Here is a 57,671-nt window from a genome sequence, read left to right on the forward strand (position 1 = left end):
CCTGACCCCATGCCGAACTCAGTAGTGAAACGAAACAGCGCCGATGATAGTGTAGCATTTGCTATGTGAAAGTAGGACATTACCAGGCTCCAAATAAGAGAAACCCGTTACAGCGATGTGACGGGTTTTTTTACGTCTGCAGGAAAGTGAAAATGCAGGTTCGAGGTGAAAGGTATTAGGTAAAAGGACAAGAATCAGCGCCTAAAGCCTACTAACCGAACTTTTGTTATTAAGTGTTTTTTATAACAAATAATTAGCTTAGAACAGTCCATAGGCTTCAGTCTCTTGCTCTTGTGCGTTGCTAGAGGTTTGAAGCTCTTTGGGTTTAAATATAGCGCTTGGATCAATAAGTACGCTGTGTTTGTCGGCTAGCTTAATTAATCCATGCATCATATTTCTTGTTTGTGGATCAATATCAAAGCCTATTTCAGTCAACTTATCGAGAGGTTTTATATCTTCTTGTCTATATTCAATATTATCTTCTACTTTATCAACTAATAAGCCAACATGCGGGGTCATTCCATCTTTTGTTGTAAAAACAATAATCGGTTTATAGTCTAAGGTTATTTGCTCTTTGGCTGATTCAAATAAGCGCTCTAATTGGATCAGCTCATGGCGCTTTACAATTTCAAGCTGTATGAGGACTTGTTTACTATTTTTTTGTTTATGTACTTTAATAGCGTCTTCTACTTTTTGTAAAAGTGATTTAAACGGCTCATTAAAGCGTGACATCGTACTTTTTAATTCGTCGTTATCGGTTTTAAATTCCATATAAAATTGTTCAAAGTCAGCAAGCTCATATTGACTCGTATTTAACGAATTTTGCGAACTTAGTAACGCTTGTTCTAATTGATTAAACCACGTATTGAGTTGTTTTTGCCAAGATTTAAGTTGCTTTAACGCATCACGGTTACTGTGCTCGGTAGAAACGCCATTTAAAATTATTCCTAAGTCAAATACTGGGGTTGGGATCCCCATATAATCTTTAACGCCTAGGAAGCTCTTGTTATCGTTAGGCAGCACCGTGAGGTTATTATGAAATTGTTCCGTTAATAAGATATCAAGAATCTTAAGTGAAATGGTTTTATAACCCACTTTAAAATTAATTAAGTCCATGGCTTCCTCACATACTAAGTTTGTATACTAAGGATAGAACAATATTTGCAAGGTATTTATTTATTCACATAATAAGAGCGATAAACATTACGTTTATTGTTGTTTTCAGTATTTATGAATAACTTTTGGATAAGTGTATCGGTTACTAATAAAGAATTAAGCTCATTCATCAGGCAGGATTGCTGAAGGGGGAATTGACAGTTTTTCGCTGCTTTGCTAAATGCCATAGCGTTAATATAACCCTCAAAATGAAGACGACTCGGTTTTTTAATGTTGCTCGCTTGCATATCGGCTAAAAACTCAGTACAAAAATTATCGTTACAATTTAGTGGGTTTGGAACAATCTCAGTTACCATAATATTTGATGGTGAGTTTACTTCATCAAATAAGTCAAAGCTGGGTACAAACGAAACGCTAGTATATTCAGGATTGAACCCTTGCTTTTGGGCACTATTAATAAACTCAGAGAGTGGTTCATAAGTGCCGACTAAACAGATTGCCGTAACTCCGCTTAATTTTAAGGTATTAAGTGCTGACTCCACATCTTGGCTATTGCGTTTGTAGCGAGCAACTATTACCGGTGTTAGGTTATATTTAGCGAGCGCTTCTCTTAGTCCTGATTCTACATATAAGCCAAATTCGTCAGCCTGTATAAACAGCCCTATTTTACTATGTTTATGCTCTTCAACGAGGTATTTGATTTGTTCTTGTGCTTCGTCGTTATAGCTTGCTCTTAAGTTAAATGCTTTAACTGACGGTTTTTCACGTAGAAAGCTCGCCCCGCTAAAAGGCATTAAGAACGGAATTTTTGATTGTTCTAGTAAAGGTATAATTGCATGGCTGGTTGGGGTACCCATGGCACCAAACAGGGCATCAACTTTATTTGTGTAAATAAACTCATGAGTATTATTAACGGTTTGTTTGGGTTCATAGTGATCGTCAGCCACTAAAAGTAGCACCTTAGCGCCATTAATGCCGCCAGCGTTATTAACTTTGTCAAAATAAACGCTGCTACCTTTATGTAACTGTTGGCCAATATTTTTAGCAGGGCCAGTCAGTGCAGTAGACATGCCCAGCTTAATTACTTTGTTGTTGGTTTGCTCGGCATGCGCGAAAGTTTGCCCAAGCACTAATGCTATAAGGACAATGTTAAGGTTTGCTATTATGCGAAATGCGCTCATACCAATTATTTACAGCCTTTTTAAATAATGTATTAAATGACTTTGTGCCATTCAAACCTAACTGACTTTGGATATTTTTCGGTGTCCAATTTTGTAATACTAGCCTAATAAAAACATATTGGAAATTATCGTCATCGGTTGGCAAGCTATACGGCAATGCCCAAAAACGTCGCCAGAGCAATGGTTTTATATTAAAAAGCTGGTAGTCACTTGTTAACATAGACTTTAATCTTAATTGCTCAGTGATACTGCCAGTATGAGTATTAAAATGAGAGACAATTTTCGCGACCAGTTGATAATCAAGCTGACTATAGTGATCGAGTAGTTGCAAAGGGAAATCGGCTTCAAACTGTGCTACTAATTGCTCTACTAGTTGGTCACTTTTAGTTAAGCTTTTAACAACTAATGCACTGTGCTCGCCCGTTGCCTTATCTTTTTGAAAACCGAGTTTAACTAAATCAAAGCCATTACTTTGCCAAAAACTGAGTAATTGCGCATTGCCACCAAAGCTGGCACCAAACCAATGACACTCGCTCTGCAATTGCTGTTCACAGTATTTAAGTAACTGTGTGCCTATTTTTTTGTTGTGATGCTGTGGATCAATGGCAATACGCACCACGCGGGCGCAGTGTTGTTTTAAAACATCAGCATTAAATCTCAATTGTGCTAACGTTTGTGCCATTAAGTGACCTTGAGGCCTGCGCTTTCCTTGTGCTATTTCATTGCTCATGGCGGCATTAAACCCACCTTCAATCGCAATTAAACAGACACCGAGAATATTATCACCTTGTTGGCAAACAAATACATGTTGTTTAGTGGCGTCTAGTAAGTGGCGTAAATCATTCACACTGGTCTGATAATGTGCCAGCGTTAGCAACCCAATCACTTGATAAAGTAGTGACTCGTTACTAGCAAGTTGATGTGCCTGTAACTGCTTAAATTGCAAAGGGGTAGAGTGTAAGGTGAGGCTGTGATGTTCAGCATCTAAGGCTAATAACGTGCGAATGTGCTGCTCTAATGGGTCCTGCTTTGCAAAGCGAATAGGCTGCTCAAGAGTCATACTGCGCATATTTTTAAAATGCGTTTTAATGTAGCGAGTAAACTTTAGAATATAGCCGCGACCATTGCCTTCATAGCCAACCATGGTGCTTGAAAATACCACGCGAGGATAAAGGTGGAGTAGTTTTATGAGCATTGGAACAGGGATTGCTGCTGCTTCATCAATTAATAGCAAGTCACACTCAGGCTGTTTGTTAAGTAGTTGATCAGGTGCAATATATTGCATGTTTGCAATGCATTTATTGCCTGCTTGATACTCTAAATTGAGTGCGTTTGCTAAATGTTTAAAGCTGCTGTGTAATGCGCGAAATTGCATAGAGCTGATGAGGATTTTTTTATCGCTGAGCTCGCTTGCGGCAATCCCTAATGCCGCTGATTTCCCCCGTCCCCGATCAGCATTAATCAATAATGGTCTATTTGCGCGTCCGTGTGCGGTTTTTTTTATTAATTCAACACATTGTTGTTGCTCGGTAAAATCTATTGTACCTGCTGATGAATCAATGTCGGCAAGAGTAACCCAGCCATCTTGTTGATTAAAATGTAATAAGGAGGCGTTGCTCAGTAAGTGCTTTAAGCGTTGATTAAAAAGGCTGTATTGATGCGCTTGTCCAAATGATTGAAATAATGGCAGCGCAGGATCGCACCAATGTTCAAGTGATTCGAGTGGTGGAAGTAATACAATTAAAAAGCCACCCGCTTGAACTACGCCCGCTAAGGCTGCTAGTTTATCTGGCACCAGTCCACTGTAGCCATCATAAACAGCATGGGCGCACTCTTGCCCTAAAATTTGATGGGTATGCTCTGGCCAATGTGCATTAACTAAATTTGTGTTTTTAGAAAGAACAAAAGAGGGTTGCTGTAATTGAGCAAGCAGCTGAGTGCATTGCTCATAACACCAATTTTTATCGCCTGTAAGCAACAGTAACTGACGATGTTTAGCATTCGTTAGCTGCTGTTGCAGATGCTCTATAACGCGGTTAAACGGCTTGTAGTCTTGCATAAGCTGTTACTAACCACTTACTACCTAAGTCGTCAAAGTTAACTTGTACTCGCGATTGTGCGCCACTGCCTTCGTAATTAAGCACCGTACCAATGCCAAATTTTGCATGTAGCACCCGTTGACCTAAATTAAACCCGCTTTCTTCAAAGGCGGCATGGCTAACCGATGCACTAAAGCGACCAGCTGCTGGCGGGCGAGAAACCTGGGTTTTAATGCGAATTTCTTCTACGCAGTCTTCGGGTATTTCACGTAAAAAACGCGATGGGCTGTGGTATTTTTCTTGACCATATAAACGGCGGCTTTCTGCGTGGCTTATATACAGTTTATCCATAGCACGGGTCATACCTACATAACAAAGGCGGCGTTCTTCTTCTAAACGGCCCGTTTCTTCATTACTTTGTTGTGATGGGAACATGCCCTCTTCAACACCGACCATAAATACCAGCGGAAACTCTAAGCCTTTAGCTGAGTGAAGCGTCATCATTTGTACCGCATCTTCATGTTCATCAGCTTGCCCTTCACCTGATTCAAGCGAGGTGTAGGCTAAAAAGCCTTGTAGTGGTGAACTGAATTCTTCCTCTTCAGGGAGTTCATATTGATCGCAGGCGCTAATTAATTCTTCTAAGTTTTCAACCCGAGCACGGCCTTTTTCACCTTTTTCAGCCTGATACATTGCCATTAACCCTGAGGTTTGAATGGCATATTTAGCCTGCTCGTGCAGCGTTAAGTCTCTAATCTTATCTTCAATATGTTCAATTAACTCAACAAACTTGGCAACAGCTCCAGAAGCGCGACCCGATAAATGCTGTTGCTCTACAATGGCTTTAGCAGCATACCAAAGCGGCAAAGATTCAGCGCGAGCGCAGTCACGTATATGGCTTAATGTTTTATCGCCAATGCCGCGGGCGGGCGTATTAATAACACGCTCAAATGCCGCATCATCTTGGCGGTTACCCACTAAGCGTAAGTATGAAAGAGCATCTTTAATTTCTTGGCGTTCGAAGAATCGCATACCGCCATAAATTCGGTATTTTAAACCTTCTTGTAGCATTGCTTCTTCAAGTACCCGCGATTGCGCATTACTACGATATAAAATAGCCGCATCTTGAAGTGCATTACCCGCATTAAGCCAGCTACGTAATTTGCTACTCACAAAGCGCGCTTCATCTAGCTCATTAAAAGCAGCATAAATAGAAATAGGTTCACCGTCGTTACCATCGGTCCATAAACTTTTACCCATTCGCTCGGAGTTATTTTGAATTAACGCGTTTGAGGCTTTAAGAATAGTGGCAGTCGAGCGATAGTTTTGCTCAAGGCGAATCGTCTCTGCATCAAAATCGGTTAAAAAGCGTTTAATGTTTTCTATTTTTGCGCCGCGCCAACCATAAATACTTTGGTCATCATCACCTACAATCATGATACTGCTGGTATCGCCCGCAAGTAATTTTAACCATGCATACTGAATGGTGTTGGTATCTTGAAACTCGTCTACGAGCATGTGCGCAAAGCGCTGCTGATAATGACGCAGCAAGGTTGGGTTATTTTTAAGAACCTCATAGCTACGTAGTAAGATTTCAGCAAAATCAACTAGGCCCGCTCTATCACAAGCTTCTTGATAGGCCGCGTAAACGCGCAGCATCATTTGCTCGTTAATATCGTATGCCTGAATATCTTTAGGGCGTAGAGCTTCGTCTTTTTTAGCGCTTATGTACCAACCAAACTGCTTTGCCGGCCATTTTTTATCATCAATATTCATCGATTTTAATAAGCGCTTGATCATACGAAGCTGATCGTCAGAGTCTAAAATTTGAAAGGCTTCTGGTAAGTTTGCTTCACGGTGATGTGCACGCAAAATTCGGTGCGATAAACCATGGAAAGTACCAATCCACATGCCGCCTACAGGGGCTTTTAATGTTTCTTCAACCCGTGAGCGCATTTCTTTAGCGGCTTTATTAGTAAAGGTTACCGCAAAAATACTATAGGCAGAGGCTTGCTCTACTTGCATTAACCAGGCAATACGATGAACCAATACTCGAGTTTTACCTGAACCTGCTCCTGCTAATACCAGCATGTTTTGTAATGGCGCTGCAACGGCATCGCGTTGTTTATCATTTAAGCCATCGAGTAATTCTGAAACGTCCATCGTTACGCCTTTTTAATCAATAATGAGAGCAGTATAACAGGTGTTTTTGTTAGGCTAAATAAAATACTGTTTTTATAAACAGCTATTTATAAAATACGTATTTAAGTTGTTGAATAGTTAACAGTATAAACTGAGCAAGTAACTAAAATAGCTATTTAAAATTGCTAATTTGACTTATTTTTGGCAAAAAATACTAAACTGATAAATTCGTAATAATTTAACTGTATGATTTGTAAGCCTTAATAAATTGGCATAAAGTGTGTAAGTATAAATAATAAGTACAAATACAAAATTAATTAAACTACAGAGGTTAGTATGTCTCAACAAGGTTCTGGCGGTAACGTAATCGCAGCATTATGTAATATTTTTTTCCCCGGTTTAGGGCAGTTGGTGCAGGGCCGTATTTTAGCGGCACTTGTTTTTGCAATTCTGGTTTTTGGCGGCTATGCGTTATGGTTTTTAGTGGTTCCAGCCGTAATTGGAGCCGTATTCCATTTATGGGCAATTATTGATGCTGCACGCTATCGCTCAGGTGGTTAGCTAAATTGATGATACTAAATAGCGCCTTATGGCGCTATTTTTGTATCTGGCTTTCATTATTCATAGCTGATTAGGTTATAATCTGTTGTATTAGCAGTACTGGAATAAAGTTATGGAATACCAATTCATTCGCGATCCTATTAGTGGGTTAAGAATTAAAATAAGCAGCGAGCACGCGATTATAGGCCGCTGGTTAAATGAAGAAATAGGCAAAGATAAAGTGGCGATGGTGCAGGCACTTATTAGCTCGGTGAGTTCAAGCTTTGAGCCGGTAACACTTAAAGGCCAAGAAATTGATCTGATCCTTTCTAAAGATGAAGCATTATTCGAAGCACATGCGCTGCATCAAGATAACGAAGATATATTAGCCTACCAAGATGATGAACTCATGCTTGAAGAGAATGATTTAAGCAGTGGTTGTGGTTTTGAAGACTTTGTTGACCTGATCAACTCGTGGCATGAGTTTTCGGCTGGTCGTTAAGTTATATTATCTGTATTATTACCCTAATTATAAATCCAACAGTGGAACCAATATGTCTGCGAATTTAAACAAACTAGTTGTTATGCTAGAAATGCAAAATGCCATGAATACCAAAGTACATGAGCAATGGTTTAGTCAAGGCTTTGAATGGTATAGAGCTATTTGGGTTGAATGTGCAGAAATGCTGGATCATTACGGTTGGAAATGGTGGAAAAAACAAACGCCAGATACTGAACAAGTAATTTTAGAGCTGGTTGATATTTTTCATTTTGGTTTATCGCTACGTATCGACGGTGAGACCAGCTACGAGCAAATAGCAACACAGCTACAAACTCAAATGAGCGCCCCACAGCAAGGTGATGATTTTAAACAAACGCTTGAATTATTAGCAGCCAGTGCGGTTGCCAATAAAACCTTTAACGCGGCTGCTTTTGCCGGTTGTATGGCACAAATCGGTATGGATATTGATGATTTATATCGTGGCTATGTGGGTAAAAATACGCTGAACTTCTTCCGTCAGGATCATGGTTACAAAGAGGGTAGCTACATTAAAGTGTGGCATGGCAAAGAAGATAACGAACACTTAGTTGAAGTAGTTAAAAGCCTTAATACTGAGCATGCAGATTTTGCAAAAAAGGTATATCAAGGCTTAGTAGCGCGTTACCCTCAGGGCGAATAAGCTAAATAAGCTTACGGTAATCGGTGACGCTTAAGTAATCGGTTATTTCGTTATGTGGTTGCTGGCTATTCGGGTTAGCAACCGCAAGTAAATGCTCAATGCCGTATTCTCGTGCGGCATTTAATACCGGTAAGCTGTCATCTACAAATAATGTGCGGCGTTTATCAAACCCTAAATCCCCTTGAACCTTATGCCACAAACTTTGTTGCTCTTTACTTACCCCATATTCATGCGTTGACACCACTCCGTCTAAATAATTATCAATAGCGGTATGTTCAAATTTAAGCATGACGCATTCTGGATGAGCATTGGTAAGTAAAATGAGTTCTTTACCTGCACGTCGAAGTTCCGTTAAAAAATGCGGAACGTCTTCACGAATTTTGATTAAGTGAGCAGACTGGCGCTTTAGTTCGAGAATAGGTAAGTTTAGCTGTGCTTCCCAATAGTCAGAGCAGTACCACTGAATTTTGCCACTCACAGCCTGATAGCGTTTTAAGATATCTGTGCGGGCTTCCTCAAAACTGATATTTTGAGCCAGAGCATGTTGTTGTGGAACAACATTGAGCCAAAAGTCAGTGTCGTAATGTAAATCAAGTAAAGTCCCGTCCATGTCGAGTAATACAGTATCGATTTTTGACCAATTGAGCATGATATATCCTTGTGGAAATTGAGGCGTTAAATGACTACGTTGCGATGAAATGCTTGCAAGCGAAATATAATGGGCTCTGTTAATTGAACTATAAAAACATATACCCAATGATGAAATATTAAGGGCGAATTCAATAACGCCAGATAAATATTTAACCTTAACTACGGGTAAGATATTTTATGATTAATTCTGCATTTAAATTGCTTTTAATTCAAACTGAAACTCGCATCTTATACTCATTTGGGTATATGATTAGTATAACTGCAATGATAGCAAATTGATGCCCATGACACAGAAAAAGCACCCAACACCACCACAAATTCTCAGTAATAATGTTGTCGCTAAAAGTCGCTTATTTACTGTGGAGTCTTTAGAACTAAAATTTTCAAATGACGAAGAGCGTCAGTATGAACGAATTCGCGGCGGTGGCCGTGGAGCCGTTATGATTGTCCCCATCACAGCTGAAAACGAACTACTACTCGTTCGAGAGTATTGCGCCGGCACCAATGACTATCAGTTAGGTTTCCCTAAAGGATTAATTGACCCCGGTGAAACACCTGAGCAAGCGGCAAACCGAGAGCTCAAAGAAGAAATTGGCTTTGGTGCAGAATACTTTGAAGCACTTAAAACGGTCACTATGGCGCCTAGTTATTTCAATGCCACTATGCATATTCTCTTTGCTAAAGATTTATACCCTGAAACCCTATTAGGTGATGAGCCAGAGCCATTAGTGCTTGTTAAATGGCCACTTGCGCAGTGGCAGTCGCTATTAGAACAACCTGACTTTACTGAAGCACGTAGTGTTGCCGCTCTGCTATTATTAGATAAGTACTTAGCCTCAGGAGCGACTAATGGATAAATTACTTGAACCATGCATAACACTTGCCCAAAGTGCAGGTGATGCAATTATGGCTATTTATAAAAAAGATGATATTGGTCAACAAGAAAAATCAGACAATACGCCAGTTACTAAAGCAGATTTAGCCGCAAACGATGTACTTGTTGCTGGCTTAAAAGCGCTAGCTCCCGATATTCCTATTATGTCAGAAGAGACGCCGATCCCAGCATTGGAAGACAGGCAGCACTGGCAACGCTATTGGCTGCTGGACCCGATGGATGGCACCGGTGAATTTATATTAGAAAGCGGCGACTTTGCCGTTAATATTGCGCTGATAGAAAATAATCATCCTGTATTGGGAGTGATTCATTGGCCAGCAAAGGGCGTGACCTATTTTGCTACCGCTAATAATGGGGCGTTTAAGCGTAAAGGCGAGCATGATAAACAAATATTTGTAGCGCCTCCCGAAAGTTTAACTTTGGCTGTAAGTCGCCGCCAAAAAATAGAAGCCGTGAGTCAGTATTTAAATGCGCAATTTGCAACGGTGGCTTTAGGCTCATGTTCGCTTAAAGCTTGTATTGTTGCTGAAGGTAAAGCTGACTGCTTTTTAAGAATTGGTCCCACTGGTGAATGGGATACTGGCGCATCACAAGTAATAGTTGAAGAGGCGGGGGGGTGTATTACCGATGCTGAGTTTAACCCTCTGACCTATAACCAAAGGGAAAGCACAGAAAACCCAGACTTTATTGTTATGGGGCATCCCGATTGGGAATGGCAAAAAATGATAAACCCACATCAGCGATTAGTGTAATAATAGCCGTTTGATGGGTTTTTGTTCACTTAAACGTTTTTAATTAGTAAAACCTTGCATTATAGGTTTATTCCTATATTATAGCGCTCTCTTCGAAACAGGCTTGTGAATAACACGATACTGTTACAAAGAAATTACAGGCGCGGGATGGAGCAGCCTGGTAGCTCGTCGGGCTCATAACCCGAAGGTCGTCGGTTCAAATCCGGCTCCCGCAACCAATTTCCTTTAGAGGTTTTAGGTTACTGTAAACTCTAACTTAAGAGATTAAATTAAGTAGTCGATAGACTTAAAATATACAGGCGCGGGATGGAGCAGCCTGGTAGCTCGTCGGGCTCATAACCCGAAGGTCGTCGGTTCAAATCCGGCTCCCGCAACCAATTTCCTTTAGAGGTTTTAGGTTACTGTAAACTCTAACTTAAGAGATTAAATTAAGTAGTCGATAGACTTAAAATATACAGGCGCGGGATGGAGCAGCCTGGTAGCTCGTCGGGCTCATAACCCGAAGGTCGTCGGTTCAAATCCGGCTCCCGCAACCAATTTCCTTTAGAGGTTTTAGGTTACTGTAAACTCTAACTTAAGAGATTAAATTAAGTAGTCGATAGACTTAAAATATACAGGCGCGGGATGGAGCAGCCTGGTAGCTCGTCGGGCTCATAACCCGAAGGTCGTCGGTTCAAATCCGGCTCCCGCAACCAATTTTTCATTGGAAGCCAAGTTGTAATGTAAGCAACTATAAATAAATCTGCAATTTCAGGCGCGGGATGGAGCAGTCTGGTAGCTCGTCGGGCTCATAACCCGAAGGTCGTCGGTTCAAATCCGGCTCCCGCAACCACTGAAATAAACAGTTATAGTAAAGCAACACGCCTAAAGCGTGTTTTTTTATGCCTAAAATTCAGTGAAATGGGTAGCTCGTCGGTCTCAGCTCTCCATTAGCCAGCAAAGGTTGTCGGTTCAAATCCGGCTCCCGCAACCACTGAAATAAACAGTTATAGTAAAGCAACACGCCTAAAGCGTGTTTTTTTATGCTTAAAATTCAGTGAAATGGGTAGTTCGTCGGTCTCAGCTCTTCATTAGCCAGCAAAGGTCGTTGGTTCAAATCCGGCTCCCGCAACCACTGAAATAAACAGTTATAGTAAAGCAACACGCCTAAAGCGTGTTTTTTTATGCTTAAAATTCAGTGAAATGGGTAGTTCGTCGGTCTCAGCTCTTCATTAGCCAGCAAAGGTCGTTGGTTCAAATCCGGCTCCCGCAACCACTGAAATAAACAGTTATAGTAAAGCAACACGCCTAAAGCGTGTTTTTTTATGCTTAAAATTCAGTGAAATGGGTAGTTCGTCGGTCTCAGCTCTTCATTAGCCAGCAAAGGTCGTTGGTTCAAATCCGGCTCCCGCAACCACTGAAATAAACAGTTATAGTAAAGCAACACGCCTAAAGCGTGTTTTTTTATGCTTAAAATTCAGTGAAATGGGTAGTTCGTCGGTCTCAGCTCTTCATTAGCCAGCAAAGGTCGTTGGTTCAAATCCGGCTCCCGCAACCACTGAAATAACATGTTTTATTAAATCGACACGCCTAAAGCGTGTTTTTTTATGCCTAAAATTCAGTGCGTCTAAAAGCGCGTCGGACTCAGCTCTCCATTAGCCAGCAAAGGTCGTTGGTTCAAATCCAGCTCCCGCAACCACTGAAATAACATGTTTTATTAAATCGACACGCTAAAGCGTGTTTTTTTATGCCTAAAATTCATATTCCCTCACGCTATTTTTAACACGTATACCTGCTGTTCTTTTCTAATTCTACTTTTTGAAAGTGTTATTACTGAATATTTAGTATGCTATGCGTTAAACTCTTTAAAACTTTTTGTAATCAAAATTATGACTGAACTCTATCACTGGTTTGATTTAATTGGCGTAGCGGTATTTGCTATATCGGGCACCTTGGTTGCCTATGAAAAGAAAATGGATGGCTTTGGTGTGGTTGTGCTTGCAACCGTTACGGCTATTGGCGGCGGTACTGTTCGCGATGTGATACTCGATCAACCCGTGTTTTGGTTACACGATCAAAGCTACTTCTATGCTATTTTAGCCGCAGTGCTTGTTACAACACGACTGATCAATAAACAAAAATCGATTCCTTATTATGTTTTACAAACAGCCGATGCATTTGGTTTAGCCTTTTTTGCGGTAATGGGAGCACAAAAAGCGCAATTGGCCGGTATGCCTGATATGACGGTTATTATTATGGCGGTGATCACCCCCTGTTTTGGTGGATTGATTCGCGATGTGCTTGCTCGCGATATTCCTATGCTCCTCAAAGGTGAGCTCTATGCTATTACCTGTATTGCTGGTGGTATTGTGTATACCTTAGCTATAAACCTATCTTTAACGGTGGAAGTGGCGATGATCTTGAGTATGTTAATGACCTTATTGCTGCGCTTTTCGGCCATTAAATGGAAGATTATATTACATGTTTTTAAATATCCTGACTAAACTGGTTTAATACAGCAGTTAACTAGGATAAGGAATGTCGTTAGCCCGTATATTTTCTCGCGCACAAGTAGGAATTAATGCCCCCGAGGTTATGGTTGAAGTGCATTTAGGGAATGGTTTACCTGCATTTCATATTGTCGGCTTACCCGAAGCATCGGTTAAAGAGGCCAAGGATAGAGTACGCAGCGCCCTTGAAAACTCTCAATTTGGATTTCCCGATCAACGTATCACCGTTAATTTAGCACCTGCCGATTTACCAAAAGACGGCGGGCGGTTTGACCTTGCGATTGCGGTAGGCATTTTGGTCGCATCGGGGCAAATAGTCTGCCCTGATATTCATAAGTATGAGTTTTATGGTGAGCTTGCACTTAATGGTGAAATACGTGCAGTGAATGCTATTTTACCCTCAGTGCTCGGTGCTAAAGAGCAAAACCGTTGTTGCTTTCTTCCTCTTGAAAACGATAGTTTGGCCAGCCTTGTCAGCGGTGTAAAACGAAAAGCGGTAAGCTCTATACAAGAGGTGTGGGGAGACTTACTCAACCAACAACCTTTACCATTGAATATTGCCTACCCTGACTGTACCCAAGCGCCAGATTTTTTACTCGATTTAAGTGATGTAAAAGGCCAACCCGGTGCTAAACGAGTACTAGAAATTGCTGCCGCAGGTGGACATAACCTACTATTTTTAGGGCCACCAGGAACCGGCAAATCAATGCTTGCGCAACGAATGTCTACAATAATGCCAACCATGTCAGATGATGAAGCCATTGATACTGCCGCTTTGTATTCCATTATTGGCCACTCAATCGATTTAACCAACTGGCGTCAGCGACCATTTCGAAATCCTCATCACACTTGCTCTGCAGTTGCGCTGGTAGGCGGTTCGTCTAACCCTAAACCCGGTGAAATATCGTTAGCGCACAATGGCGTATTATTTTTAGATGAGCTGCCTGAATTTGAGCGCAAAGTACTGGACTCGTTACGAGAACCAATGGAAACCGGAACCGTGACGATTTCGCGCGCGGCAAGACAAATGGAATTTCCGGCACAGTTTCAGCTTATTGCAGCACTTAATCCCAGCCCGACTGGGTGCCATCATGATAAACGGGCGACCCCTGATCAAGTGATGCGTTATTTATCGCGGGTATCGGGACCGTTTATCGATAGAATTGATTTGCAAATTGAGCTCCCTAGACTAAGCAGCGTGGAGCTACAAAGTACGACCACAGAAGAAACCAGTGCTGAAGTGAGAGCGCGAGTAGAAGCGGCTTATGCAATACAATTAAAACGCCAAGGTAAAGTGAATGCGCGGCTAAATAACAAAGAAATGAGCTTATACTGCGAGTTACCCGCTGCGGAGCTACAGTTTTTAGCTAGAGCCAGTGAAAAGCTGGCGTTATCGCCGCGCTCTTATCATAGAGTGATAAAAGTAGCGCGTACCATTAGTGATTTAAAAGGCGCGCCACAAATTAGTTTAAATGAGCTTAAAGAAGCGCTTAATTATCGGGCATTTGAGCGTTTATTATCGCAGTTAACCCAATACTAAATAGATAGCATATAGCCTTTACCACGCACGGTGACGATGCGTTTTTGATCTTTCTCATCGTTAAGCTTTTTACGTAAACGACCCACTAACACGTCTACGGTACGATCGTTGGGGCTCCAATCAGGCTGGCCAATTTCTTCTGATATTTTTTCACGTGAAGTGGCTTTACCGGCATTGCCGATTAAACAAATAAGCACTTTATGCTCTGCTTCGGTGAGCCGTGATTCAATCCCACTGGCTGTAATGAGTGTGCGGTTATCTGGATGGAGTTTAAAATCAGCGTATTCGATAAACTCTTCACTGTCATCGTCGTGTTGATTGTTTGCAATACGTTTGTATAAAGCGCGCATTCTCAACTCAAGCTCGAGTAAATCGACAGGCTTGCAAATATAGTCATCGGCACCTTGAGCAAGACCAGCAATACGATCAGCTTGTGAGTCACGACTCGATAACAAAATAACACCAATATCGGTGAGCGTATTTAACTCTTTGGCAAGTTGTAAACCATTGCGCTTTGGCAGCACAATATCAATAATTGCCAAGGAAATAGCACTGCGCTGATTTACACGGCTTTTGACCATGCTTAAAGCATCGGCACCCGTTGCGTCAACGTCAATAGAGAACTCGGTATTTATAAAATGATTTTGGATGCGCTTTACTAGCAGCTCGTCATCTTCAACCAATAAAACATTAATTGCCATAGTCTGTTATTTTTTTAATAGTAGCCTTGCATGTTAGCATTATTCGTTACATGCATAACACAGAGTTTAATTTTTTTCGGTAACTTTATATTACAAAAAAGAATAATGAAATTACCTTTGTATTGCGCACTTTTTATAAATTATTTTAAGTGCGCATTTAAATGACTACTGGCCGTACATTGAATCCCACCATTGTGGTTCATTTTTTAACTTTTTATCAAAGTAAGCCAACATAGTGTTCCACCAATTAAAGCGCTTATCGCGAGCAAATATTTGATGATCGGCTCCTTTGTACTCAATCATTTCAACATCTTTATTTAGCAGTTTTAGCGCGGTGTACATAGTTAAGCTTTCACCTACTGGCACATTCGTATCGCTGTCACCATGAATAAGCAGTAATGGCGTGGTCACTTTATCGGCATGAAACACTGGGCTATGTTGGCTATAAAGTTCAGAGTTATTCCACGGGAAACTATTTTTAGAGGCTTCGCCTGAGTATAAATATCCCCACCATCCTTCACCCCAGTAAGAAGTTAAGTTTGAAATTCCCGCATGAGCAATAGACGCGCTGAACATATCGGTTTTAGTAGCAAGCAGCATCGTCATAAACCCACCGTAAGATGCCCCTAAATTACCGACTTTACTTCTGTCTACAAAATCATATTTAGCTAAAAATGCCTCTGTGCCTTGCATAATGTCATCGGCGGTATAATCGCCCCACGCATTGACATGTTGCGCTGAAAAAGTTTGTCCAAAGCCCGTTGCACCAGTTGGCTGTACCACATAAACCACATAGCCGTTTGCTGCCCATAAATTAAAAGGGTAACGCCCTGTAAATCCACGAGTCACAGGTGAGGTGCCACCATAGTAATAGACCAGAGCTGGATGCTTTTTAGTTTTATCAATATTACTTGGCAGATAAACACGACCAGATATTTCTACGCCACGCTTATTGGTAAAGTTAAATTCTTCAAGCTTAGGAATCGTGGTATTGGCATATGCAATCGGGTTTGAATCCCAGATTAACTCCACCTTATTTTTGCTTACGTCAAAGCGCTTGAGTTGTTGGGCGCTTGAAGCATTACTGCCAGAGAGCAGTAGCTGGGTATTGCGAGTATTTGAAAAACTAAACTGTTCTACAATATCAAACCCTGTATCTAACTTTTTAAAGCGTTGTTTACTCAGATCATATAAATACAGTGGTTGGGTGTCTTTTTCTGTCACTTTGATTAACGCATCGCCATTGCTTAGTACTTCCAATGTGCCAATCGCAGGGTCAAACTGTTTACTTAACGCCGTTACTTTTTTAGCGTTATCGGTTAGTAAATACAGCTGGCCATCATAATTATTCGCCAGCATGGTTTGCGGTAGTACTCTGCCTGCGCCATTTTTAAAATCAGGGCCTGCAACAACATAAATATTGTTTGCGGTATATTTCGCTTGATTAAAGGTTTTAAACTTACCTAACGATTTTATGCTGTTGGATTTTAATGTAAGTTCAACCAGCTCAGTCTCTGGATGGGTTGAGGCTTGCATGGCCATTACTGGACGACTTATTAATAGTTTTCCACGGTTGCTATTAGCATCTTCAAGTTGATGGCTTAATACGCCTTCGGTCAGGGCTTTGGTTAAACCACTGTGGGTATCGAGTAAATATAATTGGCTAACCGTACGGGCGTAAGACCAACGGTCTTGCAAGCCTTTATGATGTTTAGTGAGGCTATTGGTTTCTTCAGGTGATTTGGACCAGCTAAAAAGAATACTATTATCGTTGTAATAGCTAAAGTTGCTTGCCCCCTCAAGGCCTGAGGCTAAGGTTTTTATAGCGAAAGTTTTACGGTTTAACTGCTTTAATTCGCCGTTGAGTAAATAGACTAAAAATTGATTATCAGGACTCCAAGTGAATTGGCTAGGCTGCGCTTCTTCAAATCGGTATACCGTTTGGTTATTAGTATTTTTAAGCTCGGTTGTGGTAATGGCGTCGTTGCCTGTTTTATCGCTGTAACGCTTTGTTGTACTTAAGTAATGCTTAGCATCAGGTGACAAAGACAAGCCGCTAATAGTTGGGGCGTCAAACAATTGCTTAGCCGATAAGCGCTTGGTTTTATTTGTCGTTAGGGTCACGGCGTCAGTTTCTGCTTTTGGCACAAACTCTAAGGTGACATCATTCCAATTAGCAACCTGTTGAGCAATGACAATAACGGTGTGTGAGCCGTTATTTAAAGCAAGCTGATAGCGTTGGTTTTCACCACTTTGTTTCTCACCGTTAATAAAAACCTGGCCTTGCTCTATTCCTTTAATGTTTAAGGAGCCTTGAGTAAATCGGTTAGTTTCAATATTAAATTTAAGTGCTTGTAAACCGCCTAAAGTAAGCGCGTTAATTTTATCAAGTGGTTGCCACTTGTGCTTTTTACCAAACACAACAAAGCTTTCTTTGTTTGATTCAAGTTGTGCAAGCAGATTATTGATAATTACGTCGCCATGCGGTGTTTGAAATGGCTTTGCTTGCATGTCTTCTGCAAGAGGCCCGATAAACTGAATTTTTGATTGATCGAGTGGGGCAGCTAATGCCGTTAAACTCAAACTACTTAATGTGAGTAGGGCTGCCAAGTGAGTAAAACGTTTTGCGTAACGATGCCAAGGTGCGCTTAAATTCATTGCTATGCCTATTATTATTGGAGATTTGGCCAAATATAGCATGTATTGTTATGATGCTCATATATCCAATTTAGAGGAAAAAAAGTGACACTATTAATCGTTTACATGGTTACAGCGATTGTGATTTCGTTTCTATGTTCTGTCATGGAAGCGGTGCTATTGAGCATTTCACCTAGTTATGTTGCGCTGCTTCGTAAAGAGCGGCCAGTACTGGCTAAGCAACTAGAGAAGCTAAAAAGTAATATCGATCAGCCATTAGCGGCTATTTTAACACTTAATACTGTTGCACATACTGCTGGTGCTGCGGGCGTGGGCGCACAGGCTGCCGTGGTGTTTTCAGATGCGGCTGTGGGGATTGCGTCTGCGATTATGACTTTATTGGTACTGGTGTTATCTGAAATTATTCCTAAAACGCTGGGGGCTAATTATTGGCGTGCTTTAACGCCTAGTGTGACTTATGGTTTACGTATTTTGGTACTAGTCCTTAAGCCTTTTGTTTGGGCAGCACAAAAGCTAACTAATTTGATGGGTCAAAAGCATAATGAGGCCTATTATATTCGCCAAGAAATAGAAGCAATGGCCGACATTGGTAGTGAGTCTGGGGCGCTTCATGCTGATGAATCAGAAATCATTCGTAACTTGCTGCACTTTAGGCATGCAAAACTAACCGATTTAATGACACCGCGTACGGTCATTTTTAAAATCCATAAAGATCTTACCGTTAATCAATACTTGAGTGAACACGGTTCGTCGTCATTCTCTCGAGTGCTAATTTATGACAAAGACGCTGACGATATCATAGGCTTTGTACATAAAAACGATATTATGTTGGCATATCATCGGTTAGGCACAGATTACAAAATTAGTAAGTTAGTTAAACCTATCTATACGGTACCGAGCACCCAAAATGTATCGTCGCTATTACAAACATTGCTCACCCAACGTACCCACATTTGCTTAGTGATTGACGAATACGGTGATGTGCAAGGAATTGTAACGCTCGAGGATATGATAGAAGCGTTAATGGGCTTAGAAATTGTGGATGAGCGAGATCAATCAACCAATATGCGCGCCGTAGCAAAGCAGCGTTGGCACCAGCGTTTAGCTGATAGTGAGCATATCGTCAGCGCCGACGATAATGAATCTCGTTAGCTGTTTTTTGTTTTAGCAGCTGTTTTTATCCAGTGTTGGGCCCACGAGATAAATTCAGCTTTTGCTTTTGGGCAACTAAATAAAAAGCCCTGTATAGCTAAATTTGTTTGATAATGCTTGAGGTAGGCCAGCTCTTCGGGGCGCTCAACCCCTTCGGCCACTAATTCAAGCTGCTCTTGGGTTGTCATATTAATGAGTGAACTGACTACCACTTGAGAAAACTTATCGGTTTCTATGTGGCTAATAAAAGAGCGATCTATTTTTACTTCTGTAAATGGCAGCTGTTTCAGTTGGTTAATATTAGTAAAACCAGTGCCAAAGTCATCGAGTGAAATACCAAAGCCGAATATTCTTAATCTATTTAAGGTTTCGAGTTGAGTGTAGCTTGAAAGGGCATGCTGCTCGGTTATTTCAAGCACCACATCACTAGGTAAAACATCATGTTTTTGTAGAAGCTGTAATAACTTATTGGGGCTGTTTAAATCATCTAACTGACACGGCGATAAGTTAAATGACAATTTCAAATTTGTACCCAGCTGCTCTTTTAGTTGCTTGATGTCACCACAGGCTTTTTCAAATAGCGTAAACGTAATGTCATTGATTAAATCGCATTGCTCAGCCAGGCTGATAAAACGGCTTGGTAAAATAACTCGCTCGTCTTTACTTGAAACAATGCGAGCCAGCACTTCAACACTTTGTATTTGATTGGTGTTTATATTTATTTTAGGTTGATAGTAAGGTGTTATTTCATTATTTTTTAATGCTTTAATTAGTTTTTCTTTAGTGATTGGGCGCTCTTTTACAAGTGTGTGGCTGTTTAACTGAGCGATTTTGGTCAGTAACGTATTTACCTGATTGAGTTGCACAGGCTTAGATAGGTTGCCAATTAAATGCACATTGTGCTGTTTAGCGAGGTCAGCGGCTAGGCTGATTATTTTCGGGTCCATTTCAGAAATAATAACAATTGCACCGCAATAGCCTATTTCACCTAAGTTACGGATCAGCTCCATGCCATCCATTTCTGGCATATTAAGATCGGTAAATATGGCATCAAAATAGTTTATATCAGCTTTTACTTTTTCAAGTGCTTTAACAGGGTTTAAACAGGTGGTTGTGGATTGCGACATTTCGAGTTCATTAAAAATAGCTTTCATGACAATCAAAATGGCTTTTGAGTCATCGACAACGAGTATGTTTGGTAATTTTGTGTGCATTGTTGTCCTTAACTTAACGGTCGTAATTTATATCCTTCTGTTTTAAAAATAGTCGCTTGAATTGTTTTTGTCAGTATTTATTGCTGTTTTAAATTTTAAATATCAGCAAAATCCAATCGATAAATTATTCTATCTTGCTCGTGTTTTTTAGATGGGTAGATATATTAGCGCCATAATTTATAATGGTTATAATACCAATCCGCAATAATACTTAATCATTTTGAGGGAGCAAGTCAGACGCGAGCTGCGTTAAAAAATTCTTCTTTAAAGCAACTAAATAACGAAGTTTTTGCCTTGCTATCGACTGGATTTTTCTGCCTCAAAATAGCGCCCCTAATTAAGCGAACTGATATAACAATGATAAAAATCGATCTGAATCTAGCCGAACAACCGTTTACGCTTATGCTAGATAAGCAACAAATTGTAAAAATATTTCATGATCAGCAAGCGATTGCATTTGAAAATCCACGTGAAAACTATGTTGAGTTTATGCTTGATGAGCAGCTAATTGGTATTGATAGCAGTGACGTTAACCAACAGAGTATTGCGCTATTTGTAGATAATCAGTTTGCCACTCAGTTAGCTTTGCCTGTGGCGGCGCAAGGCGAATCTAAAAAAGGCTTTTTGGGGCTTGCGGCGCTAGGTTTTAAGTTATTTAAAAGTGCTAAGGTGGTTAAAGTGGCCCTAGCGAGCGCATCGGTGGCCGGTTATGCTTGGCTGTTTACCATTGAATTTGCGTTAATGCTGATTGCTTGCCTGGTGGTACACGAATATGGCCACGTACGAGCTATGAAGTATTTTGGGATAAAAACCAAAGGCATTTATTTAATTCCTTTTGTAGGCGGGTTAGCCGTTAGCGACGATAAAATAACTACGCGCTGGCAAGATGTGGTGATCTCACTAATGGGCCCTGCCTTTGGTTTGTTTACCTCAGTGTTAGGCGTGGTGCTTTATTACGCCACAGAAATGGAAATATTTGCAGGCGTTGCGGTACTTAGTGCACTGCTTAACTTATTTAACTTACTGCCTATTTTACCGCTTGATGGCGGACATGTTTTAAAAAGTATTAGCTTTTCAATGCGTTCATGGGTGGGGCTGAGTGTATGTTTATTGGGTGTGTTATTTGGCTTATGGTTAAGTTATACCTTTGGTTTAATGTTATTAGTGTTCTTTTTGTTTGTTGGGGCGCTGGAAATTGTGTTTGAATGGCGCGGCCGTCATTACTCGCATTTATTGCCATTAGATAAATATGGCCAAGGCTTTTCAGCGGTCATGTATGCGCTGGTGGTTGCTGGCCATGTAGCAGTGATGATGCACTTTGCTGACTCTGAAAACGCCATTTTAAGCTTGCCAATGAAAATCTTATCGAGCTAAAAAAACAGTATGGCAGATCGAATTTTGCTCACCATGCTGTTTTTTGCACGGTATTTTTTAAGGTTTGTGTGGCGATGGCAAGATGTTAGTTTTGGTTTGTTTCTTAATGGGGGAATTGGTATGGTACTATCCCTCAGAATGAAAAATAACAAGAAGCCGTGAGCTGATAAAATTATGGATGATGCGATAAAACAACAAGTAAATCAAAGTACAGTGGAATCTTTATTGTACACGCTTTATTGGTTGGCCTTTTTTTCACTGGCGCTCCCAATGGCTTCATACTTGATTATTTTTTTATCGGGTGGTGGGGCATTATTATTAAATGACATTACTTATTTAGAGCAACTAGATTCGAATCCCGGCTTAGTTTTTATATCTACCTTCCTCACTGCTGTACTTACGCTGCCATTTTTAAAGTCTACTCTTGATGCGCAAAATAAAAGCGAAGTTATTGGGCGTTTAGCAATAGAGAAGGTGGCTCTTTTTCCTTTAATCATTACAGTGCTATTAACAGCGGCTTACGTTTTACTGGAACAATGGCTTTTTGGCTTTATGGAAGTCGCCTTGCCAGATTTTATGTTAGAAGTTGAAGCACAAACAAACTCGCTTTTAGCTAAAATTATGCTGTTTTTAGCCGTAGTATTTATTGGGCCTATATTTGAGGAAGTAGTTTTTCGAGGAGTAGCATTCTACAGGCTGAAAAAAACAGCCTTGGGAGCTATTGGCGCAATTATTATCCCAAGTATCGTGTTTACATTGTTACATGGGCAGTATGATCAAGTTGAAATTTTTATTTCTCTGTTTGTGTTTTCTTGCTTGATGGGATTAATTCGTCATCTATCGGGTAACTTGTGGTATTGCATTATCGCTCACATGATCTGTAATTTATTAGCACTAGGTGAGACTATTTGGTGAGATTAAATGACTTATCAGTTAACTTTACTTTCTTACTTAGTTCTTTTGGTTTGCAGCTAGCAAGCGCGATATAAAATCGCGCCTATTTATTACCAAAATACTCATGGATAAAAACTTAGCATCAAGGATATAAACACCCCAGTAATAATCAGCTGTACCACGCAAAAGCCCATAATGTCTTTAGCTTTTAACCCTGCAATGGCTAATACCGGTAATGCCCAAAAGGGTTGAATTAAATTAGTCCACGCATCTCCCCACGCCACAGCCATAGCAACCCGCGCCATATCTGCACCAAGCTCTTGTGCTGCAGGGATAACAATAGGCGCTTGTACCGCCCATTGTCCGCCACCTGAGGGCACAAACATATTAACGAGTCCTGCACTAATGAAACTGTAAAATGGCAAGCTATCGGCATCCGCTATGGCTATAAAGCCCTGTGATATTTGTTGCGCCAGTCCAGTATCTACCATGACCGCCATAATGCCAGCATAAAAAGGGAACTGAATTACAATTCCTGCGCCACTCGGAATCGCTTGTTGCAAGCTATTAAGCACATTATAGGGTGTTTGATGCAGAGTGATTGCCATAAACAAAAACAGGGCAATTACACTATTGAGGTTTAAGCCGCCACCTGCGATGAAAAAGTAATAACCTAAGTAGGCAAGTCCGATTAAACCAATGCCCATACCTAATAGCTTACTTTGTTCTAAATGCTGAGCAGGGCGTGTTATTGTTACTTTATCAGGTGGTGTGTTTTCAAGCAGTGATGGGTCAACATAAACACTGTCTTTTTCATTCGGTAGCATGTATCGGTTAACCAGCGGCATAATAATAAATAAGCCAATCAGAATCGCAATGTTAAAGCCTGCGAATAAGGTTTGCTGTGTGCCAATAATACCCATAGTTGCCTGTGAGAAATGCCCTTCGCTGGCAATGGTGAGTGGTACGGAGCCTGCCAATCCGCCGTGCCATACTACAAAACCTGAGTAAGCACTTGCTACTAATAGTCGGTAATCCACTCGAGTCTGTTTAGCAATAGCTTTAGCAAATAAAGCCCCAATCACTAAGCCAAACCCCCAATTTAGCCAGCTTGCTAAAAGCGAAATAAATGTCACTAAAATAATGGCTTTTGGGGCCGTATTAGCAAGCGTTGCTAATTTTGTTAGTAACATACTTATTAACGAGGTACTGGCAAGCATGTAGCCTGTTACTAATACCAACAGCATTTGCATGGCAAAGCTCAGTAAGTTCCAAAACCCGCTACCCCATGATGTTATTACCTTAAGTGTGGTTGCAGGGGTCGCTAAATTCGCAATGACTAAAGTAATAATGGTGAGCAAAATAACAAATATAAATGGGTCGGGTAAGTAGCGCTCGACGAGCTTGGTAAATGGACTGGCAACTTTATTAAGCATAATTAATAACGAGTTAGTGAAAACTTATTTGTTAATTAATCATGAAATCTTAGGATTAGCAAACACCGCTTTGAATAAACGCTCAGTAAAGCAGACTTTTTAAAGGTTGTTGATGAGGGAATGTCGCTAGCAAATACTTACCTTGGTCGGTATTTGCTAGTTATGCTCAATTAAGAATCACCAAGCACTTGCTTTAAGCGATTTTGTACTTCTTGAACGAGTAAGTCGGGCTGAAATTTTGATAAAAATGCATTACAGCCTACTTTTTCCACCATGGCTTGGTTGAAGCTACCACTCAGGGACGTGTTAAGCACCACATGTAAGTTTTTTAAGCGATTGTCGTTACGTATTTCATAGGTTAAGCGATAGCCATCCATCGAAGGCATTTCGGCATCGGTAATCACCATTAGCAGCTCTTTTTCAACATCGCGTCCTTCATCAGCCCAGCTTTTGAGCATTTGTAGGGCTTCTAGACCGTTACTGGCAGGAATAATTTCGATACCAAGCTGCGATAACGTATCGCTAACTTGTTTACGTGCTGTTGGCGAATCATCGGCGTGCAATATTTTGCGTCCTGCAAATTCGTTTACGATGGTTTCATCCAACACCCCATCAGTAATATTGACCTCGTACTCAACTATTTCAGCGAGTACTTTTTCTACATCAATAATTTCAACTAATTGCTCTTGGCCATCACGCTGTACTTTAGTTAGTGCCGTAATATAATGATTTTTACCCACAGAGCTGGGGGGCGGCATAATGTCAGACCAGGTCATATTCATGATTTGATCAACCTTGCCAATTAAAAAACCTTGTGTGGTACGGTTATATTCAGTTATGACCAGATTACAATCTTCACCATATTCTTTTTTAGCCATAGAAATGGCTTGGCGAAGGTCAATCACTGGGATAGATTCACCGCGTATATTGGCTACACCGGTTACCTTAGGGTGAGAGTGCGGTATTTTGCTTAAACGGGGAAGCTTTACCACTTCTTTTATTTTAAATACATTGAGTGCAAATAAATGGCGGCTATGCAAATAAAAAAGTAGCAACTCTAAACGATTTTCGCCTACAAGCTGAGTACGCTGATCAACTGACGCTAAAACACCTGACATAATAGACCCATATTTTTCCTCATAACTTTATAATTATAGTTTACTCTTATTTTTCTTCATAACGAACCGTGAATATTTCGATTACAGTAAAACGTTGCTTAAGTGTTATCATGTGCAGTATCGTGTTACTAAATGATTTAAATAATCAATCGATTAACAAAAAATTATGCATCATATTTTTAAACGTATTGTTGTGCTGTTGCGCAGCCATATTGATCAGGTAAGTTGGCAGTCTGTTGTAATAGCAACATCCTTACATATGCTGCTTACTTGGTGCTTATTGTTAGTGGCAAATGAGCAGGCACTGCTTTCACCGGGTACTTTTTTTTACTACTACACGGTAACCACTTCAACGGTAGGGTATGGGGATTTAAGTCCATCAACTGACTTAGGTCGATGGATTGTCGCATTAATACAAATACCTTTTGGTTTGGCTTTATTTGGTGTCTTGTTGGGTAAAACAGGACAAACAGTAACTTACTTAATTAGGCGCGCTATGACTGGTGATAAAAACTTTGCTCACAGTAGCAATCATATTATTATTTTTGGTTGGCATAATGCTCGTACCAAAAAAATGATCGACTACATTTTGGCTGATACTAAGCGGACAGATCGCCGTATTTTATTAGCGGTTACTGAACAAATAGAGCATCCGTTTTTAAGTAATGAGAATGTTGATTTTGCTCGCCTAACCAGTTTCACCGATTTGGATGAATTAGAGCGCGTTGCCATTCGCCACGCCGATAAAGTGATTATTGATGGCCAAGATGACGACCAAACATTTACCACCGCACTGCGTATTAGCCGTTTAGTCAAAGAAGATTGTCACATAAGTGCACACTTTTTTGATGAGACAAAAGTTGAAATGTTATTAGAGCATTGCCACAACGTAGAGTGTAGCAGTACTAAATCGGCAGAGATTTTAGTGCGCTCAATGCAAGACCCAGGCTCAAGTCGTGTACAAGAGGAACTATTATCAACCTTGCACGGTGATACGCAGTTTAGTTTACAAATCCCTAGTAATGTAAAAACCATGGAGTTTGGTAAATTATTTCATCACTTTAAGTACGATCATGATGCAATATTGTTAGGTGTGGCTCATAATTTAAGTGCAAAAAATATGGATTTAAATCCGCCTTTAGATTATGCAGTAAACGCCGGAGATATTTTGCATTACATTGCGCAAGAGCGAGTATTGAGTAATGAAGTTGACTGGCCTAGCTTGGAAAAATAATGACTGAAATTGCGTTTTTAATTATCGTTTTATGTGCTTATATTTTCCCTATTATGATAATTCTTAACAGTAAGCGTAGCCAAGGCCATGAAAAAAATGGCTGGCTAGTAGGCGCTATCTTCTTTTCGTGGATAGCGCTGATTCTTTACTTTTCGATTGTGCCCAAGCAAGGGCACGCCAAGAAAAAGTAATGAATGAGTACCTTTTGTTACTTATTCTAATTGTCTCAGCTTATGCTCAACCAGCGGGTCGTCTGGCGCTAGCTGTTGAGCCACTTCTAATAGTTTAATGGCATCATTTGGATTTTCATCTTGATGCTTAATGGCTACGTCTATTAAAGGTTGAATATCAATTTTTTCTTGGTGCTCTTGCACGTGCGCTGCTTTTTCGTCGATTAAAATAGTGTGAGCGGTACTTAATAACGCTTGACGATGCGGCGAATTAGCATTGGCTTTATTAAGTTTTTTATAATAATCCTCTTTTAAACGCAGTGTTTTTGTTTGTAGCCTAAATTGTGCAATGTCGATTTGTTGATTAGCAATAAAATCAACAGCCACTTGTTTATAAAACCCAAACTTATTTAAATAAGTGGCATGGGTGCCGTGCCCCATCCCAAATACGCGTAAGTGAGTGAGCTGCTGGTAGCGTTTAGCGTGTTGGCGGTCAATGCGGTTGGTTGGGTCGTAAATAATGTAGCCCTGTGCATCCCCTAAATCTAAATCATGGTAGTCACCTTGCCAGTCATATTGCTGGGCAATGTCGGTACTTGAGCGGTCATCCCAAGGGGCGATAAGTTTGTTTTTAGTGCTAACAGGATGGAAAAGCAGTACTTTGTCGAGTTTGAGTAATTTAGCAAATGCACCCACAGCAAAGCCGCCACGACTAAGTCCATAGCCTAGCTTGGTTTCAAAAGGAGAGAGTAGGGTTGATAGTTGCTCAATAAAAAAGATTAAATTGCGGTTACGAAACCAATTACTTTTACCCAAATGCTGAAACGCAATAATATTAACGTTTTGCTTTTGTGCTAAATGATAGCCCCAAGGTGCAAAGTCTTCGTTCAAATCACGCTCTTGTACATCAGTACCGGCAGGTGAAAAAGTAAAAAGTAAGGGTTTGTTGAGATCAACAAAGTGATATTTTACATACACATCACCGAGTAAATCCCCACCAGAGGTAGGTAGTTTTGCTTGCTTCTCATTATCGCTGAGAGTTAACCATTCATCTAACCAGTATAGTAATTTCATTTTTCCTCCAGTGCGCACAAGCCGCAGATCATAGCAAATCTGAGGGCATAAGAGAAATTGAGCCAAGCTATGCTGCGCTGGTGGAGTGCCTTTTTAATGGCAAAATGTATGTTACCTTTGCGACTATTAAGCCATGTTCAAAATTTCATTCCAGTCATTTTCGGTCACTGGCATGACCGATAAACGTCCCCCTTTTTTAAGTGCAATGTCTGTCACTGACTCATTTGCCTTAATTGCTTGCAAGCTCACTATGCTACTGAGATGAGAATGGTAGGTTACTTCCACCACAAACCAACGGGGGGTCTCAACGGTTGCTTTGGCATCATAATAATCGCTACTTAAGTCAAACTGAGTCGGATCAGGGTAAGCGGCTTTAGTGACAATTCCTATTCCCGCAACACCAACCTGTTTACAGCTAGAATGATAAATCATCACTAAATCACCTTGTTTAACATCATCGCGGATAAAGTTACGCGCTTGGTAGTTTCGCACGCCTTCCCATAACGTGGTTTGTTCAGGTGCATACTTTAAGTCATCAATTGAAAAGGCGTCGGGTTCGGTTTTAAATAGCCAAAAAGCCATATTAGTTTTCCTCACTCAGTGTGTTGGTATTTTTCCAGTATTGTATAGTATCATTTAGAAATTAGGGGATTGAGGAAGAAATAATGAGCCAAGTATTAGATGATTTATTGTCGTTGTTATCACTTGAAGAAATTGAACAAGGTTTATACCGAGGACAAAGCCAAGACTTAGGTTTTAGAGCGGTGTTTGGCGGTCAAGTTATGGGGCAAGCGCTTTCAGCAGCCAAAGAAACACTGCCAGCGGGGCGAATTGTTCACTCATTACATTCTTACTTTTTACGCCCAGGCGATGCTGCAAAGCCGATAGTGTATGACGTTGAAACGATTCGCGATGGTAAAAGTTTTAGTACGCGTCGTGTTAGCGCGATTCAGTACGGTAAGCCTATTTTTTACATGACGGCGTCGTTTCAAGGTGATGAACAAGGGTTATCGCATCAAGCGACCATGCCAGATGTTCCTGCCCCTGAAGAGCTACGTTCTTCATTAGAGTTTTATCAAGAAAATGCACAGCATATTCCAGAAGCTATCCGTAATAAATTTATTCGTGAAATGCCGATTGAAATGCGCCCAGTGAATTTTCATAACCCCTTTAAACCAGAAGCCATCGAACCAGTAAAACATATTTGGTTTAAAGCCAATGGCGATATGCCTGACGATCAACGTATTCATAACTATTTATTAGCGTATGCGTCCGACTTTGAATTTTTACCAACCGCATTACAACCACATGGCGTATCGTTTATGCAGCCGAATATGCAAGTGGCGACGATTGACCATGCTATGTGGTTTCATCGTCCGTTTAGAATGGATGATTGGATTTTGTATACTATTGATAGCCCAAGCGCGAGCTCAGGAAGAGGGCTGGTACGTGGGCAGTTTTTTGACCGCCAAGGAAACTTGGTAGCCTCTACTATTCAAGAAGGGGTAATGCGCCAGCGCTAATCCTAATACCCACTATATTGAATACCTTTAATATAGTGGGTATGGCTTTATTTTACTTGCATTGAGCGTGCACAATATCTGTTATTGACTGCCAAATACGTGCCGGTAATAGCGTTTGTAGTTGCTTGTAAGTCTCGCACAACGCTGAGCTGCCTTGTAAGCCACTGTCTGACTCACTAATCAGCTTTTGTTCGCGTAGGTTTGAAATAAAGCTACTGAGTACCTTCTTATCAAAAAACTCCGGCGTTTTAATGCCATGTAACGTACCCAAGCGCTGCGCCAGCACATAGCTTTCACGTTCAAGCTCTGCTTTTTCAATCCCTTGGCTGGTTTGAATAAAGCCAATCACAATTGCATAACGTTGCAAAGTAAAGCTCAATGCACGACCGAGCATTTCGAGTTTGGCAAAGCTATCGTTATTTTGAGTCACTTTAATGTTATCACCATCAAGCGCAATTAAGCCTTGATCACTAAAGTTAGTTAAAATACGAGTAACGTAGCTCTCATCTAACTCTTGCAAGTACCACTCTTTAGCAAACAATGGATAAAAAGATTTCACCAGCTGATGGCACTGAGTTACGGTGCTTTGATGTTGCTTAAATAAATGCAGCGCCACTAAACTAGGTACCGCAAAAATATGTAAAATGTTATTACGGTAGTAGTTGAATAAGGTTTTTTCTTTATCGCTTATCGCAATTATTTCGCCAAACTCATCACTGATCACGTCAAACTTATTAAGCTTTAAGGCATGTTCAAGTAGCTGCTCTGGTGTTTCATCTGGTGCGGTTATTTTACTGCTATAGCTGGCTTCACGTTGCAATCGTAAGTAAAACTCAAGCTGAGCTAACAGCTTTGGCTTACTCAATGCCTGCTTATCGTTTACCAGCAGTATCATCGCCAGTAAGTTAACTGAGTTAAGTGCGGCGGCATTGTTAATTTTAACCATAACCTGATCAGCAAGATTAGCCACCTGCGGCCCTAACCATTGTGGTTTTTGCACATCGGTTGCATGAATTGATTCACGCCAGTCAGGCTGGTTATCATTTAAATACTGATTGATAGAAATAGGGTCGCCAAAGTTTAAATAACCACGACCATAGTTTTTTAAATTCTTAATCGCTTTAAAAATACCTAATATCGACTCGCCTTTTTTATCATTACCCGCAAGTTCTTTTAAGTAGGTATTGATTTCCATGACGTGCTCGTAACCAATATATACCGGCACAATAGATATAGGTCTGTCTATACCGCGCAACATGGCTTGCATTGTCATTGCGAGCATGCCGGTTTTAGGGGGTAGTAAACGTCCCGTTCTGCTGCGCCCACCCTCGGTATAAAACTTTACCGAGTAACCTTTGATAAATAACTGGCTTAAGTATTCTTTAAATACCGCTGAGTAAAGTTTGTTACCAGCAAACGAGCGGCGAATAAAAAACGCGCCACTGCGGCGGAATATGCCACCGGCTGGGAAAAAGTTTAAGTTAATACCCGCTGCAATATGCGGTGGAACAAGCCCTTGATGGTAAATAGAGTAGGTCAGTAGCAAGTAATCCATATGACTACGATGACACGGCATGTAGATTATTTCATGGCCCTTGTTGGTTAGGTCATGGATTTGCTCGGTGTACTTTATATCAATCCCATTATACAGCTTGTTCCAAAGCCAGGTTAATATGCGATCGGCAACGCGAATGGTGGCGTCGCTGTAATTAGCAGCAATTTCATCAAGAAGCTTTAATGCGTTTTGTCGCGCTTGGGCTTGGCTAATATTTTTTTCAGACGCTTCAGTTTGAATCGCTTTTTTTATCGTTGGGGATGCCAGTAGTGAGCTAAATAATTGATCTCGAGATGGGATTTTAGGCCCTGTGGCAGCCAGCTTCTGGCGCTTAAAGTGTACTCTAGCTACGCGAAGTAGTTTATGAGGAAGTTCATTTACATCGGCTTTTTCGTTCACCAGTAGTGATAAATCAAGTGGTTGGCTAAAACGAATAAAGTTGTCTCTACCTGAAAAAAGTACAACAAATATTTTTCTAAACCAGCTGGGCGTAAGTGAGTGCGAAAGTAAAGTGCTCAGTCCTGGCTTCTCTTTACCCGGTGCTCTGCCCCATAAAATAGTCACAGGCACAACCTGCACATTTTTTTGGCCACTATTTAATAAGTGCTCAATGATTTGCTTGCCCTGATCTAATGCGTTGGTAGGCTTTTCTTTATTACCAAATAACGGTGGTGGGTTTTTAATGCCAATAAAACGATCTAACGCTTGGTCACCTAACACTTGCTGCTCGGTAGGGTCGGGCAAGCCATTTCGTTTACATACGCGCGCGAGTGCCGCTAAATCAAAGCGTGAATTTAAACGCACTATATAAAAGGTCGGGTTTTTAGGGTTTAACTCAAATTGCTCTAACGGCTTCTCAGGCAGTACTTTGCTTTTAACAAACAAACGGCTAATACCACCAGAGATAAGATTTAAACCATAATTTAAAATACGCATTGACTCACCATAAGAGAGTAGTTACCCAAACCAATATGGGTATATAACAGCAAAATTAGCGCATAGGATAACATATTATCGCAAAGATCCTCTGCAGATTAATCGACAAGCTATGACATTATAGTGACATCATCACTTCCATTACGTTCACTATTAATAAACTTAGCTATTTTTTAAACGACAATTGCAAAGCAATTATGTCTAAATAGTTGTTGCATTTATCACCAGCATCATTATAATACGCAGGCTTTCAAAATTCCCTCGGGAACAAGAAAGAATAAATTAAGCTTGGATTTCAAGCTAATAAACAGGAGTTCCGATTTGGAACTCAACGTAGATATAATCTAACAACCGGCATCTTAATTATTAAGATTGTTTCGGTCGTTTTTTTATGCTCTTTAAATGCTCTTTATATTGAGGTTTAAGAATGTCAAATCAACGCATTCGTATTCGCCTAAAAGCTTTTGACCACCGTTTGATTGACCAATCAACGGCGGAAATCGTGGAAACTGCGAAACGCACTGGCGCACAAGTACGTGGTCCAATTCCACTACCTACACGCTTTGAACGTTTTACTGTACTTACATCACCGCACGTTAATAAAGACGCGCGTGATCAGTACGAGATCCGCACCCATAAACGTCTGATCGACATCGTAGAACCAACTGACAAGACTGTAGACGCACTTATGCGTTTAGACCTTGCTGCTGGTGTTGATGTTCAAATCAGCCTGGGTTAATCGGAAGATTAGAGAGGTTTTAGGAAAATGGCATTAGGTCTAGTCGGTCGTAAAGTGGGTATGACACGTATCTTCACTGAAGATGGTGTATCTATCCCTGTGACAGTTATTGAAGCGACTCCTAACCGCATTGCTCAGATCAAATCTGACGCAACAGACGGTTATAACGCGCTTCAAGTAACCGCAGGCACTAAAAAAGCAAGCCGTGTAAACAAAGCAACAGCGGGTCACTTCGCTAAAGCTGGTGTTGAAGCGGGTCGCGGTCTGTGGGAATTCCGCCTAAATGGTGGTGAAGGCGATTTTGAAGTAGGCGCAGAGCTTACGGTTGAATTATTCAACGAAATCAACAAAGTTGACGTAACCGGTACTTCTAAAGGTAAAGGTTTCCAAGGTGGTGTTAAGCGCTGGAATTTCAGCATGCAAGACGCTACACATGGTAACTCTCTATCTCACCGTGCTCCTGGTTCAATCGGTCAAAACCAATCACCTGGTAAGGTGTTTAAAGGTAAGAAAATGGCCGGTCAAATGGGTAATGAGCAAGTAACAACTCAGAACCTTGAACTAGTTCGCGTTGACGCTGAGCGTAACCTGCTTTTAGTTAAAGGTGCAGTACCTGGCGCTATCGGCGGTGACGTTATCGTTAAACCAGCTGTTAAAGCATAAGTCCTGGAGATTTAGTGATGGAATTAGCAATTAAAGACGCTTCTGGCGCTCTTGAAGTTTCTGAAGCTACTTTTGGACGTGAGTTTAACGAAGCATTAGTACACCAAGTAGTTGTTGCATACGCAGCAGGTGCTCGTCAAGGTACTCGTGCTCAGAAGACACGTTCTGAAGTAAGCGGTGGTGGTAAAAAACCATGGGCTCAAAAAGGTACTGGCCGTGCACGTGCTGGTACAATCCGTAGTCCAATTTGGCGTTCAGGTGGCGTTAGCTTCGCAGCTAAACCACAAGACCACAGCCAAAAAGTAAACCGTAAAATGTACCGCGGTGCGATCAAAAGCATCTTATCTGAATTAGTTCGTCAAGAGCGTTTAATCGTTGTTGAAAGTTTTGGTCTTGAAGCACCAAAAACTAAAGAACTAGTTGCTAAGCTTAAAGAACTTGAGCTTAAAGATGTTCTTATCGTGACTGAAGAAGTAGATGAAAATCTTTTCTTATCGGCACGTAACCTGTACAAGGTTGACACACGTGATGTAGCTGGTATCGATCCTGTAAGCTTAATTGCTTTCGACAAGGTACTAATTACAGCTGCTGCTGTTAAGCAACTTGAGGAGGCGCTAGCATGATCCGTGAAGAACGTCTTTTAAAAGTGATCCTTGCTCCACACATCTCTGAAAAAAGCACAATCGCTGCTGAAGAAAACAACACGATTGTTTTCAAAGTAGCAAATGACGCAACTAAAGCTGAAGTTAAAGCGGCAGTTGAGAAGCTTTTTGAAGTAGAAGTAACTGGTGTTCGCACACTTAACGTTAAGGGTAAAACAAAACGTACTGGCATGCGTTTCGGTCGTCGTAGCGACTGGAAGAAAGCTTACGTTACTCTTAAAGAAGGTAGCGAGCTGGACTTTGTCGGCGGCGCCGAGTAATAAGGGGAGTTAGAATTATGGCACTTCAAAAGTGTAAGCCAACTTCTGCGGGTCGTCGTCACCTAGTTAAAGTGGTTAACCCAGATTTACATAAGGGTAAACCTTACGCACCACTATTAGAGAAAAACTCTAAATCAGGTGGTCGTAATAACAATGGTCGTATTACGGTTCGTCATATCGGTGGTGGTCATAAGCAGCATTACCGTTTAATCGATTTTAAACGTACTAAAGATGGCATTCCAGCCACTGTTGAGCGTTTAGAATATGATCCAAATCGTAGCGCAAACATCGCTCTTGTATTATATGCAGACGGTGAGCGTCGTTACATTATCGCACCAAAAGGCTTAAAAGCTGGCGATGCAATCCAGTCTGGTGTTGATGCACCAATCAAACCTGGTAATGCATTACCTATGCGTAATATGCCTGTAGGTTCGACTGTTCACAACGTAGAACTTAAACCAGGTAAAGGTGCTCAAATTGCACGTTCTGCTGGTGCATACGTTCAAATCCTTGCACGTGATGGTCAATATGTAACATTACGTCTTCGTTCAGGCGAAGTTCGTAAAGTTGAATCTGATTGTCGTGCGACACTAGGTGAAGTAGGCAATGCTGAGCATATGCTTCGTTCACTTGGTAAAGCAGGTGCAAATCGCTGGCGTGGTATTCGTCCGACAGTTCGTGGTGTTGCCATGAACCCGGTTGATCACCCACACGGTGGTGGTGAAGGTCGTACATCTGGTGGTCGTCATCCTGTGTCTCCATGGGGTAAGCCGACTAAAGGTGCTAAGACGCGTAAGAACAAGCGTACGGATAAATTTATAGTACGTCGTCGTACTAAGTAATATTGAGGAATAGCCATGCCACGCTCTCTCAAGAAGGGTCCTTTTATAGACCTACACTTGCTGAAGAAGGTAGAGAAAGCTTTGGAAAGCGGTGAAAAGAAGCCAATTAAAACTTGGAGCCGTCGTTCAATGATCATACCTAACATGATCGGATTGACCATTGCTGTCCATAATGGTCGCCAGCATGTACCAGTTTTCGTTTCTGACGAAATGATCGGTCACAAACTAGGTGAATTTGCACCAACTCGCACTTACCGTGGCCATGCTGCGGATAAGAAAGCGAAGAAACGTTAAGAGGGGAAGATAAATGCAAGCATTAGCTAAACATAAATTCGCCTCTGGTTCGGCGCAAAAAGCACGTCTAGTTGCAGATCAGATCCGCGGGTTACCTGTCGATCGCGCACTAGAAATCCTGGCGTACAGCCCGAAAAAAGCGGCTGTATTAGTTAAGAAAGTACTTGAGTCTGCTATTGCTAACGCAGAGCATAACGAAGGTGCTGACATTGATGAGCTACGTGTAACAACGATTTTTGTGGACGATGGTCCAACAATGAAACGTATTATGCCACGTGCTAAAGGACGCGCAGACCGCATCCTTAAGCGTACAAGCCACATCACTGTTGTGGTTTCAGATAGCTAGGAGATATAAGTAATGGGACAAAAAGTTCATCCTACTGGTATTCGCCTAGGTATATCTAAACCTTGGGTTTCTACCTGGTACGCGAATTCAAAAGATTTCTCTGCACAGCTTTTTGGCGATCACAAAGTACGTACATTCCTTACTAAGGAATTGAAAGCGGCTTCTGTGTCTAAAATCGTTATTGAGCGTCCAGCAAAATCTATCCGAGTAACTATTCACACGGCTCGTCCGGGTGTTGTTATCGGTAAAAAAGGCGAAGACGTAGAAAAATTACGTCAAGCGGTAACTAAAATCGCTGGTGTACCTGCTCAGATTAATATTTCTGAAGTACGTAAACCAGAACTAGATGCACAACTAGTAGCAGACGGCATTGCCTCTCAGCTAGAGCGTCGTGTTATGTTCCGTCGCGCTATGAAGCGTTCGGTACAAAATGCAATGCGCATCGGTTCTAAAGGGATTAAAGTTGAAGTTAGCGGTCGTCTTGGCGGCGCAGAAATCGCACGTTCAGAATGGTATCGTGAAGGTCGTGTACCTCTACATACTCTTCGTGCTGATATCGACTACGCAACTTCTGAAGCCTTAACCACTTACGGTATCATTGGTGTTAAAGTTTGGATCTTCAAAGGCGAAGTTATTGGTGGTTTACCGCTAGTACAAGAGCAAGAGAAGCCAGCTAAACGCGCACCAAAGAAAGCCAAAAAAAGTGCTAAGTAGAGGTAGCGAGTAATGTTACAGCCAAAACGTACAAAATTCCGTAAAATGCATAAAGGCCGCAACCGTGGTCTAGCGCAAAACGGTAACAAAGTAAGCTTCGGTACTTTCGGTTTGAAAGCTACTGGTCGTGGCCGCATGACTGCTCGTCAAATCGAAGCAGCTCGTCGTGCTATGACGCGTCACGTGAAACGTCAAGGTAAAATCTGGATCCGTGTCTTCCCTGACAAGCCGATCACAGAAAAACCTCTTGAAGTTCGTATGGGTAAAGGTAAAGGTTCTGTTGAATATTGGGTTGCTGAAATTCAGCCTGGTAAAGTACTTTACGAAATGGAAGGTGTTTCAGAAGAGCTTGCTCGTGAAGCGTTTAACCTTGCTGCTCGTAAACTGCCATTCAAAACAACTTTCGTAACTCGGACGGTAATGTGATGAAAGCAAGCGAACTAAAAGATAAAAGCGTAGAAGAGCTAAATGCTGAACTTCTAGGTCTTCTTCGTGAGCAGTTTAACCTGCGCATGCAAGCAAGCACTGGTCAGTTAGCTCAGACACACACGCTAAGAACAGTACGTCGCGATATCGCGCGTGTAAAAACAATTATTAACCAGAAGGCAGGTCAATAATGAGCGATAAAATTCGTACTCTTCAAGGCCGTGTAATCAGCGACAAGATGGAAAAATCTTTCACTGTTGCTATCGCACGTTACGTGAAGCACCCAATCTATGGGAAATTCATCAAACGTACGACTAAGTTACACGTACATGACGAAAATAACACTGCAAAAGCGGGTGACGTAGTTACTATCCGTGAATGCGCTCCAATCTCTAAGAACAAATCTTGGACTTTGGTAGATGTTGTTGAACGTCCAAAACAAGCTTAATTTTTAATTAAGTCTGTTTTATGAAAAGCCCCGGCATTAGCTGGGGCTTTTTACGTTTAGAGCAGTTTAGAGCAGTTTTTAGCGGTAAGCTTTCAGCCGTCAGCTGCTCGCAGTGAATTTGAGCGCCGTAGCTTGGGTTGACTCGTAATGTGGAAACTGAGGAGAAAAGAATATTTATAATTTAAATTTCCTTGTTTACTAAATAGTTAAAAAGGCCGAGGCGAATAATATCTAGTCTCAGGCCACTTTTAAGGTAAATTTAAAGGCTGTTTAAGTAACTAAGAAGGATTATTTATTATATGGAAATAGAACAAAAAATTGAGTTTTTAACTTCTGAAGTTACAAAATTAAAAGAAAGTTTTAAAAACGGTAGTAATATTTCAGAAGATACTAGAAAGGCAATAATACACGATGTCTCGAACTTAGAAAAAGAGAGTAGGAATAGGCGTTGGCTACTGACAATTAGTGTTTTAGCTGTCTTTATATCATTGGTTTCATACATTGGTTTTATATCTATTAAGCAAACTATCTCTGATTCATTTATGAAATCAGATTTAAAAGATGACCTGCTGATATATATAAGAGAAGAAAGAACTCTTTTAAAAAATGATGTTAAATTAATTAAGAGTATGCTCAAAGTAGCAAATGAAAATAATATTAGATTAACGAAGAAATATGATGATTTGTCAAAAGAGCTTAATCAAAAAAACGAAGACCTACATAATTTAGCTAGAATAATTACAAAAGCTACAGCAAAAAATATCGATTTTAGTGAATTAATAGATAAGAATACTGCGGCTAAATTAGAAAGTTCATCGTCATTTAATTTTATTAAATCTTTAGGAGTATCTGAGTTTTCAGTGCTGAAAGTTTTGTCGATATTTGTAGTTTCATTCGAGCCAACAAATCTGACGTTTGATAATTTATCCGAATCAATAAAAAAGCTCCAACTCCGCTATGAACTAACACCAGATGGGGAGTTAGGCCCATGTACAGCTCTTGTAATTGGCTCGCTTTATAAATCAGCATTTCCTTTAGAAGCTGATACTAATATGAAGGATTCTATATTTTTGAATCACTCTTGGTTAGCAAGCGCTTTTCAAGCATGCTCTTTTAATGATCGTACTAATATAGAAAGATATTTAGCTTATCCTGACTTGCCTTTACATAAAGAGCTAAATGACTTCGTTGATGCGTTAAAGTTAGACAGGGATATTCTCAAAAACTCATTGAAAAGCAAAAAAGTAGATAGAGCTGGTTACAAGGCTTTGGATTATATAGGTTATTTGGTTGGAAGTTAATCATTTGTATATGGTCACGCTGTGGCTAAGAGCCCATAGGGCTCAGTCCCTAGGTGAAGCGAGCTTCTTTCCCCTTCTAATAAGTTTAGTGATTACGATAAAAAGCCTTTGCAACTGCAAAGGCTGATGTTTTTTCTGCGCTGACCGCTGACCGCTGACCGCTGACCGCTGACCGCTGACCGCTGACCGCTGGCTTTTACCAAATCATCTCTACAAATTCAGGGTGGTCGATATACGGGTTACGATTTCCCTGAAATTCAAACGCTGCTTGATTTCGGTCTAATTCCATTTGGCTAACGGGGTCGTTGTTATGCCATTTTAACAGCATGGCCACAACCCAGCTTTCAAATACTTGGTTACTAGAGCCGTTAAGTACGGCATTACTAGCCGTGGTGTTATTTTGCCAAGAGCCGATTACGTTTTGGTAGCGTGTAGCCATGTAAAAATAAGCACGAGCAAAGTCACCTTTAAATTCATCAATAGGCTCAAATACAGTACCAGTGTAATTAATCGCACTACTTGCAGAACCTAATTGACTGCCATTGGTTGAAGTAAACGTAGCGCTGGCCACTTCACCGAACGGGAAGTTGCTACGCTTTGAATTTACATAGCCGTCAGTGGCGTAAATATGATGAACATCAGAGTTCATTGGTTCTATGGTGCCGCCAAACCAGCTTTTAGGAAATGAATGTTCACGGTTATAACAATCGGCTTCGCTATTGTAGGTACCGCACTGATCGCTTACAGCAGTATAAGTGTAGCTATCAACTCCATTTGGCTTTTCACTGTACATATCTAAAATACTGTTATCATTTTCGAAGTATTTATCGCGTGCTGATGCGTCGTAAAAACTCCAAATAGCAGAATACCCTTGAGCGTTATGGTTATTAATAATGTTATAAAGCTCAGTTTTTAGCGTGTAGCCAGTTAAGCCTTGGGTTGTCACATAGTAGCCGGTTGGCGTCGGTGTTGGCTGAGTCTCACCTAATGAGAATGCGGTAGACTCACTTGATTGAAAGCTTGCTCCACTGGCAAGCAATGTGGCTTCATTATTCAAGGCGTAGCTACCACTGCCATATGAACAGCAAATACCATCGCCGTAGCTGTCGTTAATAGTAAATGTATAGTCGCCATTGGTTAAACATAATTGTTCGGTGTATTGAGTATTTGCGGCATAACCACTGCCGCTTGCAACTATACCGACTTGGTTGTGTGTTATTTGCCAACTGGTTTCTTCGCCGTAGTTATCTGTGGTTAGGTTAAAAGTAAGGCTGTTATCTGCGCAGCTTGGAGAACCGCCGCCGCTATCATTATTAGGTAAGAAGTTATCAACATAAACTAACTCACTACCATCAAAGCCGCTTGTATCGTAAAAGCGTAAACCGACATCAATCGTTTTACTACTATCAGCGGTATAGCTGTAAGTTATGGTTTGCCACTGGTTTGTTAAAGCAGGGTTTGAGTAGCCTTGATAACCATCTATGAACAAACGGGCCTTAAGATGACCTTCGGTATGATACACATCCACTGAGAACTCATAAGTTTTGCCCATTTCAACTGCGACTTGCTGTAAAAAATCAGTGTTACTTTGTGTGCCTGTATTTACGCTAATCACAGCTGCTTGTAAGCCTGTACTCACGACTGTGCTATTGGCAGATACGTTAATACCGCTATCAATCACCGTCCACGCTTGTGGGGTGTTGCCTGTCCATTGTTCAAAATTACCATTGACGACATTAGCCATCGCAGGCAAAGAGCTCAATAACAACGTGCTCAGAAGTAACTTATTTTTATATATACCGTGTAACATGTTTGTTCCTAATTTATTTTTTTAAGCAATATACATTAGATTATAAAGGTTACAAAATTGTTAAATTAGAATTTCATAAAAGGCAATAAAAAACCTTTAGGTTAATTTCACTGGTTTTTAACGAGATTAATAACTAAATGGAATATCAAAGCAGATTCTATTCTTTTTTTATCTATGCTTAGACGGCTATCCTGCATACTCAATTAACCTCAACAGAACCTTCTGAATGAGGTGGCACTCATTTTAAACAATGTGAACAAGCATTGTGTTTAACGTTCAGGGTTATGAGGAAAAATTCATGTTGTTAGGTCAACTCAATGCGCTAGCAAGTCCGCTTTCGCAAGAGCAAGTACAAAAGCTACAAGGTTTAGTGGCTGAGCTTAATCCAATTCAGCAAGCGTGGGTTAGCGGCTATTTAGCTGCTAATGCTAATTCAGCAGCGCTAGGTGCGCCAATTGCAGGTACACCGGCAACCTCTGAGGCAGCAGTACTTACTATTTTGTATGGTTCACAAACAGGTAACGCTAAAGCGGTGGCGACTAAGCTTAAAGAGCAAGCTGAATCTCGTGGGTTAGCTGCAAAGCTGGTTAGCATGTCAGATTACAAGCCAACCGCATTGAAAAAAGAAAAGTTTTTAACCGTTGTTGTATCGACTTATGGTGAAGGTGAGCCACCTGAAGATGCCGAAACACTGTACGAATTTTTAATTACCAAAAAAGCGCCAAAGCTTGATGGCGTTAAAGTCGCGGTATTAGGTTTAGGTGATTCTAGCTATGAATTTTTCTGTCAAACCGCTAAAGACTTTGAAGAGCGTTTAACTAAACTCGGTGCAGAGGTTATTTATCAACGTGCCGACCTAGACGTTGATTACGATGATGAAGCCGCCACTTGGATTGAGGGCGCGTTAAATGCGTTTGAACCAGATTTAAAAGCTCAGCAAGATGCTACAGGCGGCCAAGTTGTATCAATGCCATTTGGCACGCCCACGACAGCGGCTAGCCAATACACTAAGCAAAACCCGTTTGCGGCAGAGCTAAGCTTAGTGCAAAAAATTACCGGTCGTGACTCAACCAAAGATGTACGCCATGTTGAAATTTCACTTGAAGGCTCTGACATTACCTATACGCCGGGTGACTCGTTAGGCATTTACTTTTTAAATGATGAAGCCCGTGTAGATGAGCTACTAGCGCAAACGCAAATTGATCCAACTAGCCGCGTTAAACTTGGCGATGAAGAACTTAGCGTGCGTGATGCCTTAATTGAAAAACTAGAGCTGACACAATCGTACCCTGGTTTTGTCGAAAAATATGCCACGGCTACAGGCACGCCTGAACTTCTTAAGCTTGTGGAAGATAAAGCCGCAATGCGCGAATATATTGAGCCTCGCCAAATTTTTGATGTGGTTGCACAAAACCCAGCTAAATTAGAGGCGCAAACACTGGTTGATTGCCTACGTAAACTGCAAGCGCGCTTATATTCAATTGCTTCTAGCCAAAGCGAGGTTGAGGACGAAGTGCATTTAACTATTGCATTGGTTGAGTTTGAAGCGTTTGGCACAGAGCATTTAGGTGGCTGTTCAGGCTATTTAGCACGCCGTGCGCAAGAAGGCTGTAAAGTAAAAGTATTTAGTGAACATAACGACAACTTCCGCTTACCAGTAAATGATGACACACCGATCATCATGGTAGGGCCAGGTACAGGTATTGCACCGTTCCGTGCCTTTTTACAAGAACGTGATGCGCGAGAGGCTACGGGTAAAAACTGGTTATTCTTTGGTAACCCACATTTTACCCAAGACTTTTTATACCAAGTAGAAATTCAAGGTTACTTAAAATCAGGCTTATTGAGTAAAGTAGATGTGGCGTTTAGCCGTGACCAAGCAGAAAAAGTTTACGTGCAAGACAAGTTACGTAAAAACTCAAAAGAAGTGTTTGACTGGCTAGAAGCGGGTGCTCATTTTTATGTGTGTGGCGATGCAAACCGTATGGCTAAAGATGTACACAATGCCTTAATTGATATCATCACAGAAAATACCGGCAAAAGTAATGAAGAGGCCGATCAATACTTAAAAGATTTGCGTAGCGCAAATCGCTATCAGAAAGACGTGTATTAAGTGCACGTTGTTTATTTTATTAAAAGCTAACAGCCGTCACTGTAACAAATTTAGGATTTAAAATGAGCGAACAAGATAAAACCGTAAAGCTTTCTGATAACGAACGTTTAAAAAGAGAAAGTAACTTTTTACGCGGCACTATAGCGCAAGATTTAAAAGATGAAATTACCGGTGGTTTTACTGCCGATAATTTCCAGTTAATTCGTTTTCATGGCATGTACCAGCAAGATGACCGCGATATTCGTCCCGAGCGTGCTAAACAAAAGCTAGAACCACTACATAATGTCATGCTGCGTGCACGTATGCCTGGCGGTATTATTAAGCCCGAGCAATGGTTAGCAATTGATAAGTTTGCTGGGGAGAAAACCAGCTATGGCAGTATTCGTTTAACTACGCGCCAAACATTTCAGTTTCATGGTGTATTAAAACCTGAAATTAAAGGTATGCACCAGCTACTTAATAGCGTGGGTATTGATTCTATTGCAACCGCCGGTGACGTGAACCGAAATGTACTTTGTACCACTAACCCTGTTGAGTCTGAGTTACACCAGGAGGCGTATGAGTGGGCGGCAAAGATTTCTGAACACTTATTACCTAAAACCAAAGCGTATGCAGAGATTTGGCTCAATGGCGAAAAAAGCGAAACCACAGAAGAGCCAATTTTAGGCTCAACTTATTTACCGCGTAAGTTTAAAACCACTGTAACAATTCCACCAAATAATGAAGTGGATGTTCATGCAAACGACTTAAACTTTGTGGCGATTGCTGATAACGGTAAATTAGTTGGTTTTAACGTGCTAGTAGGGGGTGGCCTTGCCATGACCCATGGTGATACTGCAACGTATCCACGAAAAGCCGATGATTTTGGTTTTATTGCCCTTGAAGATACCTTAAAAATTGCTGAGCACGTAGTGTCTGTGCAACGTGATTGGGGTAATCGTTCTAACCGTAAAAACGCAAAAACTAAATACACACTTGACCGTGTTGGGTCCGATGTATTTAAAGCAGAAGTTGAAAAACGTGCAGGTGTGAGTTTTGCACCAAGCCGCCCTTATGAGTTTACTCATCGAGGGGATCGTATTGGTTGGGTTGAAGGAATTGACGGTAAACATCACTTAACGCTCTTTATTCAAAGTGGTCGTATTTTAGATTACCCCAATAAGCCACTGAAAACAGGGTGTCGTAAGATTGCAGAAATTCATCAAGGTGATTTTCGCATGACCGCCAATCAAAACTTAATTATTGCCGGTGTGCCTGCGGATCAAAAAGCAATCATTGAAAAAATAGCGCGTGAACACGGTTTGATTGATGACAAAGACACTGAGCAACGTAAAAACTCAATGGCGTGTGTGTCACTGCCCACTTGTCCTTTAGCGATGGCTGAAGCCGAGCGTTACTTACCGAGTTTAATTGAAAAAATAGAAGGCTTATTGGCTAAGCATGGAGTACCAAATGACAGCATTATTATGCGTGTGGTTGGTTGCCCTAACGGCTGTGGTCGTGCCATGCTAGCTGAAGCTGGATTAGTAGGTAAAGGCCCAGGTAAGTACAATGTTTACCTTGGCGGGAATACGGAGGGTACGCGTATCCCTAAGCTTTATCTTGAAAATGTGGGCGAAGAAGTTTACCTAGAGGCATTTGATAAGCTGATTGGGCAATGGGTTAGTGAGCGCAATGAAGGCGAATGCTTTGGTGATTTTGTTATTCGCAAGGGTATTGTTGCAGAAGTAAAAGTATCTGTTACCGATTTTTACGCATAATTTAAAAGCAGCGCACCGCGCTGGTGAGGTTTAAAATTGACCATGAGTGAATTTAAAAACATATTACAGCTAGATAAGCAAAGTCAACAGGCTATGTTAGCTGATGCGAATGGTTTGCTGGCTAACATGAATGCTGAGCAGCGCGTTGCATGGGCGCTAGAGCACTTGCCTGACACCGCGTTTTTATCATCGAGTTTTGGTATTCAAGCAGCGGTAATGTTGCATTTAATGACATCACAGCGCCCCGATATACCTGTTGTATTAACAGACACGGGTTATCTATTTCCAGAAACCTATCAGTTTATCGATCAGATGAGCGAGCGTTTATCACTTAACTTAAAAGTGTATAAAGCGCAGTTGAGCCCTGCATGGCAAGAGGCTAAATTTGGAAAACTATGGGAGCTTGGTGAAGAAGGTATTAAGCAATACAACCAGCTCAATAAAGTAGAGCCAATGACGCGTGCTTTAAAAGAGCTTAACGCGAGCACTTGGTTTAGTGGCTTGCGTCGAGATCAATCGTCGAGCCGTGCTGAAAAACAAGTTTTAGAAATAAGCCGGGGTACAGTAAAAGTGTACCCTATTATTGAGTGGAATAATCGTGATGTGTACCAATACCTCACTAAACATGATCTGCCATACCACCCATTATGGGAGCAAGGTTATGTGTCTATGGGTGATGTACACACTACGCGTAAATTAGAGCCAGGAATGAGCGAAGAAGAAACCCGCTTTTTTGGGCTGAACCGTGAGTGTGGCTTGCATATTGATGGTGATGGAATTTAATTACCTTATTATTCAAAGCTATAAATTTAAAAACGCAGCTAAAGCTGCGTTTTTATTTTGTGGAAAATAATTGCCTGACTGCTGTTTTTTTATTATATTAATGATAATAAAGGATTAAATTTACAGCAGGAACGCTATGAAATACTTTACCTACTTAGCAATATCAGTAATGGTCATTGCTCTTATCTCTTTGTTTTATCTTAAAAAGCCAAATGGGCAACCTTGGCTCACCAGCTCATTGATTAAAAATGAATCTTTTTCTATTAAAGATAAAGTGGTAGCGCTTTCATCTAATACATTCGAACAGCTCACACTTGAGCTTAAAAAAGTAGGAGATAAAATCACATCGTCACCGTTAGCATCTGACTCTCAAAGTAAAATTTATAAGTGGCAAGATGAGCAAGGGCAGTGGCATTTCTCCGATGTGCCAAATAAAAATGGCAAGAGTATTGAAGTGCATCTTGATCCCGCAGATATTAATGTTGTGGTAGCCGAAGATACGGCTATATTAAGTGGCAGTGCTAAATCTGCGGCAAAACCTTTTCCTCAGCGAGCGCCTGAAATATACAACAGTGAGTCAATCAATAAGTTGTTTGAAGATGCTGAAAAAGCCAAAAAGAGAATTGAGCAACGCAGTAAAGAAGTCGAAAGTTTCAGCGGCTTTTAGCCCTAGACGGTTACTGCGATTTCAAGTAGCGCTTTTCTGCTTCCATTAATAATATGGTTAAATAAATTTTAGTTGGCAGTGATAAAAACACACCAATTGCAATGCACGCTGCTGCAGTAATAATGCCTTTAATACCGTACTGGCTGGTAAAGTAGCTCGATACAATTAATATATGGCCTGTCACAATCAGGCATAACCCAAGCAAAATAGATGTTTTAAGTAGTCTTATCATTACTATTGAAGACATGGCGACCTCTGCGCAGCGTGTCTTCTTAGTGTATGGTATCTTGATAGAGCAACATTGATTTAGCGCAAGGGTGTATCAATATTTACTCTATAGCGAATGTAAAAAAGCCCAGCTCATTGCTGAGCTGGGCTTTTAAGCTACTACTGTTTAATGGCTAGTTAGTCGAGCATATTGCGTAATACGTACTGTAAAATCCCGCCATGTTTGTAGTAATCCCACTCTTTAGGGGTATCAATACGCACATCGGCACTAAAACTAACTTGTTTACCTTCACTGTTAGTGGCAATGACACTGACTTCGTCGGTTTTGTCGTATAAACCTTGAATATCAAATTGTTCTTGCCCCGTTAAGCCCAATGATTCATGGCTTTCACCCTCTTTAAATTGTAAAGGTAATACGCCCATACCAATCAGGTTCGAGCGGTGAATACGCTCATAGCTTTGTGCTATCACAGCTTTAATACCGAGTAGTAATGAGCCTTTTGCAGCCCAATCTCGTGAGGAGCCGGTACCATATTCTTTACCTGCTAGAACCACTAATGGTGTTCCACTCTCTTGATATGCCATTGCCGCATCATAAATACTCTCTAGCTTATCGTCAGGTTGAGTGCGAGTGACACCGCCCTCAGTACCGGGGGCTAGTAAGTTTTTAAGGCGCACATTAGCAAATGTACCACGCATCATCACTTCGTGATTACCACGGCGAGAACCATAAGAATTAAACTGTGCTTTTTCTACCCCATTTTCTTGTAGATAAAGTCCTGCGGGTGCCTCCGCTTTAATCGCACCTGCTGGTGAAATATGATCGGTAGTCACTGAATCGCCTAGTTTAGCTAGACAGCGCGCACCTTCTATTTTTGGGATCCCCGGTGGTTCAACACTCATACCATCAAAGAATGGCGCTTTTTTGATATAAGTCGAGGCAGCATCCCAATCGTAAAGCTTACCATCAGGTATTTGAATTTTTTGCCAGCGACTGTCGCCATCGTAAACATTGGCGTAGCTTTTTTCGAACATTTCTTTAGTTACCGTATTTTTTACAAGCTCACTCACTTCTTTAACGCTTGGCCAAATATTTTTAAGGTATATATCGTTACCATGCTTATCTTGCGCAAGTGGTTCGTTGTATACATCAATATCGGTTCTACCTGCTATAGCATAAGCTACTACAAGTGGTGGCGACGCGAGGAAGTTCATTTTAACGTCTTGGTGAATACGCCCTTCAAAGTTACGGTTACCCGACAAAATAGAGCTTACAATTAGTTTATGTTTTTGAATAGCTTCTGAAATTTCATCCGCTAATGGGCCGGAGTTACCAATACAGGTGGTACAGCCATAACCAACTAAGTTAAAACCAAGCGCATCAAGATCATCCATTAACCCTGCTTTTTCAAGGTAATCGGTAACCACCTGCGAACCTGGTGCTAAAGACGTTTTAACCCAAGGTTTTACATTAATACCTAATTGACGTGCTTTTTGAGCCACTAATCCTGCCGCTAAAATTACGCTTGGATTAGAGGTATTAGTACAGCTTGTGATTGCAGCAATGACGCAGGCGCCATCGTTTAATTCAAACTCTTGGCCATTAAAGTTAACTTTTGCTGCGCCCATAAACTGCGCTTCATCAGTGGGTTCGTCAGGATTGGTAGTAGGGCCTTCACTTTCAATACGCGCTTGCTCTTCATTGCTTTTATCTCGACGTGCCATACGTTCGTCTTGGAAGTCTTTTAAGTGTTGACCAATAACATCACCGGCTTTATCCAGTGTGATTCTGTCTTGTGGACGTTTCGGGCCAGCAAGACTTGGTACTACATCATCTAAAGTTAGTTCTAGCTTATCGGTATAATGTGCTTCATCGCCATCATTACGCCATAAACCTTGATGTTTTGCGTAATCTTCAATCAGTTTAAGCTGCTTTTCATCGCGATTAGTTAAGCGTAAGTAATTAATCGTTTCATCATCAATAGGGAAAATACCACAGGTTGCGCCATATTCCGGTGCCATGTTAGCAATAGTCGCTCTGTCGGCCAGTGGTAAGTCGGCAAGCCCGTCACCATAAAACTCAACAAACTTACCTACCACACCGTGGTTACGCAGCATTTCAGTAACAGTAAGTACTAAATCGGTTGCTGTAGTGCCCTCAGGTAAGCGACCATTTAATTTAACACCCACAACCTGTGGAATAAGCAAGCTAATAGGTTGGCCAAGCATGGCGGCTTCGGCTTCAATGCCGCCTACACCCCAACCGAGTACGCCTAGGCCGTTGATCATGGTTGTGTGAGAATCAGTACCAACCAGTGTATCTGGATAAGCTAACGATTTACCGTTTTTTGTATCATTGAACACTACACGTGCTAAGTATTCTAAATTTACTTGATGGACAATACCTGTGGCTGGTGGCACCACTTTTAAATTATCAAATGCGGTTTGACCCCAACGTAAAAACTCGTAGCGCTCTTTATTACGTTCATATTCTAGTTTTGAATTTAAGTCGAATGAGCCATCTTTACCGTAACCATCCACTTGTACTGAGTGATCGATCACCAGTTCAGCCGGAGAAAGCGGATTTATTTTTGCAGGATCGCCACCAAGCTTTTCCATTGCATCACGCATGGCGGCTAAGTCAACAATAGCAGGGACACCGGTAAAATCTTGCATTACTACGCGGGCAGGGGTGAAGGCTACTTCGGCCGAGGGCTTAGCCTTAGGATCCCAATCTAGTAGTGCCTGAATATCTTGCTCTTTAATATTCACACCATCTTCATTACGCAATAGATTTTCTAGTAATATTTTTAACGAAAAAGGCAGGCGTTTGGCTTTATCGCCAAGTCCCATGAGCGAGTTAATATGGTATTGCTCGCCATTGATAGTAAGCTGTTGTTGGGTGTCGAAACTATTTTTCATTATTTGTCCCTTCAATAAATTAGATTGATATTCTTGAAAAAGTGACCTCTGTAGTAGTTTGCAAACTGTGTACCATGATAAAAAAATACCATGCAGTGTAATTTTTTTGACTGTTATATAAATAGAGATGAAGGCCAAAAGTTAAAATTCAAGGGATGCTCTGAGTAATAATTGGCCACAAAACTAAACTCAAAAAAGTGTTATTTAAAGTAGTCCTGTTGTTTTAAGTGGAAACTTAAATACACCAATGCAATCGCAATTAAGGTCACTGCAATAGGCATAAAAATAGCGCTAACGCCAAACAAGCTGATGCTATTAATAATCATAAAATTATAGTATTGCTGAGCTAAAACCGCTGCCAAAGAGATTATTAATGTTAATGTGGCTAGTGACTTTTTGAATAATAAAAGTACGCACCCTAATGCGCCGCCAAATACTGCAATAGCAAACGCTAAAGTAGCCCATAGAGGTTGGCTGTTATAAGCAAGTTGTTGTTCTTGTGGGAGTTTACTTACCATTTCGGGTGTTAATAATAGCTGCATGATAAATGCAAAAACACCTAATATATTCCATAACAGGGCGGTGATGAGTACGGGTTTTATCCAGCGGTTTGCAGTGTTTTCTGACATGTAAGCATCGATTTTTTTGTTATTTGTATTTTATTAAAGGCTAAAAAAGCCAGTGATGCAAACTGGCTATTAATAACACATATGACGTAAGCGAATGTTAGCCAAACGAAATAGGACGACGACCCGTTTTTTCATCCACTTTAGGTTTTTTAGTACGTTTGCGCTTATTTTTAGCCGGCTCTGTTGTTGCTACTGGCGCGGCTTTTTCTGCTGTAACTGTTTCATCAATAACAGGACGCTCTGCAGGAGTTGCATCTTCACTTAGTGTCAGTTGGAACAACTCGCCATCAAATGTAAGAACATCGCCACTGTATAATTTTTTCCGTTTAATTGTACAAATTTCATGGTTAACACCTACATAGCCACCGCTAATTAGATTTTTTGCTTGGCCACCACCTTCAACTAGATCTAATACTTTTAATAATTTACAAAGCTCTATAGGCTCTTCTTCTAATTCAATTTCTATATATTCTTCGTTCATCATGTTTCTCTGTGGGGGGGGGCATTAGCTGTAGTATAAAGGCTAGCTGGTTATTTTGCACCAAAGTGCGTTTGTTAGATGCGATGATTGTGCATTTTTTTATGAAACTTTTTACCTCTTTCATTTGTCTTTAAAAAAACTGAAGTAATTCAAGGCTACACTTCGCGTAAAAAAAATTACACATTGGCGCGCTTATTGCCAATATCTGTCGTAAAAAGAGATTGAATATAAACAGTGGAGTAAAACATGGGCATAAGATTAGCGATGAAAAAAGAGCTAATGGGCTTAGATAATTCAGATATGTTAACTGCTGATGATGTTAGAAAGCATTTGGCTCAGCAGGTACAAGAAGACACTGAACGTGGTTTTTCAGTTATCTCCAAGTTTAATGACACCCATAGTCAGTTAGTCAGCGGGCTTAAAACCAAACAAAGCGAGCTGGTATTTGAACGACATCGTTTATTTAATGAAGTACTTTATAATCGCCAGAGTGTTGATGCATGGTTAAATAACCAAATAAATTAAATTGCCATTTTAAATCACCCCTTATAGACTACGCTTGTAATCGATTGGGGGTGATAATGAAAAATGGAATTTTAATATGTGTATTGGTGTTTTTATTAGCTGCGTGCAAGCGACCTACTGTTTATGTTTTTATTGAAAACTTGCAAGGTGAACAGCGCAACCAGCTAGATGCTGCACTAAATGCACAAACTCTTCCCTATGAATATGTAGAACTAGCAATCCCATCAGATTTTGGTGAGGCCACATTACTACTCTCAAGCGATAAAATTTACCCCAAAGAGACGGAGCAACTTGCAGCTATAATGCAAGAGCTAGGGTATGCGCCACAAGTTAATTATACAAGTCGTTCAAATCATTTTTATGGTGATGGCAATATAGGCTTTTATTTAAAAAATGCTGATGCCAATAGAAATTTTGTTATGCCTAAACAGCTGAGAACAACTCATTGCAGCGAAGATAAATACAATGATTTAGCAGTCAAATTTGCAAATGAAGCTGTTGAGTTTACATTACCAAGTGGCGCAATCGTGAGGCTAAGTTGGGAATATTTATATGGTTATATTGTTGTTTATTATAAAGACTATTCGCAAACATACAGTCATTCGCAGCCGCTTGTAAATACCCCCTTTGGCGCCAAGCCGTCAGATACCTACACATTTACCGCAAGCGTTAACACCCCCGGTTGGCTTGATTGCTCACTACAAATTGTTTATATGGACTGATTTAACCGTGGGTTTCTATATGCTCGCTTAGTTTAGCTATGCGCAGGCTCATTCCTTCAATAATACGGTCTTTCATTTTTTCGCGTATAACATTAGGTAGGCGGGTAAGGGCATCGGCTGTAATAGCCAGTACGATAGCATTTTCTTTGGCGCGTGCATTAATGCTGCGCTCTCGGTTATTAATAAACGCGCCTTCACCAATAAATTCACCAGGTTCTATGCTGCCTAGCTCTAGAAGGTGATTATGCTTAAACACCATCAAGGAGCCACTGAGGACAATAAACAGTCGCTTGTCATTATCAAACTCTTTAAATAAAAACTGATTTTTACTTACTAAGTATAATAATCCAAATGACTCTAAAAGAATTTGACGTTCATTAAGCGTGAATTCTTTAAAGAATTCTAAGCGATTTATAATTTCCATTTGCTTAAACAAAGGGATGTTTTCAATTAACTTCATCAATAACCTAGGGCGCTAGCCTTATAAAATATCAGCTAATATTGCGCTCTTTTAATTTACGGGTCAACGTATTGCGACCCCAACCAATTTTTACCGCGGCTTCTTGCTTATGGCCTGAACAATTAGCGAGTGCTGTTTTTATTAAGCGGGTTTCCAGCTGGGCTTGAATATCCGGCCAAATATTTTCTTTACCTTGTTTAAACTCTTGATTAAGCCATTGCTGAAATGAATCTAGCCAATCGCCTTCTTGAGTTGCGGCGGCATTATCAATAATTTCAGGGGGTAAATCTTGCTCACCAATCAGCTCCCCAGGTGCCATTACGGTTAACCATCGACAGGTGTTTTCAAGCTGGCGAACATTTCCTGGCCAATTAAATAAACACAGTTGTTTAATCGCTTTAGGGCTAAGTACTTTACTATCTACTTGCAGGTCTTTTGCACTTTTATGTAAAAAGTGTAGCGCTAAGCGTTCTATGTCTTCGGGGCGCTCGCGTAGAGCCGGCAAGCGTAAGCGAACCACGTTTAAACGATGAAATAAGTCATCTCTAAACTTACCTTGTTTTACCAGCTCTTCTAAATTTTGGTGAGTGGCAGCAATGATGCGCACATCCACTTTTATACTTTGATGGCCGCCAACGCGGTAAAACTCGCCATCGGCTAATACGCGTAACAAGCGGGTTTGTACATCAAGTGGCATATCACCTATTTCATCCAAAAATAAGGTACCGCCATTGGCTTGTTCAAAGCGCCCTTTACGCACGCTATCGGCCCCCGTAAAAGCGCCTTTTTCATGGCCAAATAATTCAGACTCAACTAACTCTTTAGGAATAGCGGCCATATTAAGAGCAATAAATTGGTTTTCTTTACGCGGGCTGTGATTGTGCAAGGCGCTGGCAACCAACTCTTTACCGGTACCTGATTCACCATTGATGAGTACGCTCATACTGGATGCTGAGAGTTTGCCTATAGCACGAAACACTTCCTGCATAGCAGGGGCTTCGCCAATAATATGAGCGCTTTTGGGTGGCGCGCTTTTTCGTTTGGTTTTTTTGGTCGAATTAGCACGATAGGCGCTTTCAACTAGCGCAACGGCTTCATTTAAATCAAACGGTTTAGCTAAGTACTCAAACGCACCTTTTTGAAAAGCATTAACCGCTGAGTCTAAATCAGAGTGTGCGGTCATAATAATAACGGGTAGGCCAGGGGTTTGCTCAGCTATCAGCTCAAGTAACGCCATCCCGTCCATCCCCGGCATTCTTACATCTGAAATTAACACACTGGGTTGACTAAATTTTAGTGCATTAAGAACGTTTTGCGCATCTGCAAAGCTTTCTACTTCAAACCCTGCGCGAGTCAGTGCTTTTTCTAGTACAAAGCGAATTGAGGCATCATCATCTACAAGCCAAGCTGTTTTCATGCAAACTCCAAAGTATTAATCTGTAAATGGCAGATAAATATTAAATTCAGTATGTCCTGGCCAACTATCGCATTCGATATAGCCATCATGTTGATCAATCAAGGTTTGCGCTATAGATAATCCAAGTCCCGAGCCACCTTCTTTATTAGTGGTCATAGGGTAAAATAAGGTGTCGCGTAAATTAGCATCAATACCTGGGCCGTTATCCATTACTTGAATAAGCAATGCCTTTTTAGGGGCTTTTCCCGGACGACGATGCTGATAATTAATCCGTGTTTTTATTTTTATTTCGCCACCATCCACCAATGCCTGTTGCGCATTACGCACAATATTAAGCACCACTTGTTGAACTTTGCTCTGATCAATATAGACATCAGGAATACTCGGGTCGTAGTCTTTAACTAACCGAATATCGCGGTTGTTATCTAACGTACTGAGTTTAACAACCGACTCTAATGTTTGATGTATATTGCCATACGATTTTTGCGGTAGTTGGTTAGGCCCAAGGAGTCTATCAACTAATTCACGCAACCGATCGGCTTGTTCAATTATCAGTTCTGCACATTGATCTCTTTCTTGTTGATCACCCTCGTACTGCAATAATTGCGCCGCCCCGCGAATTCCACCCAGCGGGTTTTTAATTTCATGAGCTAAACCGCGAATTAAGTTACGTGCAGCTTGGTATTGATGCATTTGATTTGAGACTTGGTCATGTTTTATTTCGTCATCGGTTTGTCGACATTCAAATAAAATATAATAGGTGTCGTTATGTTTTATTCGCCGAGTACTCACCGCTAATTTTGCATGGCGAGAATCGATAAACACCACGTCAGCCCTGTGCTGGTGGCAGTCTACACCATCAACTAACGAGTACTGTGCAATGCGTTTTAAGTCGATAGAATGGTAGTTAAATAAATCGTCGAATGCTTGTCCTAGCAAACGTTTTTCGCCTAAGCCAAGTAATTCACTGGCACTGGTGTTAGCGTAAATAAGCTGAAAGCTTTCATCAAGTAACATCAGGGCGGTGGTTTGGTTTTGCCAAATTATATTCAGTAGCTCTGGGCTAAAATGTGTTTTATTAATCATCATTGCACCATTTTAGTGCGCCTGGGAAGGTAGGCAAGGTTTTTAGAAAATATACGCTAAACACGCGTACTTAATTGTAATTATCGACCTATGTTAAGGCCTTTACGGTGCATAAAAAATACACTGTCAGGACTGGTTGCAATTACCTGATTTTGTTTATTATAAAGTTTAACTTGCAGTGTGTGTTGGCCTCGCTCCACATCTCTTAACGCCAGTGTAGTGGTGTCACTAGGTTCACCAATGGCAACGCCATTTAAAAATAAACCAATGGTAAATCCAGCTTCAAATCGAGGGGCAACACGGGTAGAGACATACACAGAGCCGGTGTTTTCTCTTATAGTTTGGTTTGGTTCAGGCGATGAAATACTAATACTAAACTTTACTGCTGTTTTAGTAGGAGCAGTATCAAGAATATCGGTGTTTGTAGCGGGCATGCTGAGATGTTGGCTCGTGAGTTTAACCTCTTTAGCGCCAGGCTGAGGAGTATCTGAAAAAACCAGCACCCCATTTTTGTCTTTCCATGCGTAAATTTTTTTATCGCTCGCATGGCTATTAAGGCTTAACATTAAAGCTATTAATAGCAACAAAATCTTACCTACCATCCAGCTATCCTGCATTGTTTAAACTAACTTCACTTTAGTGTAGAACCGTTAAATTTACCATAAAAAAAGCCCGCAAAGCGGGCTTAAAACACACATTATTTATCGGTTAATAAATTAACAGCTGTAGTACATTTCAAACTCAACTGGGTGAGTTGTCATGTTAAGTTTTTCAACTTCTTTTGACTTAAGTGCGATGTAAGCATCGATTAGGTCATTGGTGAATACACCACCTTGGTTTAAAAATTCACGGTCTGAATCAAGCGCAGCTAATGCTTCATCTAATGATGAGGCTACTGTTGGAATTTCTGCCGCTTCTTCAGCTGGTAAGTCGTATAAGTCCTTGTCCATAGCATCGCCAGGGTGGATCTTGTTTTTAATTCCGTCAAGGCCAGCCATAAGCATTGCAGAGAAAGCAAGGTATGGGTTAGCTGTTGGATCTGGGAAGCGTACTTCGATACGACGACCTTTTGCAGATGGAACCACTGGAATACGGATTGATGCCGAACGGTTACGAGCCGAGTATGCAAGCATTACCGGTGCTTCAAAACCAGGTACTAAACGTTTGTACGAGTTAGTTGAGGCGTTAGCAAAAGCGTTGATCGCTTTAGCATGTTTGATAATACCGCCAATGTAGTAAAGTGCATCTTCAGAAAGGCCGCCGTATTTATCACCTGCGAATAAGTTTACGCCATCTTTTGCTAAAGACTGGTGACAGTGCATACCAGAACCGTTATCACCAACAACCGGCTTAGGCATAAACGTTGCCGTTTTACCGTAAAGGTGAGCCATGTTGTGGATAACATATTTCATTTCTTGGATTTCATCGGCTTTTAACACCATAGTGTTAAAGCGCGTTGCAATTTCGTTTTGACCGGCAGTCGCCACTTCGTGGTGATGCGCTTCAACAACTTGACCCATTTCTTCTAAAACTAGGCACGTTGCAGAACGCCAATCTTGGAAATCATCAACAGGTGCAACTGGGAAGTAACCGCCTTTAACACCTGGGCGATGGCCTGTATTGCCATCTGCATATTCTTTATCTGAGTTCCAAGCTGCTTGCTTAGAATCAATTTTGTACATTGAACCAGACATGTCAGATTTGTATTTAACGTCGTCAAATACGAAAAACTCTGGTTCTGGGCCAAATAAAACAGTGTCAGCAATACCCGTAGAGCGCATGTACTCTTCAGCGCGCTTGGCAACTGAGCGAGGGTCGCGTTCGTAACCTTGTAATGTAGAAGGTTCAACCACGTCACAACGAACGATTAGGGTTGTTTCTTCTGTGAAAGGGTCAAGTTTAATTGAATCTGCATCTGGTAGTAACACCATGTCTGATTCGTTGATGCCTTTCCAGCCAGCAATTGAAGAACCGTCAAACATCTTTCCATCTTCAAAAAAGTCTTCATCAACTTGATGATGAGGAATAGAAACATGTTGCTCTTTACCTTTTGTGTCAGTAAAGCGTAAATCAATGAACTTAACGTCATTTTCTTTAATAAAATCTAAAACCGATTGTGACATGTGTCCTCCAACTATTGGGTTTTATTATTGCTGCTTAGATACGTTGAATACTTATAAGCTGATTTTGTGCCACTATTATAATCATTTGTTTTTTATGTAAAAAAATATAAATAAAATAAAGGTGATATAGATTAAGCACCATCTTAGTGCGTAATTTTTCCAAAATGGTGCAATATTTACAAAGCAATAATTGCTTGTAAATTAATCACCTTAGACTAGCACAAAGAAAATGCAAAATACGCAGTAAAGTTGCTTTAAATTAACCCAAAACCATCTTTTTATATAAATATCTAAAAATTAATTATCATAATTAATTATTTTAAAACAATGGGTTAATTATTTTATTGAGAAAGTTTGAAATTTTATTTTGGATAAACTTTCATCCATTCCATTTATAGGGGATAATATGCGCCCTTTTAAATCCTATGCTGGGACATCTCGTGAAAGCGCAGGTGAGAACGTATAGCCCCTGCAGGATCAATGAGATTCAATTTCTCTGAGTGAATATATGAGCATCGAAAAGTTAAGAAATATAGCAATTATCGCCCACGTTGACCACGGTAAAACAACACTGGTTGATAAACTACTTGAGCAATCAGGTACATTAGAAACACGCGGCGGTAATGAAGAGCGCGTGATGGATTCAAACGACATTGAAAAAGAACGTGGTATTACCATTTTAGCGAAAAACACCGCTATCTCTTGGAATGATTACCATATCAATATCGTAGATACTCCTGGACACGCCGACTTCGGTGGTGAAGTTGAACGCGTACTTTCGATGGCTGACTCAGTATTACTACTTGTTGATGCTCAGGAAGGTCCAATGCCACAAACGCGTTTCGTAACGCAAAAGGCATTCGCGCAAGGCTTAAAGCCAATCGTTGTTATCAATAAAATTGATAAGCCAGGTGCTCGCCCTGATTGGGTTATGGATCAAATCTTTGATTTATTCGACAACCTAGGCGCAACTGATGAACAGTTAGACTTTAAAGTAATCTACGCATCAGCAATCAATGGTTGGGCTACATTAGATTTAGACGAAGCATCTGATAACATGGAACCTATGTTCAAGATGATCGTTGACGAAGTATCACCACCGGATGCAGATCCTGAAGGTGACTTCCAAATGCAGATCTCACAGCTTGATTACAACTCTTATAAAGGTGTAATTGGCATTGGTCGTATCAAACGCGGTTCAGTTGTACCTAACCAACAAGTTACGGTTATTAGCGCTGACGGGTCTAAACGTAACGGTAAAATTGGTTCAGTACAAAGCTACTTAGGTCTTGAGCGTATTGACACTGACAAAGCTTACGCTGGTAACATCGTAACGGTAACGGGTCTTGGCGAGCTTAAGATTTCAGATACGCTTTGTTGTCCTAACAACGTTGAAGCATTACCTCCACTAAGTGTTGATGAGCCAACAGTAACGATGACGTTCTCTGTAAACAACTCACCTTTCTGTGGTAAAGAAGGTAAGTTTGTAACATCACGTAATATCCGTGAGCGTTTAGACAAAGAATTAGTACACAACGTTGCACTTCGCGTTGCAGACACTGATAACCCAGATAGCTTCCGTGTATCGGGTCGTGGTGAATTACACTTAGGTATCTTAATCGAGAACATGCGTCGTGAAGGTTACGAGTTAGCTGTATCTCGTCCAGAAGTTATCTTACGTACTG

The 57,671-nt window shown here is 40.9% G+C and carries 55 protein-coding genes, 5 tRNA genes and 1 rRNA gene (1 of these 61 running past the window's edge); 38 read left to right on the top strand and 23 right to left on the bottom strand.

Annotated elements, in window-relative coordinates:
• Positions 1-88, top strand: a 5S ribosomal RNA gene (rrf, locus tag N523_RS19730); the annotation flags it as partial.
• Positions 89-258: 170 nt separating this feature from the next.
• Here rrf and N523_RS0107735 read toward each other — a convergent pair.
• Genes N523_RS0107735 through uvrD form a run of 4 tightly spaced genes read right to left on the bottom strand, consistent with a single transcriptional unit; the run spans position 259 to position 6,499 of the window.
• Positions 259-1,116 carry a chemotaxis protein gene (locus tag N523_RS0107735; RefSeq protein WP_028835902.1) on the bottom strand — a complete coding sequence of 286 codons (858 nt, stop codon included), beginning with the start codon at positions 1,114-1,116 and terminating at the stop codon, positions 259-261.
• A gap of 56 nt (positions 1,117-1,172) precedes the next feature.
• Complete coding sequence (locus N523_RS0107740; protein ID WP_028835903.1) at positions 1,173-2,297, bottom strand: ABC transporter substrate-binding protein; 1,125 nt, start codon at positions 2,295-2,297, stop codon at positions 1,173-1,175.
• Positions 2,266-4,356: a GNAT family N-acetyltransferase gene (locus tag N523_RS0107745; RefSeq protein WP_028835904.1), complete on the bottom strand. Its 2,091-nt coding sequence runs from the start codon at positions 4,354-4,356 to the stop codon at positions 2,266-2,268. The genes N523_RS0107740 and N523_RS0107745 overlap by 32 nt, the downstream gene beginning before the upstream one ends.
• A complete protein-coding gene (gene uvrD, locus N523_RS0107750; protein WP_028835905.1) occupies positions 4,334-6,499 on the bottom strand; it encodes a DNA helicase II in 2,166 nt (721 codons plus the stop codon). Before uvrD ends, N523_RS0107745 begins: the two co-directional genes overlap by 23 nt.
• 315 nt (positions 6,500-6,814) lie before the next feature.
• On the opposite strand from uvrD, the gene N523_RS0107755 reads away from it, so the two are divergent.
• The 3 genes from N523_RS0107755 (at position 6,815) to N523_RS0107765 (ending at position 8,199) form a co-directional block, all read left to right on the top strand.
• Positions 6,815-7,039 carry a hypothetical protein gene (locus N523_RS0107755; RefSeq protein WP_013463755.1) on the top strand — a complete coding sequence of 75 codons (225 nt, stop codon included), beginning with the start codon at positions 6,815-6,817 and terminating at the stop codon, positions 7,037-7,039.
• Between the two features lie 112 nt (positions 7,040-7,151).
• On the top strand, positions 7,152-7,520 hold the full coding sequence (locus N523_RS0107760; protein ID WP_013463756.1) for a YacL family protein: 369 nt from the start codon (positions 7,152-7,154) through the stop codon (positions 7,518-7,520).
• A 52-nt stretch (positions 7,521-7,572) separates the two neighbouring features.
• Complete coding sequence (locus tag N523_RS0107765; RefSeq protein WP_028835906.1) at positions 7,573-8,199, top strand: dUTP diphosphatase; 627 nt, start codon at positions 7,573-7,575, stop codon at positions 8,197-8,199.
• 1 nt (position 8,200) lies between these two features.
• Here the strand turns inward: N523_RS0107765 and yrfG are convergent, their stop codons facing one another.
• Positions 8,201-8,848, bottom strand: coding sequence for a GMP/IMP nucleotidase (gene yrfG, locus N523_RS0107770; RefSeq protein WP_028835907.1), 648 nt, complete (start codon positions 8,846-8,848; stop codon positions 8,201-8,203).
• 286 nt (positions 8,849-9,134) lie between these two features.
• On the opposite strand from yrfG, the gene nudE reads away from it, so the two are divergent.
• The 9 genes from nudE (at position 9,135) to N523_RS0107820 (ending at position 14,526) form a co-directional block, all read left to right on the top strand.
• Positions 9,135-9,707 (top strand): ADP compounds hydrolase NudE, encoded by a 573-nt coding sequence (gene nudE, locus N523_RS0107780; RefSeq protein ID WP_024601288.1) that lies wholly within the window; start codon positions 9,135-9,137, stop codon positions 9,705-9,707.
• Positions 9,700-10,497, top strand: a complete 798-nt coding sequence (gene cysQ / locus N523_RS0107785; protein WP_028835908.1) for a 3'(2'),5'-bisphosphate nucleotidase CysQ — start codon at positions 9,700-9,702, stop codon at positions 10,495-10,497. Before nudE ends, cysQ begins: the two co-directional genes overlap by 8 nt.
• A gap of 141 nt (positions 10,498-10,638) precedes the next feature.
• Positions 10,639-10,715: transfer RNA gene (locus tag N523_RS0107790), tRNA-Met, on the top strand.
• 82 nt (positions 10,716-10,797) lie between these two features.
• Positions 10,798-10,874 (top strand) — tRNA-Met (locus N523_RS0107795).
• 82 nt (positions 10,875-10,956) lie between these two features.
• A tRNA-Met gene (locus N523_RS0107800) sits at positions 10,957-11,033 on the top strand.
• Between the two features lie 82 nt (positions 11,034-11,115).
• A tRNA-Met gene (locus N523_RS0107805) sits at positions 11,116-11,192 on the top strand.
• A 60-nt stretch (positions 11,193-11,252) separates the two neighbouring features.
• A tRNA-Met gene (locus tag N523_RS0107810) sits at positions 11,253-11,329 on the top strand.
• A 1,036-nt stretch (positions 11,330-12,365) separates the two neighbouring features.
• Complete coding sequence (locus tag N523_RS0107815; RefSeq protein ID WP_024601286.1) at positions 12,366-12,980, top strand: trimeric intracellular cation channel family protein; 615 nt, start codon at positions 12,366-12,368, stop codon at positions 12,978-12,980.
• A gap of 34 nt (positions 12,981-13,014) precedes the next feature.
• Entirely contained in the window at positions 13,015-14,526 is a 1,512-nt protein-coding gene (locus tag N523_RS0107820) for a YifB family Mg chelatase-like AAA ATPase (protein WP_028835909.1), read from the top strand.
• Here N523_RS0107820 and N523_RS0107825 read toward each other — a convergent pair.
• Together N523_RS0107825 and N523_RS0107830 are read right to left on the bottom strand one after the other, a co-directional pair.
• Positions 14,523-15,227 carry a response regulator transcription factor gene (locus N523_RS0107825; protein ID WP_013463763.1) on the bottom strand — a complete coding sequence of 235 codons (705 nt, stop codon included), beginning with the start codon at positions 15,225-15,227 and terminating at the stop codon, positions 14,523-14,525. The genes N523_RS0107820 and N523_RS0107825 overlap by 4 nt on opposite strands.
• 165 nt (positions 15,228-15,392) lie before the next feature.
• Positions 15,393-17,885, bottom strand: a complete 2,493-nt coding sequence (locus N523_RS0107830; protein WP_028835910.1) for an alpha/beta hydrolase family protein — start codon at positions 17,883-17,885, stop codon at positions 15,393-15,395.
• Positions 17,886-17,969: 84 nt separating this feature from the next.
• Here N523_RS0107830 and N523_RS0107835 point away from each other — a divergent pair, with 84 nt between their 5' ends.
• Positions 17,970-19,037: a hemolysin family protein gene (locus N523_RS0107835; RefSeq protein ID WP_028835911.1), complete on the top strand. Its 1,068-nt coding sequence runs from the start codon at positions 17,970-17,972 to the stop codon at positions 19,035-19,037.
• Here N523_RS0107835 and N523_RS0107840 read toward each other — a convergent pair.
• Positions 19,034-20,251 (bottom strand): EAL domain-containing response regulator, encoded by a 1,218-nt coding sequence (locus N523_RS0107840; RefSeq protein WP_028835912.1) that lies wholly within the window; start codon positions 20,249-20,251, stop codon positions 19,034-19,036. The genes N523_RS0107835 and N523_RS0107840 overlap by 4 nt on opposite strands.
• A gap of 357 nt (positions 20,252-20,608) precedes the next feature.
• Between N523_RS0107840 and N523_RS0107845 the strand changes: the two genes are divergently transcribed.
• Together N523_RS0107845 and N523_RS0107850 are read left to right on the top strand one after the other, a co-directional pair.
• A complete protein-coding gene (locus N523_RS0107845) occupies positions 20,609-21,625 on the top strand; it encodes a metalloprotease (RefSeq protein ID WP_028835913.1) in 1,017 nt (338 codons plus the stop codon).
• A gap of 174 nt (positions 21,626-21,799) precedes the next feature.
• A complete protein-coding gene (locus N523_RS0107850) occupies positions 21,800-22,540 on the top strand; it encodes a CPBP family intramembrane glutamic endopeptidase (RefSeq protein WP_028835914.1) in 741 nt (246 codons plus the stop codon).
• Between the two features lie 101 nt (positions 22,541-22,641).
• Here the strand turns inward: N523_RS0107850 and N523_RS0107855 are convergent, their stop codons facing one another.
• Both N523_RS0107855 and N523_RS0107860 read right to left on the bottom strand, forming a co-directional pair.
• Positions 22,642-23,955 (bottom strand): short-chain fatty acid transporter, encoded by a 1,314-nt coding sequence (locus N523_RS0107855; RefSeq protein ID WP_028835915.1) that lies wholly within the window; start codon positions 23,953-23,955, stop codon positions 22,642-22,644.
• Between the two features lie 170 nt (positions 23,956-24,125).
• A complete protein-coding gene (locus N523_RS0107860) occupies positions 24,126-25,073 on the bottom strand; it encodes a chemotaxis protein CheV (RefSeq protein WP_013463773.1) in 948 nt (315 codons plus the stop codon).
• A gap of 166 nt (positions 25,074-25,239) precedes the next feature.
• Between N523_RS0107860 and N523_RS0107865 the strand changes: the two genes are divergently transcribed.
• Positions 25,240-26,307, top strand: coding sequence for a potassium channel family protein (locus N523_RS0107865; protein ID WP_013463774.1), 1,068 nt, complete (start codon positions 25,240-25,242; stop codon positions 26,305-26,307).
• Positions 26,307-26,498, top strand: a complete 192-nt coding sequence (locus N523_RS0107870) for a hypothetical protein (RefSeq protein ID WP_013463775.1) — start codon at positions 26,307-26,309, stop codon at positions 26,496-26,498. The genes N523_RS0107865 and N523_RS0107870 overlap by 1 nt, the downstream gene beginning before the upstream one ends.
• 21 nt (positions 26,499-26,519) lie before the next feature.
• Here N523_RS0107870 and N523_RS0107875 read toward each other — a convergent pair whose 3' ends face one another.
• On the bottom strand, positions 26,520-27,551 hold the full coding sequence (locus tag N523_RS0107875; RefSeq protein WP_028835916.1) for a hypothetical protein: 1,032 nt from the start codon (positions 27,549-27,551) through the stop codon (positions 26,520-26,522).
• A 126-nt stretch (positions 27,552-27,677) separates the two neighbouring features.
• On the bottom strand, positions 27,678-28,133 hold the full coding sequence (locus N523_RS0107880; protein WP_013463777.1) for an EVE domain-containing protein: 456 nt from the start codon (positions 28,131-28,133) through the stop codon (positions 27,678-27,680).
• 83 nt (positions 28,134-28,216) lie between these two features.
• On the opposite strand from N523_RS0107880, the gene tesB reads away from it, so the two are divergent.
• Positions 28,217-29,074 carry an acyl-CoA thioesterase II gene (gene tesB, locus N523_RS0107885; protein WP_013463778.1) on the top strand — a complete coding sequence of 286 codons (858 nt, stop codon included), beginning with the start codon at positions 28,217-28,219 and terminating at the stop codon, positions 29,072-29,074.
• Positions 29,075-29,126: 52 nt separating this feature from the next.
• Here tesB and plsB read toward each other — a convergent pair whose 3' ends face one another.
• Positions 29,127-31,565 (bottom strand): glycerol-3-phosphate 1-O-acyltransferase PlsB, encoded by a 2,439-nt coding sequence (gene plsB, locus N523_RS0107890; RefSeq protein ID WP_013463779.1) that lies wholly within the window; start codon positions 31,563-31,565, stop codon positions 29,127-29,129.
• A 427-nt stretch (positions 31,566-31,992) separates the two neighbouring features.
• Between plsB and rpsJ the strand changes: the two genes are divergently transcribed.
• The 12 genes from rpsJ (at position 31,993) to N523_RS0107955 (ending at position 38,260) form a co-directional block, all read left to right on the top strand.
• Positions 31,993-32,304 (top strand): 30S ribosomal protein S10, encoded by a 312-nt coding sequence (rpsJ, locus tag N523_RS0107895; RefSeq protein ID WP_002957900.1) that lies wholly within the window; start codon positions 31,993-31,995, stop codon positions 32,302-32,304.
• Positions 32,305-32,331: 27 nt separating this feature from the next.
• Positions 32,332-32,967, top strand: coding sequence for a 50S ribosomal protein L3 (rplC, locus tag N523_RS0107900; protein WP_008108338.1), 636 nt, complete (start codon positions 32,332-32,334; stop codon positions 32,965-32,967).
• A gap of 17 nt (positions 32,968-32,984) precedes the next feature.
• On the top strand, positions 32,985-33,590 hold the full coding sequence (gene rplD, locus N523_RS0107905) for a 50S ribosomal protein L4 (RefSeq protein WP_008108340.1): 606 nt from the start codon (positions 32,985-32,987) through the stop codon (positions 33,588-33,590).
• Positions 33,587-33,889 (top strand): 50S ribosomal protein L23, encoded by a 303-nt coding sequence (gene rplW / locus N523_RS0107910; protein ID WP_008108343.1) that lies wholly within the window; start codon positions 33,587-33,589, stop codon positions 33,887-33,889. The genes rplD and rplW overlap by 4 nt, the downstream gene beginning before the upstream one ends.
• Positions 33,890-33,906: 17 nt before the next feature.
• The gene (gene rplB, locus N523_RS0107915; RefSeq protein ID WP_007376192.1) at positions 33,907-34,731 is read left to right on the top strand and encodes a 50S ribosomal protein L2; all 825 of its coding nucleotides are present in this window, start codon (positions 33,907-33,909) and stop codon (positions 34,729-34,731) included.
• A gap of 15 nt (positions 34,732-34,746) precedes the next feature.
• Positions 34,747-35,025: a 30S ribosomal protein S19 gene (gene rpsS, locus N523_RS0107920; protein WP_004588689.1), complete on the top strand. Its 279-nt coding sequence runs from the start codon at positions 34,747-34,749 to the stop codon at positions 35,023-35,025.
• A gap of 13 nt (positions 35,026-35,038) precedes the next feature.
• Entirely contained in the window at positions 35,039-35,371 is a 333-nt protein-coding gene (rplV, locus tag N523_RS0107925) for a 50S ribosomal protein L22 (protein ID WP_004588690.1), read from the top strand.
• A 12-nt stretch (positions 35,372-35,383) separates the two neighbouring features.
• Positions 35,384-36,085 carry a 30S ribosomal protein S3 gene (gene rpsC, locus N523_RS0107930; RefSeq protein ID WP_008108350.1) on the top strand — a complete coding sequence of 234 codons (702 nt, stop codon included), beginning with the start codon at positions 35,384-35,386 and terminating at the stop codon, positions 36,083-36,085.
• A 12-nt stretch (positions 36,086-36,097) separates the two neighbouring features.
• Entirely contained in the window at positions 36,098-36,511 is a 414-nt protein-coding gene (gene rplP / locus N523_RS0107935; protein WP_008108352.1) for a 50S ribosomal protein L16, read from the top strand.
• Positions 36,511-36,702, top strand: a complete 192-nt coding sequence (gene rpmC, locus N523_RS0107940) for a 50S ribosomal protein L29 (RefSeq protein WP_004588692.1) — start codon at positions 36,511-36,513, stop codon at positions 36,700-36,702. The genes rplP and rpmC overlap by 1 nt, the downstream gene beginning before the upstream one ends.
• A complete protein-coding gene (gene rpsQ, locus N523_RS0107945; protein WP_013463780.1) occupies positions 36,702-36,959 on the top strand; it encodes a 30S ribosomal protein S17 in 258 nt (85 codons plus the stop codon). The genes rpmC and rpsQ overlap by 1 nt, the downstream gene beginning before the upstream one ends.
• 299 nt (positions 36,960-37,258) lie before the next feature.
• Complete coding sequence (locus N523_RS0107955; RefSeq protein ID WP_028835917.1) at positions 37,259-38,260, top strand: hypothetical protein; 1,002 nt, start codon at positions 37,259-37,261, stop codon at positions 38,258-38,260.
• Between the two features lie 196 nt (positions 38,261-38,456).
• Here the strand turns inward: N523_RS0107955 and N523_RS0107960 are convergent, their stop codons facing one another.
• A complete protein-coding gene (locus tag N523_RS0107960) occupies positions 38,457-40,070 on the bottom strand; it encodes an endonuclease (protein WP_028835918.1) in 1,614 nt (537 codons plus the stop codon).
• A 298-nt stretch (positions 40,071-40,368) separates the two neighbouring features.
• Between N523_RS0107960 and N523_RS0107965 the strand changes: the two genes are divergently transcribed.
• The 4 genes from N523_RS0107965 (at position 40,369) to N523_RS0107985 (ending at position 45,393) form a co-directional block, all read left to right on the top strand.
• Positions 40,369-42,183, top strand: coding sequence for an assimilatory sulfite reductase (NADPH) flavoprotein subunit (locus N523_RS0107965; RefSeq protein ID WP_028835919.1), 1,815 nt, complete (start codon positions 40,369-40,371; stop codon positions 42,181-42,183).
• 62 nt (positions 42,184-42,245) lie between these two features.
• Complete coding sequence (gene cysI, locus N523_RS0107970) at positions 42,246-43,943, top strand: assimilatory sulfite reductase (NADPH) hemoprotein subunit (RefSeq protein WP_028835920.1); 1,698 nt, start codon at positions 42,246-42,248, stop codon at positions 43,941-43,943.
• Between the two features lie 42 nt (positions 43,944-43,985).
• Positions 43,986-44,726, top strand: coding sequence for a phosphoadenylyl-sulfate reductase (locus N523_RS0107975; RefSeq protein ID WP_028835921.1), 741 nt, complete (start codon positions 43,986-43,988; stop codon positions 44,724-44,726).
• Positions 44,727-44,862: 136 nt separating this feature from the next.
• Positions 44,863-45,393, top strand: a complete 531-nt coding sequence (locus N523_RS0107985) for a DUF4124 domain-containing protein (protein WP_013463785.1) — start codon at positions 44,863-44,865, stop codon at positions 45,391-45,393.
• Positions 45,394-45,403: 10 nt separating this feature from the next.
• Here N523_RS0107985 and N523_RS0107990 read toward each other — a convergent pair whose 3' ends face one another.
• The 4 genes from N523_RS0107990 to N523_RS0108005 all read right to left on the bottom strand — a co-directional run bounded on the left by N523_RS0107990 (position 45,404) and on the right by N523_RS0108005 (position 49,653).
• Positions 45,404-45,640 carry a hypothetical protein gene (locus N523_RS0107990; protein WP_013463786.1) on the bottom strand — a complete coding sequence of 79 codons (237 nt, stop codon included), beginning with the start codon at positions 45,638-45,640 and terminating at the stop codon, positions 45,404-45,406.
• Between the two features lie 158 nt (positions 45,641-45,798).
• Entirely contained in the window at positions 45,799-48,543 is a 2,745-nt protein-coding gene (gene acnA, locus N523_RS0107995; RefSeq protein ID WP_028835922.1) for an aconitate hydratase AcnA, read from the bottom strand.
• 200 nt (positions 48,544-48,743) lie between these two features.
• On the bottom strand, positions 48,744-49,172 hold the full coding sequence (locus N523_RS0108000; RefSeq protein ID WP_013463788.1) for a hypothetical protein: 429 nt from the start codon (positions 49,170-49,172) through the stop codon (positions 48,744-48,746).
• A gap of 97 nt (positions 49,173-49,269) precedes the next feature.
• Positions 49,270-49,653: an RNA-binding S4 domain-containing protein gene (locus N523_RS0108005; RefSeq protein WP_013463789.1), complete on the bottom strand. Its 384-nt coding sequence runs from the start codon at positions 49,651-49,653 to the stop codon at positions 49,270-49,272.
• 246 nt (positions 49,654-49,899) lie between these two features.
• On the opposite strand from N523_RS0108005, the gene N523_RS0108010 reads away from it, so the two are divergent.
• Both N523_RS0108010 and N523_RS0108015 read left to right on the top strand, forming a co-directional pair.
• Positions 49,900-50,178, top strand: coding sequence for a hypothetical protein (locus N523_RS0108010; protein WP_013463790.1), 279 nt, complete (start codon positions 49,900-49,902; stop codon positions 50,176-50,178).
• Positions 50,179-50,234: 56 nt separating this feature from the next.
• On the top strand, positions 50,235-50,900 hold the full coding sequence (locus N523_RS0108015; protein WP_028835923.1) for a hypothetical protein: 666 nt from the start codon (positions 50,235-50,237) through the stop codon (positions 50,898-50,900).
• 1 nt (position 50,901) lies between these two features.
• Here N523_RS0108015 and N523_RS0108020 read toward each other — a convergent pair whose 3' ends face one another.
• The 5 genes from N523_RS0108020 to glnA form a co-directional block, all read right to left on the bottom strand.
• Entirely contained in the window at positions 50,902-51,360 is a 459-nt protein-coding gene (locus N523_RS0108020) for a Crp/Fnr family transcriptional regulator (RefSeq protein ID WP_028835924.1), read from the bottom strand.
• A gap of 31 nt (positions 51,361-51,391) precedes the next feature.
• Entirely contained in the window at positions 51,392-52,777 is a 1,386-nt protein-coding gene (ntrC, locus tag N523_RS0108025) for a nitrogen regulation protein NR(I) (RefSeq protein WP_010391999.1), read from the bottom strand.
• Between the two features lie 15 nt (positions 52,778-52,792).
• Complete coding sequence (gene glnL / locus N523_RS0108030) at positions 52,793-53,863, bottom strand: nitrogen regulation protein NR(II) (RefSeq protein ID WP_013463793.1); 1,071 nt, start codon at positions 53,861-53,863, stop codon at positions 52,793-52,795.
• Between the two features lie 80 nt (positions 53,864-53,943).
• On the bottom strand, positions 53,944-54,465 hold the full coding sequence (locus tag N523_RS0108035; protein ID WP_028835925.1) for a DUF4124 domain-containing protein: 522 nt from the start codon (positions 54,463-54,465) through the stop codon (positions 53,944-53,946).
• 114 nt (positions 54,466-54,579) lie between these two features.
• Positions 54,580-55,986: a glutamate--ammonia ligase gene (glnA, locus tag N523_RS0108040; RefSeq protein WP_013463795.1), complete on the bottom strand. Its 1,407-nt coding sequence runs from the start codon at positions 55,984-55,986 to the stop codon at positions 54,580-54,582.
• A gap of 508 nt (positions 55,987-56,494) precedes the next feature.
• Here glnA and typA point away from each other — a divergent pair.
• Positions 56,495-57,671, top strand: partial view of a translational GTPase TypA gene (gene typA / locus N523_RS0108045; RefSeq protein WP_013463797.1) — the 5' portion only. The gene runs 647 nt beyond the window's last position; the window shows 1,177 of its 1,824 coding nt (coding positions 1-1,177); it begins with the start codon at positions 56,495-56,497; the stop codon falls past the right edge of the window.

It is taken from the genome of Pseudoalteromonas sp. 23_GOM-1509m (assembly GCF_000518425.1).
Classification (GTDB): Bacteria; Pseudomonadota; Gammaproteobacteria; order Enterobacterales; family Alteromonadaceae; genus Pseudoalteromonas; species Pseudoalteromonas tetraodonis.

Excerpts from the sequence above, each read along its gene's own strand:
- uvrD (WP_028835905.1), bottom strand. The coding sequence starts at position 6,499 with ATGGACGTTTCAGAATTACTCGATGGCTTAAATGATAAACAACGCGAT.
- acnA (WP_028835922.1), bottom strand. The coding sequence starts at position 48,543 with ATGAAAAATAGTTTCGACACCCAACAACAGCTTACTATCAATGGCGAG.
- N523_RS0107860 (WP_013463773.1), bottom strand. The coding sequence starts at position 25,073 with ATGTCAGGTGTTTTAGCGTCAGTTGATCAGCGTACTCAGCTTGTAGGC.
- N523_RS0108010 (WP_013463790.1), top strand. The coding sequence starts at position 49,900 with ATGGGCATAAGATTAGCGATGAAAAAAGAGCTAATGGGCTTAGATAAT.
- N523_RS0107850 (WP_028835914.1), top strand. The coding sequence starts at position 21,800 with ATGGATGATGCGATAAAACAACAAGTAAATCAAAGTACAGTGGAATCT.
- rpsC (WP_008108350.1), top strand. The coding sequence starts at position 35,384 with ATGGGACAAAAAGTTCATCCTACTGGTATTCGCCTAGGTATATCTAAA.
- ntrC (WP_010391999.1), bottom strand. The coding sequence starts at position 52,777 with ATGAAAACAGCTTGGCTTGTAGATGATGATGCCTCAATTCGCTTTGTA.
- N523_RS0107875 (WP_028835916.1), bottom strand. The coding sequence starts at position 27,551 with ATGAAATTACTATACTGGTTAGATGAATGGTTAACTCTCAGCGATAAT.
- N523_RS0107755 (WP_013463755.1), top strand. The coding sequence starts at position 6,815 with ATGTCTCAACAAGGTTCTGGCGGTAACGTAATCGCAGCATTATGTAAT.
- N523_RS0107830 (WP_028835910.1), bottom strand. The coding sequence starts at position 17,885 with ATGAATTTAAGCGCACCTTGGCATCGTTACGCAAAACGTTTTACTCAC.
- N523_RS0108005 (WP_013463789.1), bottom strand. The coding sequence starts at position 49,653 with ATGAACGAAGAATATATAGAAATTGAATTAGAAGAAGAGCCTATAGAG.
- N523_RS0108035 (WP_028835925.1), bottom strand. The coding sequence starts at position 54,465 with ATGGTAGGTAAGATTTTGTTGCTATTAATAGCTTTAATGTTAAGCCTT.
- N523_RS0107765 (WP_028835906.1), top strand. The coding sequence starts at position 7,573 with ATGTCTGCGAATTTAAACAAACTAGTTGTTATGCTAGAAATGCAAAAT.
- rpsS (WP_004588689.1), top strand. The coding sequence starts at position 34,747 with ATGCCACGCTCTCTCAAGAAGGGTCCTTTTATAGACCTACACTTGCTG.
- N523_RS0107955 (WP_028835917.1), top strand. The coding sequence starts at position 37,259 with ATGGAAATAGAACAAAAAATTGAGTTTTTAACTTCTGAAGTTACAAAA.
- N523_RS0107990 (WP_013463786.1), bottom strand. The coding sequence starts at position 45,640 with ATGTCTTCAATAGTAATGATAAGACTACTTAAAACATCTATTTTGCTT.
- rplV (WP_004588690.1), top strand. The coding sequence starts at position 35,039 with ATGCAAGCATTAGCTAAACATAAATTCGCCTCTGGTTCGGCGCAAAAA.
- N523_RS0107985 (WP_013463785.1), top strand. The coding sequence starts at position 44,863 with ATGAAATACTTTACCTACTTAGCAATATCAGTAATGGTCATTGCTCTT.
- cysQ (WP_028835908.1), top strand. The coding sequence starts at position 9,700 with ATGGATAAATTACTTGAACCATGCATAACACTTGCCCAAAGTGCAGGT.
- plsB (WP_013463779.1), bottom strand. The coding sequence starts at position 31,565 with ATGCGTATTTTAAATTATGGTTTAAATCTTATCTCTGGTGGTATTAGC.
- N523_RS0107975 (WP_028835921.1), top strand. The coding sequence starts at position 43,986 with ATGAGTGAATTTAAAAACATATTACAGCTAGATAAGCAAAGTCAACAG.
- N523_RS0107880 (WP_013463777.1), bottom strand. The coding sequence starts at position 28,133 with ATGGCTTTTTGGCTATTTAAAACCGAACCCGACGCCTTTTCAATTGAT.
- N523_RS0107815 (WP_024601286.1), top strand. The coding sequence starts at position 12,366 with ATGACTGAACTCTATCACTGGTTTGATTTAATTGGCGTAGCGGTATTT.
- N523_RS0107965 (WP_028835919.1), top strand. The coding sequence starts at position 40,369 with ATGTTGTTAGGTCAACTCAATGCGCTAGCAAGTCCGCTTTCGCAAGAG.
- N523_RS0108000 (WP_013463788.1), bottom strand. The coding sequence starts at position 49,172 with ATGTCAGAAAACACTGCAAACCGCTGGATAAAACCCGTACTCATCACC.
- N523_RS0107855 (WP_028835915.1), bottom strand. The coding sequence starts at position 23,955 with ATGCTTAATAAAGTTGCCAGTCCATTTACCAAGCTCGTCGAGCGCTAC.
- rpsQ (WP_013463780.1), top strand. The coding sequence starts at position 36,702 with ATGAGCGATAAAATTCGTACTCTTCAAGGCCGTGTAATCAGCGACAAG.
- rplP (WP_008108352.1), top strand. The coding sequence starts at position 36,098 with ATGTTACAGCCAAAACGTACAAAATTCCGTAAAATGCATAAAGGCCGC.
- N523_RS0107760 (WP_013463756.1), top strand. The coding sequence starts at position 7,152 with ATGGAATACCAATTCATTCGCGATCCTATTAGTGGGTTAAGAATTAAA.
- N523_RS0108015 (WP_028835923.1), top strand. The coding sequence starts at position 50,235 with ATGAAAAATGGAATTTTAATATGTGTATTGGTGTTTTTATTAGCTGCG.
- N523_RS0107960 (WP_028835918.1), bottom strand. The coding sequence starts at position 40,070 with ATGTTACACGGTATATATAAAAATAAGTTACTTCTGAGCACGTTGTTA.
- cysI (WP_028835920.1), top strand. The coding sequence starts at position 42,246 with ATGAGCGAACAAGATAAAACCGTAAAGCTTTCTGATAACGAACGTTTA.
- N523_RS0107825 (WP_013463763.1), bottom strand. The coding sequence starts at position 15,227 with ATGGCAATTAATGTTTTATTGGTTGAAGATGACGAGCTGCTAGTAAAG.
- rplW (WP_008108343.1), top strand. The coding sequence starts at position 33,587 with ATGATCCGTGAAGAACGTCTTTTAAAAGTGATCCTTGCTCCACACATC.
- rplD (WP_008108340.1), top strand. The coding sequence starts at position 32,985 with ATGGAATTAGCAATTAAAGACGCTTCTGGCGCTCTTGAAGTTTCTGAA.
- glnL (WP_013463793.1), bottom strand. The coding sequence starts at position 53,863 with ATGATTAATAAAACACATTTTAGCCCAGAGCTACTGAATATAATTTGG.
- rplC (WP_008108338.1), top strand. The coding sequence starts at position 32,332 with ATGGCATTAGGTCTAGTCGGTCGTAAAGTGGGTATGACACGTATCTTC.
- N523_RS0107840 (WP_028835912.1), bottom strand. The coding sequence starts at position 20,251 with ATGCACACAAAATTACCAAACATACTCGTTGTCGATGACTCAAAAGCC.
- N523_RS0107735 (WP_028835902.1), bottom strand. The coding sequence starts at position 1,116 with ATGGACTTAATTAATTTTAAAGTGGGTTATAAAACCATTTCACTTAAG.
- N523_RS0107740 (WP_028835903.1), bottom strand. The coding sequence starts at position 2,297 with ATGAGCGCATTTCGCATAATAGCAAACCTTAACATTGTCCTTATAGCA.
- N523_RS0107745 (WP_028835904.1), bottom strand. The coding sequence starts at position 4,356 with ATGCAAGACTACAAGCCGTTTAACCGCGTTATAGAGCATCTGCAACAG.
- N523_RS0107820 (WP_028835909.1), top strand. The coding sequence starts at position 13,015 with ATGTCGTTAGCCCGTATATTTTCTCGCGCACAAGTAGGAATTAATGCC.
- yrfG (WP_028835907.1), bottom strand. The coding sequence starts at position 8,848 with ATGCTCAATTGGTCAAAAATCGATACTGTATTACTCGACATGGACGGG.
- N523_RS0107865 (WP_013463774.1), top strand. The coding sequence starts at position 25,240 with ATGCATCATATTTTTAAACGTATTGTTGTGCTGTTGCGCAGCCATATT.
- N523_RS0108020 (WP_028835924.1), bottom strand. The coding sequence starts at position 51,360 with ATGAAGTTAATTGAAAACATCCCTTTGTTTAAGCAAATGGAAATTATA.
- N523_RS0107845 (WP_028835913.1), top strand. The coding sequence starts at position 20,609 with ATGATAAAAATCGATCTGAATCTAGCCGAACAACCGTTTACGCTTATG.
- rplB (WP_007376192.1), top strand. The coding sequence starts at position 33,907 with ATGGCACTTCAAAAGTGTAAGCCAACTTCTGCGGGTCGTCGTCACCTA.
- nudE (WP_024601288.1), top strand. The coding sequence starts at position 9,135 with ATGACACAGAAAAAGCACCCAACACCACCACAAATTCTCAGTAATAAT.
- N523_RS0107870 (WP_013463775.1), top strand. The coding sequence starts at position 26,307 with ATGACTGAAATTGCGTTTTTAATTATCGTTTTATGTGCTTATATTTTC.
- rpsJ (WP_002957900.1), top strand. The coding sequence starts at position 31,993 with ATGTCAAATCAACGCATTCGTATTCGCCTAAAAGCTTTTGACCACCGT.
- rpmC (WP_004588692.1), top strand. The coding sequence starts at position 36,511 with ATGAAAGCAAGCGAACTAAAAGATAAAAGCGTAGAAGAGCTAAATGCT.
- glnA (WP_013463795.1), bottom strand. The coding sequence starts at position 55,986 with ATGTCACAATCGGTTTTAGATTTTATTAAAGAAAATGACGTTAAGTTC.
- tesB (WP_013463778.1), top strand. The coding sequence starts at position 28,217 with ATGAGCCAAGTATTAGATGATTTATTGTCGTTGTTATCACTTGAAGAA.